The organism is Phenylobacterium sp. (assembly GCF_004299445.1).
GTDB lineage: Bacteria > Pseudomonadota > Alphaproteobacteria > Caulobacterales > Caulobacteraceae > Phenylobacterium.
This window is the reverse complement of record NZ_SCTC01000035.1, coordinates 113,062-160,882: the sequence shown is the minus strand read 5'-3', so window position 1 is coordinate 160,882 and position 47,821 is coordinate 113,062. Positions and strand designations below refer to the sequence as shown.

Annotated in this window: 45 protein-coding genes (1 of these 45 cut by a window edge); 19 read left to right on the top strand and 26 right to left on the bottom strand. The window is 69.1% G+C overall.

All coding sequences use genetic code 11. The annotated features are described in order from the left end of the window. Positions 1-424: amidohydrolase family protein (locus EPN98_RS08815; protein WP_293362311.1), on the top strand; the 424-nt coding region annotated here is incomplete at its 5' end. Here EPN98_RS08815 and EPN98_RS08810 read toward each other — a convergent pair. Together EPN98_RS08810 and EPN98_RS08805 are read right to left on the bottom strand one after the other, a co-directional pair. Then, positions 421-1,908 carry a sigma-54 dependent transcriptional regulator gene (locus tag EPN98_RS08810; RefSeq protein WP_293362310.1) on the bottom strand — a complete coding sequence of 496 codons (1,488 nt, stop codon included), beginning with the start codon at positions 1,906-1,908 and terminating at the stop codon, positions 421-423. The two genes, EPN98_RS08815 and EPN98_RS08810, sit on opposite strands and share 4 nt — an antisense overlap. 105 nt (positions 1,909-2,013) lie before the next feature. Beyond that, positions 2,014-2,622 (bottom strand): hypothetical protein, encoded by a 609-nt coding sequence (locus EPN98_RS08805; protein WP_293362309.1) that lies wholly within the window; start codon positions 2,620-2,622, stop codon positions 2,014-2,016. Positions 2,623-2,688: 66 nt separating this feature from the next. Between EPN98_RS08805 and EPN98_RS08800 the strand changes: the two genes are divergently transcribed. Next, positions 2,689-4,131: a PLP-dependent aminotransferase family protein gene (locus EPN98_RS08800; RefSeq protein ID WP_293362308.1), complete on the top strand. Its 1,443-nt coding sequence runs from the start codon at positions 2,689-2,691 to the stop codon at positions 4,129-4,131. Positions 4,132-4,246: 115 nt separating this feature from the next. Next, on the top strand, positions 4,247-6,355 hold the full coding sequence (locus EPN98_RS08795) for a PQQ-dependent dehydrogenase, methanol/ethanol family (RefSeq protein ID WP_293362307.1): 2,109 nt from the start codon (positions 4,247-4,249) through the stop codon (positions 6,353-6,355). Between the two features lie 141 nt (positions 6,356-6,496). On the opposite strand, the gene rocD is transcribed toward EPN98_RS08795, so the two are convergent. Beyond that, entirely contained in the window at positions 6,497-7,717 is a 1,221-nt protein-coding gene (gene rocD, locus EPN98_RS08790) for an ornithine--oxo-acid transaminase (protein WP_293362306.1), read from the bottom strand. Between the two features lie 11 nt (positions 7,718-7,728). Beyond that, entirely contained in the window at positions 7,729-8,598 is an 870-nt protein-coding gene (locus EPN98_RS08785; protein WP_293362305.1) for a dimethylarginine dimethylaminohydrolase family protein, read from the bottom strand. A gap of 114 nt (positions 8,599-8,712) precedes the next feature. Here EPN98_RS08785 and EPN98_RS08780 point away from each other — a divergent pair, with 114 nt between their 5' ends. From EPN98_RS08780 to EPN98_RS08770, 3 genes are read left to right on the top strand one after another with little or no spacing between them, the layout of a single operon-like run. Continuing rightward, positions 8,713-9,135, top strand: a complete 423-nt coding sequence (locus tag EPN98_RS08780; protein WP_293362304.1) for an Lrp/AsnC family transcriptional regulator — start codon at positions 8,713-8,715, stop codon at positions 9,133-9,135. A gap of 8 nt (positions 9,136-9,143) precedes the next feature. Then, entirely contained in the window at positions 9,144-9,812 is a 669-nt protein-coding gene (locus tag EPN98_RS08775; protein WP_293362303.1) for an isochorismatase family cysteine hydrolase, read from the top strand. 51 nt (positions 9,813-9,863) lie between these two features. Further along, positions 9,864-11,654, top strand: coding sequence for a M3 family oligoendopeptidase (locus EPN98_RS08770; protein ID WP_293362302.1), 1,791 nt, complete (start codon positions 9,864-9,866; stop codon positions 11,652-11,654). Between the two features lie 55 nt (positions 11,655-11,709). Here EPN98_RS08770 and EPN98_RS08765 read toward each other — a convergent pair whose 3' ends face one another. From EPN98_RS08765 to EPN98_RS08745, 5 genes are all read right to left on the bottom strand, one after another. Then, a complete protein-coding gene (locus EPN98_RS08765) occupies positions 11,710-13,365 on the bottom strand; it encodes an EAL domain-containing protein (protein WP_293362301.1) in 1,656 nt (551 codons plus the stop codon). A 124-nt stretch (positions 13,366-13,489) separates the two neighbouring features. Continuing rightward, positions 13,490-13,969 carry a GFA family protein gene (locus EPN98_RS08760; RefSeq protein ID WP_293362300.1) on the bottom strand — a complete coding sequence of 160 codons (480 nt, stop codon included), beginning with the start codon at positions 13,967-13,969 and terminating at the stop codon, positions 13,490-13,492. After that, positions 13,969-15,042 (bottom strand): hypothetical protein, encoded by a 1,074-nt coding sequence (locus EPN98_RS08755; protein ID WP_293362299.1) that lies wholly within the window; start codon positions 15,040-15,042, stop codon positions 13,969-13,971. The genes EPN98_RS08760 and EPN98_RS08755 overlap by 1 nt, the downstream gene beginning before the upstream one ends. 5 nt (positions 15,043-15,047) lie before the next feature. Then, a complete protein-coding gene (locus EPN98_RS08750; protein ID WP_293362298.1) occupies positions 15,048-15,482 on the bottom strand; it encodes a two pore domain potassium channel family protein in 435 nt (144 codons plus the stop codon). Between the two features lie 70 nt (positions 15,483-15,552). Beyond that, positions 15,553-16,254: a winged helix-turn-helix transcriptional regulator gene (locus tag EPN98_RS08745; RefSeq protein ID WP_293362297.1), complete on the bottom strand. Its 702-nt coding sequence runs from the start codon at positions 16,252-16,254 to the stop codon at positions 15,553-15,555. Positions 16,255-16,361: 107 nt separating this feature from the next. Between EPN98_RS08745 and EPN98_RS08740 the strand changes: the two genes are divergently transcribed. From EPN98_RS08740 to EPN98_RS08715, 6 genes are all read left to right on the top strand, one after another. After that, complete coding sequence (locus EPN98_RS08740; protein WP_293362296.1) at positions 16,362-17,489, top strand: acyl-CoA dehydrogenase family protein; 1,128 nt, start codon at positions 16,362-16,364, stop codon at positions 17,487-17,489. A gap of 180 nt (positions 17,490-17,669) precedes the next feature. After that, positions 17,670-18,704, top strand: coding sequence for an alpha/beta hydrolase (locus tag EPN98_RS08735; RefSeq protein WP_293362295.1), 1,035 nt, complete (start codon positions 17,670-17,672; stop codon positions 18,702-18,704). Positions 18,705-18,768: 64 nt separating this feature from the next. Next, positions 18,769-19,005, top strand: coding sequence for an aa3-type cytochrome c oxidase subunit IV (locus EPN98_RS08730; protein ID WP_293362294.1), 237 nt, complete (start codon positions 18,769-18,771; stop codon positions 19,003-19,005). 197 nt (positions 19,006-19,202) lie between these two features. Next, a complete protein-coding gene (locus EPN98_RS08725) occupies positions 19,203-20,336 on the top strand; it encodes a Re/Si-specific NAD(P)(+) transhydrogenase subunit alpha (protein ID WP_293362293.1) in 1,134 nt (377 codons plus the stop codon). A gap of 5 nt (positions 20,337-20,341) precedes the next feature. After that, on the top strand, positions 20,342-20,659 hold the full coding sequence (locus EPN98_RS08720; RefSeq protein WP_293362316.1) for a proton-translocating transhydrogenase family protein: 318 nt from the start codon (positions 20,342-20,344) through the stop codon (positions 20,657-20,659). Between the two features lie 25 nt (positions 20,660-20,684). After that, a complete protein-coding gene (locus EPN98_RS08715) occupies positions 20,685-22,094 on the top strand; it encodes an NAD(P)(+) transhydrogenase (Re/Si-specific) subunit beta (RefSeq protein ID WP_293362292.1) in 1,410 nt (469 codons plus the stop codon). Positions 22,095-22,125: 31 nt separating this feature from the next. Here the strand turns inward: EPN98_RS08715 and EPN98_RS08710 are convergent, their stop codons facing one another. Then, a complete protein-coding gene (locus EPN98_RS08710) occupies positions 22,126-23,418 on the bottom strand; it encodes a hypothetical protein (RefSeq protein ID WP_293362291.1) in 1,293 nt (430 codons plus the stop codon). A 35-nt stretch (positions 23,419-23,453) separates the two neighbouring features. Continuing rightward, positions 23,454-23,789 (bottom strand): helix-turn-helix transcriptional regulator, encoded by a 336-nt coding sequence (locus EPN98_RS08705; protein ID WP_293362290.1) that lies wholly within the window; start codon positions 23,787-23,789, stop codon positions 23,454-23,456. A 133-nt stretch (positions 23,790-23,922) separates the two neighbouring features. Here EPN98_RS08705 and EPN98_RS08700 point away from each other — a divergent pair, with 133 nt between their 5' ends. From EPN98_RS08700 to EPN98_RS08690, 3 genes are all read left to right on the top strand, one after another. Then, a complete protein-coding gene (locus EPN98_RS08700; protein WP_293362289.1) occupies positions 23,923-26,907 on the top strand; it encodes an autotransporter outer membrane beta-barrel domain-containing protein in 2,985 nt (994 codons plus the stop codon). 149 nt (positions 26,908-27,056) lie between these two features. Then, positions 27,057-27,947: a M23 family metallopeptidase gene (locus EPN98_RS08695; protein ID WP_293362288.1), complete on the top strand. Its 891-nt coding sequence runs from the start codon at positions 27,057-27,059 to the stop codon at positions 27,945-27,947. 1 nt (position 27,948) lies between these two features. Further along, positions 27,949-28,812 (top strand): alpha/beta hydrolase, encoded by an 864-nt coding sequence (locus EPN98_RS08690; RefSeq protein WP_293362287.1) that lies wholly within the window; start codon positions 27,949-27,951, stop codon positions 28,810-28,812. Here EPN98_RS08690 and tilS read toward each other — a convergent pair. The 10 genes from tilS to ruvA all read right to left on the bottom strand — a co-directional run bounded on the left by tilS (position 28,794) and on the right by ruvA (position 37,217). Next, the gene (tilS, locus tag EPN98_RS08685) at positions 28,794-30,002 is read right to left on the bottom strand and encodes a tRNA lysidine(34) synthetase TilS (RefSeq protein ID WP_293362286.1); all 1,209 of its coding nucleotides are present in this window, start codon (positions 30,000-30,002) and stop codon (positions 28,794-28,796) included. The genes EPN98_RS08690 and tilS overlap by 19 nt on opposite strands. Continuing rightward, positions 29,990-30,844 (bottom strand): tol-pal system protein YbgF, encoded by an 855-nt coding sequence (gene ybgF / locus EPN98_RS08680; protein WP_293362285.1) that lies wholly within the window; start codon positions 30,842-30,844, stop codon positions 29,990-29,992. Before ybgF ends, tilS begins: the two co-directional genes overlap by 13 nt. A 9-nt stretch (positions 30,845-30,853) precedes the next feature. After that, a complete protein-coding gene (gene pal / locus EPN98_RS08675) occupies positions 30,854-31,420 on the bottom strand; it encodes a peptidoglycan-associated lipoprotein Pal (protein WP_293362284.1) in 567 nt (188 codons plus the stop codon). 69 nt (positions 31,421-31,489) lie between these two features. After that, complete coding sequence (tolB, locus tag EPN98_RS08670; RefSeq protein ID WP_293362315.1) at positions 31,490-32,752, bottom strand: Tol-Pal system beta propeller repeat protein TolB; 1,263 nt, start codon at positions 32,750-32,752, stop codon at positions 31,490-31,492. A 56-nt stretch (positions 32,753-32,808) separates the two neighbouring features. After that, entirely contained in the window at positions 32,809-33,645 is an 837-nt protein-coding gene (locus tag EPN98_RS08665; RefSeq protein WP_293362283.1) for an energy transducer TonB, read from the bottom strand. After that, positions 33,642-34,145: an ExbD/TolR family protein gene (locus tag EPN98_RS08660; protein WP_293362282.1), complete on the bottom strand. Its 504-nt coding sequence runs from the start codon at positions 34,143-34,145 to the stop codon at positions 33,642-33,644. The genes EPN98_RS08665 and EPN98_RS08660 overlap by 4 nt, the downstream gene beginning before the upstream one ends. A gap of 3 nt (positions 34,146-34,148) precedes the next feature. Beyond that, on the bottom strand, positions 34,149-34,850 hold the full coding sequence (gene tolQ, locus EPN98_RS08655; protein WP_293362281.1) for a protein TolQ: 702 nt from the start codon (positions 34,848-34,850) through the stop codon (positions 34,149-34,151). Positions 34,851-34,904: 54 nt separating this feature from the next. Continuing rightward, positions 34,905-35,348, bottom strand: coding sequence for a YbgC/FadM family acyl-CoA thioesterase (locus EPN98_RS08650; protein ID WP_293362280.1), 444 nt, complete (start codon positions 35,346-35,348; stop codon positions 34,905-34,907). Further along, a complete protein-coding gene (gene ruvB / locus EPN98_RS08645; protein ID WP_293362279.1) occupies positions 35,345-36,376 on the bottom strand; it encodes a Holliday junction branch migration DNA helicase RuvB in 1,032 nt (343 codons plus the stop codon). The genes EPN98_RS08650 and ruvB overlap by 4 nt, the downstream gene beginning before the upstream one ends. Before the next feature lie 226 nt (positions 36,377-36,602). After that, positions 36,603-37,217: a Holliday junction branch migration protein RuvA gene (gene ruvA, locus EPN98_RS08640; protein WP_293362278.1), complete on the bottom strand. Its 615-nt coding sequence runs from the start codon at positions 37,215-37,217 to the stop codon at positions 36,603-36,605. Positions 37,218-37,316: 99 nt separating this feature from the next. On the opposite strand from ruvA, the gene EPN98_RS08635 reads away from it, so the two are divergent. Next, positions 37,317-38,252 (top strand): rhodanese-like domain-containing protein, encoded by a 936-nt coding sequence (locus EPN98_RS08635; protein WP_293362277.1) that lies wholly within the window; start codon positions 37,317-37,319, stop codon positions 38,250-38,252. Between the two features lie 389 nt (positions 38,253-38,641). Here the strand turns inward: EPN98_RS08635 and EPN98_RS08630 are convergent, their stop codons facing one another. Beyond that, positions 38,642-41,509, bottom strand: a complete 2,868-nt coding sequence (locus EPN98_RS08630) for a PAS domain S-box protein (protein ID WP_293362276.1) — start codon at positions 41,507-41,509, stop codon at positions 38,642-38,644. Between the two features lie 774 nt (positions 41,510-42,283). On the opposite strand from EPN98_RS08630, the gene EPN98_RS08625 reads away from it, so the two are divergent. Next, on the top strand, positions 42,284-43,030 hold the full coding sequence (locus EPN98_RS08625) for a hypothetical protein (RefSeq protein ID WP_293362275.1): 747 nt from the start codon (positions 42,284-42,286) through the stop codon (positions 43,028-43,030). 46 nt (positions 43,031-43,076) lie between these two features. Further along, positions 43,077-43,880: an exodeoxyribonuclease III gene (xth, locus tag EPN98_RS08620; protein WP_293362274.1), complete on the top strand. Its 804-nt coding sequence runs from the start codon at positions 43,077-43,079 to the stop codon at positions 43,878-43,880. A 1-nt stretch (position 43,881) separates the two neighbouring features. Here xth and EPN98_RS08615 read toward each other — a convergent pair whose 3' ends face one another. From EPN98_RS08615 to EPN98_RS08600, 4 genes are all read right to left on the bottom strand, one after another. Next, the gene (locus EPN98_RS08615) at positions 43,882-45,246 is read right to left on the bottom strand and encodes a M24 family metallopeptidase (RefSeq protein WP_293362273.1); all 1,365 of its coding nucleotides are present in this window, start codon (positions 45,244-45,246) and stop codon (positions 43,882-43,884) included. A gap of 54 nt (positions 45,247-45,300) precedes the next feature. Continuing rightward, positions 45,301-45,804: a crossover junction endodeoxyribonuclease RuvC gene (gene ruvC, locus EPN98_RS08610; RefSeq protein ID WP_293362272.1), complete on the bottom strand. Its 504-nt coding sequence runs from the start codon at positions 45,802-45,804 to the stop codon at positions 45,301-45,303. A 67-nt stretch (positions 45,805-45,871) separates the two neighbouring features. Then, positions 45,872-46,561: an SHOCT domain-containing protein gene (locus tag EPN98_RS08605; RefSeq protein WP_293362271.1), complete on the bottom strand. Its 690-nt coding sequence runs from the start codon at positions 46,559-46,561 to the stop codon at positions 45,872-45,874. 36 nt (positions 46,562-46,597) lie between these two features. Further along, positions 46,598-47,368, bottom strand: coding sequence for a site-2 protease family protein (locus EPN98_RS08600; RefSeq protein ID WP_293362270.1), 771 nt, complete (start codon positions 47,366-47,368; stop codon positions 46,598-46,600). 68 nt (positions 47,369-47,436) lie between these two features. Here EPN98_RS08600 and EPN98_RS08595 point away from each other — a divergent pair, with 68 nt between their 5' ends. Then, positions 47,437-47,821, top strand: the 5' portion of a protein-coding gene (locus EPN98_RS08595) for an adenylate/guanylate cyclase domain-containing protein (protein WP_293362269.1). Its footprint extends 239 nt past the window's final position; only the first 385 of its 624 coding nucleotides appear in the window; the start codon lies at positions 47,437-47,439; its stop codon lies beyond the right edge, outside the window.

The following is a 47,821-nucleotide window of genomic DNA, read 5'->3' as shown; positions in this document are numbered from 1 at the left end:
CTTCACCACCTACGCCTACTACAACACCGACAAGTTCGGTTTCTACGGGCGGGAGTTCATGGAGAACGCCATGGCCTTCCGGAGCTTCCTGGACGCCGGCGTGAACGTCGCGGCGGGGTCGGACTTCTATCCCGGACCGTTCGCCGCGCTGATGGGCATCCAGGGCATGGTCACGCGCACGGGGTGGAACGGCGAGACCTGGGGCGCGAACCAGCGGATCACGCCGGCCGAGGCCCTGCGCATCAACACCTTCAACGGCGCCTATGCCGCCCGCGAAGAGCGCATCAAGGGGTCGATCACCCCAGGCAAGCTGGCGGACTTCGTCGTGATGGCCGACGACCTGACGACCATCGCACCCGAGAAGATCAAGGACATCCAGATCGTCCGAACGGTGACCGGCGGGGAAGCGATGTATCAGGCCTAGGCGGCCGCGACGTCCGCGTCAGCCTCGGCTTCGCCGCCCTTGACCAGGCCTTCGAGGCCCTGCTCGCGGACCTTGCGATAGAGGGTCGAGCGGCCGATGCCGAGGCGGCGCGCCACCTCGCTCATGTGGCCGGCATAGATCTCGATCGCGAGCTGGATCAGGTCGCGCTCGATCTCCTCCAGCGTCCGCAGGTGTCCGCGGGAGTCGAGGATGCGGACCGGCGAGTCCACCGGCGGCGCGTCCGACCCTGCGTGCGCAATCGCGCTCGGCGCCGGGGCGGCCTGCGGCACGTATTCCGGCGGCGGGGCGGCCACGCCCGAGATGGCCGGGAAGTCGTGCGGCTGCAGGTAGGGCGCGTCGGCGAGCACGATGGCGCGGTAAACGGCGTTCTCCAGCTGGCGGACGTTGCCCGGCCAGTCGAAGGCCGTCAGGCAAGCCAGGGTCTCGGCGCTGGCGCCCACCACCGACTTGCCCTCTTCCACGTTGAAGCGGCGCACGAAGCAGTCGACGAGGGCAGGCACGTCCTCCTTGCGCTCACGCAGCGCCGGGGCTTCCACCGGGAAGACGTTCAGGCGGTAGAACAGGTCCTCGCGGAAGCGGCCTTCCTTCACGGCCTGCGACAGGTCGCGGTTGGTGGCCGAGACGATGCGGACGTCCACCTTGATCGAACGCTTGGCGCCGATCGGGTCGATTTCGCTCTCCTGCAGGGCGCGCAGCAGCTTGACCTGGATGTCCAGGGGCAGCTCGCCCACTTCGTCCAGGAACAGGGTGCCGCCGTTGGCCTCCTGGAACTTGCCCAGGTGCTTGTCGCTGGCGCCGGTGAAGCTGCCCTTCTCGTGGCCGAACAGAATCGACTCGACGAGGTTCTCGGGGATGGCGCCGCAGTTCACCGCGATGAACGGCTTGCCGGCGCGGTCGGACGAGCCGTGCACCGCGCGCGCGATCACTTCCTTGCCGACCCCGCTCTCACCGGTGATGAGGATGGGAATCGACGACTTGGCCGCCCGTTCTCCCAGCCGCTTGACCATCAGCATGGCGGGGGACGTCCCGATCAGGTCGTCGAAAGTCGTGCGCCCGGAGGCGTGCTTCTTGAGGCGGGCCACCTCGCTCTTGAGGGAGCCCATGGAAAGGGCGTTGCGGATGGATACCGTTATCCGCTCGGGGCTGGCCGGTTTCACGAAGAAGTCGCAGGCGCCTGCCTGCATGGCCGAGACGACGGTGTCGATCCCGCCCGTGGCGGTCAGCACGATCACCGGCTGATTGAAGCCGCGCGCCCGCATTTCCACCAGGGTGTCCTGGCCCGAGATGCCGGGCATGATCAGGTCCAGCAGGACCACGTCCACGCCGGCGCCGGAGTTCAGGTGCTGGATGGCCTCGTCGCCATTCTGCGCATGCGAAACGGCAAACCCGTCGCGTTCCAGGACGGCCTGGATCAGACGGCGCTGAGTTGGATCGTCGTCTACGACAAGGACCGTTTTGGCCATGCGAAAACACCCACCAGATCGACGCTCCTCCCTTCTGGAAGAGGTCTTGTTCTTGTCCCCTTCTGATACAGGCGAAGGGTAAAGGGGGCGTTTCGCAACCCTGAGTCAGGCGTTAACGGGCGCGCTTTTCTGCGGCGACCTGTCGCGCACGGTAAACAGCGGCAGGAAGGCCTGCACAATCGGGCCGATGGCGATGGCATAGAGGATCGTGCCGACGCCCACCGTGCCCCCTAGCAGCCAGCCCACGGCCAGGACCGTGAACTCGATGGCCGTGCGCACCACCCGGATCGACCACCCCGTCCGTTTGCAGAGCCCGGTCATCAGCCCGTCGCGGGGGCCGGGGCCCAGGCCCGCGCCGATGTACATGGCGCCAGCAACCCCGTTCAGGACGACGCCCGCGACCAGGGCCGTGGTGCGCAGCGGAAGACTCTCGATCTCAGGCAGGACCAGCAGGGCCAGGTCCACCGCCGTGCCGATCGTGAAGATGTTTGCGATCGTGCCGATACCCGGCTTCTGGCGCAGCGGAATCCACAGCAGCAGCACCACGGCGCCCACCACATTGACCAGCATGCCGAACGACAGGCCGACGTGGGTGGACAGGCCTTGGTGGAACACGTCCCAGGGATCGAGCCCCAGGACGGCGCGCAGCATCAGCGCCATGGACGCGCCATAGAGGGTCAGGCCGGCGAAGAGTTGGATCAGGCGACGTGGCATCATAGGCGGGCCAAGTGGCCTCAACTGGACCTTGAAAACAGGTCCAGTTCTGAGAGTGTGGCGTCCATGACCCATCGCCGCATTGGTCCGGCCTCGCTCGTGCGCCTGCTCGGCGCCTGGCGGGGCGAGAAGACGGGCCCCGCCTACCGCCAGCTGGCCGACGCGCTCCGGCTGCTTATCCTCGACGGCCGGCTGCCGCTGGACGTGGTGTTGCCGGGCGAGCGCGAGTTGGCCCAGGCGCTGGAGGTGTCGCGCACGACCGTAACCGCGGCGCTGGCGCGACTGCGCGACGACGGCTTCCTGGATCGCCGCCAGGGCGCGGGCGCCAAGACCCGGCTGCCGGCCGGGCCGGGCGACCGGGGTTCGACGCCGCTGATGCTTGGTCCGATGTCCGAGGGCATTCTCGACATGGCGGCGGCCGCGCCCCCGGCCTCGGATGTGGTGCACCAGGCCCTCGCGGCGGCCCTTTCGGCGTTGCCGGCGCACCTGCCCAATCACGGCTACCTGCCGGTGGGCCTTCCGGTGCTGCGCGAGGTGATCGCCGAGCGCTACACGCGGCGCGGCTTGCCGACGACGCCAGACCAGATCCTGGTCACCAACGGCGCCCAGCACGCGCTGGCGCTGATGCTGCGGTTGCTCTGCGGGCCGGGCGACCGGGTGGTGATCGACCATCCGACCTATCCGCACGCCATCGACGCGATCCAGCGCGCGTCGTGCCGGCCCGCGCCGGTCGGCCTGCCGGGCGAGGGCTGGGATGTCGAGGGCGTGGCCGCCGCGCTGCGCCAGAGCGGCCCTCGGCTGGCCTACTTCATCGCCGACTTCCACAATCCCACGGGCCGCTTCATGAGCCTGGAGGCGCGCGCGGCGATCGTCACGGCGGCCCAGGCGGCGCGCACCACCGTGATCTTTGACGAGACCATGATGGACCTGTCGCTGGACGGGCCCGTCACCCACTACGGCTTCGACGAGCCCGACGAGGGGCTCGTTCGGCTGGGGTCGGTGGGCAAGAGCTTCTGGGGCGGCCTGCGCCTGGGCTGGATCCGCGCCGACGCGGCCACCATCCAGGCGATCGCCGTGCGCCGCGTCTCGCTGGATCTGGGCACCCCGGTGCTGGAACAGCTGGCCTGCGCCCACCTGCTGACCGACGATGAGACGGCGCTGGCCGCCCGCCGCGTGCTGCTGCGCGAACGGCGCGACGTGCTCTACCGCCTCGTGCGCGAAAAGCTGCCGGACTGGAAGGTGAGCCTGCCGCCGGGCGGCCTGTCGCTCTGGGCCGAGCTGCCCTCGCCGGTGTCGAACACCCTGGCGGCGACGTCCGAGCGGTTCGGCGTGCGCCTGGCCGCCGGCCCCCGCTTCGGCGTGGACGGCGCGTTCGAACGCTTCATGCGCCTGCCGTTCACGATGGCGCCCGATGATCTGGCCGAGGTCGTGGATCGGCTGGCCATGGCCTACGCCCGGCTGAGACCGGGTGCGGTTCCCTCGCGGGGATCTCTGGGCGCGATGGTCTAGGGTTCGCATCGCCGGCCATTCCCCAGCGGCACGCTTGCCCGGCGCGCGGTCCGGGGCATAGTGCGCTCACTGAACGCCGATCACGCTGCAAAGAATCGGCTGCTGGGAGGGCGCTATGAAGATCATCCGTCTGGGCTTGGCCCTGGCATTCGCCGCCGCGCTCGTGGCCTGCCAGAAGTCGCCGGGCAACGTCGATCAGAAGCGCCTGGAGGCGGCCGCCACGAACGGCGAGTGGCTGTCGTACGGCAAGGACTACAACGAGCAGCGCTTCAGTCCGCTGGACAAGGTCAACACCGGCAACGTCGGCACGCTGGGCCTGGCCTGGTTCGCCGAGTTCGACACCGACCGTGGCCAGGAGGCGACGCCCCTGATGATCGACGGGGTGCTCTACACCTCGACCGCCTGGTCCAAGGTGTTCGCCTTCGACGCCAAGACCGGCAAGCAGCTTTGGAAGTACGATCCCAAGGTCGAAGGCGCGAAGGGCTTCGACGCCTGCTGCGACGTCGTGAACCGTGGTGTCGCCGTCTGGAAGGGCAAGGTTTTCGTCGGCACCATCGACGGCCGCCTGGTGGCGCTGGACGCCAAGACCGGCGCGGTGAAGTGGGAGGTCCAGACCACCGACAAGTCCAAGCCCTACACCATCACCGGCGCGCCGCGGGTGGTGAAGGACAAGGTGATGATCGGCAACGGCGGCGCCGAGTACGGCGTGCGCGGCTACATCACCGCCTATGACACCGAGACCGGCAAGCAGGTCTGGCGCTTCTACACGACGCCCAATCCCACCGGCGCGCCCGATAACGCGGCCTCCGACAAGGTGATGGCCGAGAAGGGCAACGCCACCTGGAGCGACGGCGAGTGGAAGCAGACGGGCGGCGGCGGCACGGTCTGGGACTCCATGGCCTACGACCCGCAGCTCGACATCATGTACTTCGGCATCGGCAACGGCACGCCGTGGAACCACCAGAAGCGTTCGGGCGGCAAGGGCGACAACCTCTTCCTGAGCTCGATCCTTGCGCTGAAGCCCGACACTGGCGAGTACGTCTGGCACTACCAGACCACGCCGGCCGAGAGCTGGGACTACACGGCCACCCAGCACATCATGCTGGCCGACCTGAACATCGGCGGGAAGCCCACCAAGGTGCTGATGCAGGCGCCGAAGAATGGCTTCTTCTACGTGATCGACCGGGCCACCGGTAAGCTGCTCTCGGCCAAGCCGTACACCAACATCACCTGGGCCTCGGGCGTCGACATGGCCACCGGCCGGCCGATCGAGACCGCCGGCTCGCGCTACCAGACCTCGATGGTCATGCAGGTGCCGGGCCCCCTGGGCGCGCACAACTGGCAGCCGATGGCGTTCAATCCCAAGCAGGGTCTGGTCTACATCCCGTTGAACGTCACGCCGTTCGCCTACGCAGACGACAAGGGCGGGTCGTACAAGGCCGGGGCCTGGAACGTGGGCGTCGACTTCGTGATCAATTCGCTGCCCACCGACGCGGCGCAGATGAAGGCGCTGACCTCGATGATCAAGGGCCAGCTGGTGGCCTGGGATCCCGTGCAGCAGAAGGCGGTCTGGACCGTCGACCATCCCTACTTCTGGAACGCTGGCGTGCTGTCGACGGCGGGCGGCCTGGTCTTCCAGGGCGCTGCGCACGGCCAGTTCTCGGCCTACGACGCCGCCAACGGCAAGAAGCTGTGGTCCACCGAAGTCGGCAATGGCGTGATCGCCGCGCCGATGAGCTACGAGCTGGACGGCGAGCAGTATGTGGCGGTGATGGTGGGCGTGGGCGGCGGCGGCCAGATCTCGGCGCCGGCGTCGATGCCCGTCCGGCCGCGGCTGCCCGGGCGGCTGATGGTCTACAAGCTGGGCGGCACGGCCAAGGCCCCGGCCTTCCCGCAACCCGCCGCGGCCAAGATCGACCTGACCAACGTCGCGTCGACAGGCAACGTCCAGCACGGCTTCGAGCTGTTCCACAAGAACTGCCAAGTCTGCCATGGACCCAACGCCTCGGGCGCCTGGCTGCCGGATCTGAAGGCCTCGCCCATGCTGACCACCGCCCAGAACTGGAAGGGCGTGGTCATCGACGGCGCTTCGGCCAGCCGCGGCATGGCCAGCTTCTCCCGCTTCCTCAGCCCGCAGGACGCCGAGGACATCCGCGCCTACGTCATCACCGAGGCTCGCAAACCGGTCGCCGCCGCGGCCCCGACGCCAGCGGGGATGAACTAGAGGCCAAGGGAGCCTGTCCCTCCCTTAATGGGGAGGGACAGGCCGCGAAGCGGCCAGGGTGGGGAAGTGTGGGCCGGAGTGCTGAGGTCGGGGAGGATCAAGACCTCCCCACCCGTCTCGCTTCGCTCGCCACCCTCCCCATCAGGGGAGGGAAGCCGCGAACTGGTCGACGATCCAGTCGGCCTGGGCGTCGGTGAGGATCAGCGGCGGGGCGATGCGGATGGTGTGGTCGTGGGTCTCCTTGGCGAGGAGGCCTCGGCCCTGCAGCGCCTCGCAGACCCGGCGCGCGCCGCCGGCGTCGGCGTGGAGCTCGACGGCGATCATCAGGCCGCGACCGCGGACCTCCTTCACGCGGGGCGTGGCGACCGCGGCGAGTCCGGCCTTGAGGCGCTCGCCCACCCGGGCGGCGTTCTCGATCATGCCCTCCTCGGTCAGCACCTTCAGCGCCGCGCGGGCGACCGCGCAGGCCAGCGGGTTGCCGCCGAAGGTCGAGCCGTGCTCGCCGGGATGCAGGACGCTCATGACCTCGGAATTCGAGAGCACCGCCGAGACCGGATAGAAGCCGCCCGAGAGCGCCTTGCCGATCAGGGTGAGGTCGGCCTCGACGCCCTCATGCTCCTCGGCCAGCAGCCTGCCGGTGCGGCCGAGGCCGGTCTGGATCTCGTCCAGGATAAGAATGACGTTGTGCTTCGTGCACAGCTCGCGGGCGCGCTTGAGGTAGCCGGCCGGCGGGATGATTACGCCCGCCTCGCCCTGGATCGGCTCGACCAGGAAGGCCACCGTGTTCGGCCCGATGGCGTCCTCCAGCGCGTCGGCGTCGCCGAACGGGACCATCTTGAAGCCCGGCGCGAAGGGGCCGAAGCCGCCGCGCGATTGCGGGTCGCTCGAGAAGCCCACGATGGCGACGGTGCGGCCGTGGAAGTTGTCCGAGGCCACGATGATCTCGGCCTGGCCTTCGGGCACGCCCTTGACCTCGTAGCCCCACTTGCGGGCCACCTTCAGCGCCGTCTCGACCGCCTCGGCGCCCGAGTTCATCGGCAGCACCTTGTGCGAGTTCGTCAGCGCGCAGAGCTCTTCGTAGAACGGCGCCAGCTGGTCGTTGCGGAACGCGCGCGATGTGAGCGTCAGCTTGCCGGCCTGCTCCATCATCGCGGCCAGGATCTTTGGGTGGCAGTGGCCCTGATTCACGGCCGAGTAGGCCGAGAGACAGTCCAGATAGCGGTTGCCGTCGACGTCCCAGACGTAGGTCCCCTCGCCACGGGTCAACACCACGTCGAGCGGCTTGTAGTTTTTCGCACCGTATTGGGCTTCGGTCTCGATGAAGCGGGCGGTCAGGCTGCGCTGGAGGGCGATATCGTTCATTGTTGCGCTCCCTATTCGGCGGCGTGCAGTTGGGCGGCGGGGACGGACGTGCGGTCGAGGCGGAGGGTCATGCAGTACGAGGCGCCGCCCGAGCGGATGAAGGGGCTCAGGTCCACCTCGGTCAGGCTGTAGCCCCGCGCGCGCAGCTTCGTACGCAGGCTTTCGGGAGCCTTGGCCATGACGATCCGGGCGTCGAGGTTTACCGCGTTCACGCAGAAGGCGGCGGCTTCCTCGTCGGTGGCCTCGATGCGCTGGCTATCGGGGATATGGGCTCGGAGGGTGGCCAGCGCGTCCGGCGTGAAGGCCGGCGGATAGTACAGCACCTTGCCGCCGGCCAGCGGACAGAAGCAGGTGTCGAGGTGGTAGAAACGCTCGGTGGCCAGCTCGAGGGCCACGGTCTCATGCCCGAACGTCTTGCGGATCACCGGGATCGCCGAGCGGCTCGAGCGCGGGCCAAAGCCGCACCAGAACAGCCTGCGATCGGCGTCCCAGATCGCGTCGCCGGCGCCCTCGTGGAAGACGCCTTCGGGGAAGTCGACGATGTCGCGGACCAGGCCGCGGCTCTTCAGTTTCTGGAAGACGGCGCGGAACACCGGCTCCTCGCCCTGGCGCTCGGGGTGGCGGAAACGGGCCATCAGCACCCGGCCGTCCAGCACGACGGCGGCGTTGGCCGGGAACACCAGGTCGGGCAGGCCTTTGACGGCGCCGATGATCTCGACGTTGGCGCCGGTCGCTTCGAGCGCGGCGCGCAGCGCCGCCGAGCCGTCGCGAGCGGCCGCGGCGTCGGCGGCGCTCCAGGCCTTTGGGTCCATCCACGGGTTGATCCGGTAGCTCACGTCGAAGCAAGCCGGGTCGGTCATCAGATAGGTGGGGCGGTCCATGCGGGCTCCTGGAGTGATCGCCTCCAGGGTGGCGCTGTCGCGCGTTAGCGAATAGCGAGCAACGTGCTACATATCGTCGATCAGTTTGACGTAATGTCACAAGTGAGTGGCGAAATGACCGATGACCTAGACCGCGAGCTGATCGGCCTGCTGCGCGCCGACTCGCGCAAGCCGGCCGCCACGCTAGCCAAGGCCTTGGGCGTCTCGCGGGGCACGGTACAGAACCGGATCGAGCGGCTGGTGCGCGACGGGACCATCCAGGGTTTCACGATCAAGACGCGGCCCGACGCCTCGAACCGGGTGCGCGCCGTGATGACCATCGCCATCGAGGGCGAGCGATCGGGCGCCGTGGTGCGCTCGCTGCGGGGCTTTCCCGAAGTCTCGGCCGTGCACACCACCAACGGTCGCTGGGATCTGGTGGCCGAGATCGATGTCGAGACGCTGAACGCCTTCAGCGCCGCCCTTGACCGCATCCGCCAGATCGAGGGCATCGCCTCGACCGAGACGTCGATCCTGCTGGCGACGCAGAAGTTGTGAGCAGGGGCATGGGCCACGCCTGGAGCATCGCCGAGCGCGAGTACATCCGTCACGAGACCCGGCGCGGTCGTCGCTTTGCGTTCGAAACGCTGCGGCCGGCCATGACGGCCCTGGTGGTCGTGGACATGGTCCCGTTCTTCGCGGAGCAGAATCCGTATTGCCGGGCCGTGATCGCGCCGATCAACGAACTGGCCACCGCGCTGCGGCTGGCCGGGGGCGTCGTGGCCTGGGTGCTCCCGGGCCCCGACCCGTTCGACGCCCTTTCGATCGCGCACAACGGGGTCGAAGGCGCGGCCGCCTATCGCGGCTCGGGCGGCGTTGGACCGTTGCCCGGTCGGCTGTGCCCCGAACTGCGTGCCGCGGCGGACGATCTGTTCGCGGAGAAGACGGCGGCCAGCGCCTTCTTCCCGGGACGCTGCGATCTGAACGAGCGGCTCGTCGCGCGCGGGGTCGACACCGTGCTGGTCGCGGGCACGGTTACCAACGTCTGCGTCGAGGCCACGGCGCGCGACGCACGGACGCTGGGCTACCGCACGATCCTGGTGGCCGACGCCTGCGCGGCGCGGACCGACGCCGAGCACAACGCCACCCTGCACACCTTCTATCGCTCGTTCGGCGACGTCCGGCCGACTGCCGACGTGCTGGGACTGATCGCGTCAGGGGCGGTCGCTCGGTAAGGGCGATCCGCCATTGGCCCGCGCGCGATGGCGGCGCTAAGGTCCTTCTCCATGAACGCGCCCTTCAAGACCGACGCGCTGCCCACCTGGCGGCTGGATGACCTCTACGCAGGCCGCGAGGACCCGCGTATCGAGGCCGATCTCAAGGAGGCCGAGCGCCTGAACGGTGAGCTGGCCAAGCTCGAAGGCCGGATGATCGCCACGCGGTCGCGGCCGGCCGAGCTGGGCGGGATCATCGACCGGGGCATCGAACTGTACGAGCAGGCCACCAACGCCATGTGGGGCGTGGGGGCGTTCGCCTCGCTGTCGGCGTCGACGGCCCGGGACGATCCGGCGTGGTCCAAGTTCGAGGCCGACCTGCGCCAGCGGTCGTCGCAGATCGCGGCCATGAGCCTGTTCTTCACGCTGGAGATCAACCAGCTGGAGGACGACGAGCTGGAACTCGCGCTGAAGGCCCACAAGCCGGCCCAGCGCTGGCGGCCCTGGCTGCGCCGGGTGCGGGCCGGCCGACCGCACGAGCTCTCGGCTGACCTTGAGCGCCTGCTGATCGACAAGGCGCCGGCGACGGCCAACTGGGGCCGCCTGTCGGACGAGACACTGGCCAAGCTGTCGGCCAGGGTTGGCGGTCAGGCGCTAACCCTCTCCGAGCTGCTCACCCTGTCGGCCGGGCCCGACGCCAAGAAGCGCAAGGCCGCCGCTCAGGCGCTGGCCAAGGCGCTGGGCGAACGCGCCGGCACGCTGGCGCTCAGCCTCAACACCCTGGCTTTCGAGAAGCAGGTCGAGGACCGGTGGCGCAAGTACCCCACGGCGGCGTCGGGCCGGCACCTCGCCAACGAGGTGGACGCCGAGGCGGTGGACGCCCTGGAGGCCGCGGTGGTCGACAGCTACGCCAGCGTCAGCCACCGCTACTATCGCCTGAAGGCCAAGGTGATGGGCCGCACGCACCTCGACCACTGGGATCGCAACTGCCCGCTGGACTCGGCGGCGCCGCGGACCTTTAGCTGGGACGAGGCCAAGTCGATCGTCCTGGAGAGCTACCGGGCGCTGTCTCCGGGCTTCGCCGACACCGCCCAGACCTTCTTCAGCCAGCCCTGGATCGACGCCAAGCCGCGCCCCGGCAAGCAGATGGGGGCCTACTCACACTCGGTCACGGCGACGCGTCACCCGTATGTGTTCATGAACTACATGGGCGAGCGGCGCGACGTGCTGACCCTGGCGCACGAACTGGGCCACGCTGTGCATCAGACCATGTGCAAGCCGCTGGGCACCCTGCTCGCCGACACGCCGCTCACCCTGGCCGAGACGGCCTCGATCTTCGGCGAGGGGCTGGTGTTCGAGAAGCTGCTGGCCGAGACGTCGAAGGCGGACCGCCGCGGGCTGCTGGCCGGCAAGATCGAGGACGGCATCAACACGGTGGTGCGCCAGATCGCCTTCCATCGCTTCGAGACCCGTTTCCACAATGCCCGCCTGGAGGGCGAGCTGTCGGCCGACCAGATCGCCTCGCTGTGGATGGAGATCATGGCCGAAAGCCTTGGGCCGGCCGTCCGGCTGGATAAGGGCTATCGGCACTACTGGGCCTACATCAGCCACTTCATCCACGCGCCGTTCTACGTCTACGCCTATGCGTTCGGCGACCTTCTGGTGCGGGCCCTGATGGAGAAGCGCCGCGAGGACCCGGCCAAGTTCACGCCGCTGTACGAGACGCTGCTGGCGGCTGGAGGCACCAAGACCTACGTCGAGGCGCTGGCGCCGTTCGGGCTGGATCCTCGGCAGAAGGCGTTCTGGGCCGCCGGCATGAAGCAGATGGAGCGGCTCGTCGACGAGTTCGAGGCGCTGGTCTGACGCCGACCCCGCGAACCCGGACCCCGTAGAAGGCCTCAACCGTCGGCGACGGAGATCAGCCCCAGGTCTCGACCTCGCCTCTTCGGCGGGCCGCGACGGGAGCGGGGGCGCGTTGCATGCCCTCGGGCTTGGCGACCGGCTTGCCGAAGAGCCATCCCTGGCCCATCCCCACGCCCAGCGACGCGAGGGTCTTGGCCGTCTCCTCGTTTTCGATCATCTCGGCGACGGTGGAGAGGCCCAATTCCGCACAGAGCTCGGCCAGCCGTCTCAGGATCAGGGTGTCGCGCGGCCGGCTCTTCAGGCCCTGGATGAAGCGGCCGTCGAACTTCACGACGTCGGCCTCGATCTGGCGCAGATAGTCCATCGAAGCGGCGCCGGCCCCGAAATCGTCCAGGCAGACCACATGGCCGGCGCGACGCAGCTGCTGGATCAGATCGTTCACGGCCGCGAGGTCCGTAATCTTGTGACTCTCGGTCAGTTCCAGCATCAGCCGAGGCCGGATCTTCTTGGTGATCGCGGTGACCTTCAGGATCTCATCGACGAAGCCCTCGGACTGGATCGAGAAGGCGCTGATGTTGGCGGCGATGGAGACGCCTTCGGGCGCCTCGCACAGGGCCTGGAACACCGTGCGCACGATGGAGAGGTCGAACTCGACGACCAGACCCAGCTCTTCGGCGAGCTTGATGGTCGCCGCGGGCTCATCGCCGCCCTCGAAGCGAGCCAGCGCCTCGTAATGGTGCAGCTTGCGGGTCTTCAGATCGACGACCGGCTGGTAGACCACCTCGAAGCGGCCTTCCTTCAGGAGTTCCTTGAACCGGGAGGACTCTGTGACTGTCTGTCGCAGCGCCGCCTCGAAGCTCTTGGCCGCCTGAGACGGCCCGTCCTCGATGCAGCGGTCGATGGCATAGCGGATGGCGCGCAGACTTTCGGTCGGCGACGTGCCGTCCAGCTCCAGCGCGCCGGTCCATAGCCGGATGCCGGGCCCGGCCAGGTCACGCACGGCCTCGCCGATCGCCTCAGCGGTGGGACGGCCCGAGCGCAGCAGGGCGAACCGGTCGGGACCGATCGACGCAGCGGGGAGGCCGCCGTAGGACGCCGCGCGCAGCATGGCGGCCAGCTTGCGCCGGACGTCCATGGCCTCGGCGCTGGTCATCTTCGCCAGCGCGCCGCTGAGGCCGGCGAATTCCAGCAGATCGACGTGCAGTGACGCGCCATCGGCCTCGGCCTGCTGTAGCAGGCTGGTTGCGGCGCTCTCGAACTCGTCGCGGCTGGTGAGGCCGGCCTCGTCGATCTTGACCGACTGCACGCCGGGCGTGCGCAGGCTCATCGCCATGGCGACGAAGGACTCACGCTGCGGCATCTGGAAGAAGGTCAGCGACACCGGCTGCGGGCCACGCGGGGTGGCCAGCTCGACGGAATAGGGTCCGCGGCGCTCGCCCGACCGAACGTCGCGCAGCGCGGCTTCCACCATTTCGGCGTCGTTGGGCTCGAACAGCTCGCGCCAGGGCCTGCCCAGCGTGGAGTCGGCGCTACGGCTCAGCAGCCGCATGGCCGCGCCGGTGGCGAAGGTCACAAAATGCTTGTCCTCGATCTCGAGGATCATGTCGGCGCTTGCGAAAACGAACCCCAGCAGCTGGCCCATGGTGGGCGCGCCCTGCGACCTTGCGGGCGCTGGCTGAGCCGCTGCGACTGCGGCGTTTGTGGACGCCATCTGTGGTTCGCTCCTCGCCGCGACCGCGGAGGCGGACGTGGCGTGAGCCTCTATTGCCACATGACTCCTTGATGTCTGGTTTATCCCCACGTTCGCCAGTCGCTTGGGGGGCCTCGCTGGCTTGTCAGAACATCGGCGCGGGCGGCTTCCTCTTCCGCCTGGGCTTCTCCCACATTACGCCCGGATAGCCCTTCAACGGCGCGAGCGGCTCGCCCTGGTAGGTCCAGTCGGCCTGTTGGGACAGGTGCATGTGATAGCGGGGTTCGCGGCCGGTGCGGGTGGTGAAGAGGGCGCGAGGCACGTTGACCATCTGGGGTGATCGGCGGCGCTCGTAGAACAGCGGCGTGCCGCAGCGGGTGCAGAAGCTTCGGACCGTGCCTTCGACCTCGTCCTCGTATCGGCTGATGTGCGCCTCACCCTCCACCACGCGGAAGCGGCTGCGCCAGCTGCCGACATAGGTGGCGTAGGCGCAACCCTGGGCCAGGCGGCTGGCCTGCGAGTGGTCGTGCCAGGCCCAGCGGGCGGGGACGCCGATCTCGACCTCGACCGCGCCACAGGCGCAACGGCCGCGCGCCACGCCGCGCGGGGACATGGCCGTCGCCATCAGGACGTCGCCTTCAGCCACTCGAGGATCGGGCCGTTCAGCTCGCGCGGGTAGGTGTGGCTGAGATCGTCCAGCTCGCGATAGGTGACCTCGGCGCCGGCGCGGGCCAGCGCATCGGCCGCCTCGCGGGCCATATCGACCGGGAACATCCAGTCGCGGACGCCGTGGGCGATGTGGATCGGCAGGCCGGTGATCCGCGCCTTGTCCGCGTAGGCGGCCATCATCGGATGGAAGGCCGCCGCCGCCGGCGCCAGGTGGGTGAACGGCGACCCGGGCTCGAGGCCCGAGACGTAAGCGAAGGTGCCGCCGTCGCTCATGCCCGAGAGCAGCAGCCGCCGCTCATCGACCTGCCACTGCTCGCGCACGGCGGCCAGCATGCGGGCGAGGTTCGGGCTGTCGGCGTCCTGACCCTGGATCGCCCAGGTTCGGCCTACCGCGGTGGGGGCGACCACAATGGCGCCGAAGGTGCGGGCCTCGCGCACCCAACTCCACAGGAACCCGCGACCGTTTCCCGAGCCACCGTGCAAGGCGAAAACCACGGGCAGGGGCTCGGCCGGGTCGTAGTACTCCGGCACATAGACCGAGAAGCCGCCACGCGAGCCGGGCTCGCCGAAATGCAGCACGCCTGTGTCGGCGAGGCCGGGCGCGTGGGCCAGACGCTGAACCAGCGCCTCGTCGCCACGATGGGCCGGGTCGAGGAAGAAGCGGCTGACAGGCGGGAGACCCTCGGCCAACGGGTAGATCGCCTCCAGCGCCCGGGGCAGTTCGCGCAGCGCCCGGAACGAGGCCATCAGTCCGTCCTCGGCCAGCGGAGCAACGCGCAGGGCGGCGAACGCCGATAGGGCCGCGTCACTGGCGGTGGCGAGCGCGGTCTGCACGTCGGCCAGCTCGGCCGGCCAACCCTCCAGGCGGTGACGTTCCGCCGCCAGCGCGGTCTCGGGTTCGCCCACCGCGTCCATGACGCGATCGAACTGTGCGGGGTCGAGGTATCGTGAGACGAAGCCCAGGCGGTCGAGCGCCTGCAGGAGAGGCGGCAGCACGGCCACCACGTCGTCCAGCGTCTTCTCGTCCATGGCGCTCAGGTCCCCCGCTGCCGCGACACCACACTGACGAAGAAGCCGGTCGTCCAGCCCAGGAGCAGGACACCGGTAATGCCCTCGACGGCGACCAGCAGCCGCCAAACCTCGGGGATTAAATCCTCATCGTAGCCGATGGTCGCGTAGACGAACCCAGACGCATAGACCGCGGTGCGAAGGTCAGGGATCGCGCCGATGGTCACATAGACCAGCGCCCAGCCCCAGATCTCCAAGCCGTGCAGCACGAAGAGGCCCAACACGATCGCGGTGAGGTCGAAGGCGGCGCGCGGCGAGTCCAGGCCGACATGTCGGCGAGACTCCTCGGCGCCCACAAGCCGCAGCGCTCGCGCCAGCCAGAACAGCCCCGCTCCATGGATCAGCACGCTGGCCACGACCATGACAACGGCGACGACGACTTCGGTGAGTTCTACGAGCATGCGGACGCCACGATAGCGTGGGTCGCAGGCTTGGCCAGCCGATCAGGCCATCCGCGATCCCGTATGACGTTCAGGCCGCAGGACGGAAGTAGAGTGTCTTGAGGGCCGCCTGGTCCGCGATGCGAAGGGCCCGCTTGAACTCGGCGATCCGCGCCTTGTCGCCCGACAGGGTGATGTCGCCTTTCGCCAGGGCGTCCTGCAGGCCGCGATGGCCCATCCAGACGCGCACGAAGGCTTCGAGGTCGGAGGCCAGGACCACGTCCACGTCCCGACCGGGGTCCTTCAGACACACTTCGACATCGTCCGACCGCAGGATCATCCACCAATAGCGCCGCGCGGCGTGGGCCTTGGGGACGCCGCGGAATTCGAAGCGCAGCACCACGTCGTGGTCAGGCAGCTCATTCAGATCGACCTGCCGCTTCATCCCCCACATCAGCAGCGTCGGGTCCAACTCCTCCTGGGCGATACGGCCCTGGCCGTGGCGCTGGCCCCAGTCCGACATCAGGCAGATCAGCTGGCTCATCTCCGCGCCGGCCGGGGTCAGGCTGTAGAGCTTGCCCTGCGACAGCGGCTGGGTCGCGATGACGCCCGCCTCCTCCAGCTCGGTGAGCCGCTGGACCAGGAGCGCCCGCGACATCAGCGGCACGCCCACGTGGATCTCGTTGAACCGCCTGGGCCCAAAGCAGAGCTCGCGGATGATCAGCGGCGTCCACCGCTGGGCGAAGATCTCGGCCGTCTTGGCGACCGGGCAGAACTGGCCATAACCCTTCATGGCCTGAGGGTCGTCCCGTGACCACCGTTCCACAAGTTCATTCTTCGAACTGGAGACCCCGGGTCATAGCGCGCAAGACCTCGCTTCAAGAGACCCTGAGGTGAGTTATGACGATCAATGTAAAGGCAGAGCCCATGGACTGGACCGCCAGGGCGCATGAGCTGGGACCGCAGATCGCGGCGCGGGCCGAGGCGGCGGATGCGAACGACGCCTTCGTCTCCGAAAACATGAAGCTGCTGAAGGACGCCGGCTTCCATGCCGCCGCCGTGCCGGCCGAACTGGGCGGTGGCGGCGCGACACCCGCCGAGCTGTCGGGGATGCTACGGACGCTGGCGGGCTATTGCGGCTCGACGGCCTTGGCGTTCGCCATGCACACCCACGCGGTGGCGCTTCCTGCATGGCGCTGGCATCGGACGCCGGAGCCGGTCGAGGGCCTGCTCAAACGGGTGGTGGCTGAGAACCTGACCCTCGTCTCGTCGGGGGGCTCGGACTGGCTGGACGGCTCGTGTGACGCCGTTCCGGTGGAAGGCGGATTCCGGGTCAGCGGACGCAAGATCTTCGCCAGCGGCAGCCCGCTGGGCGACCTCCTGGTCACCATGGCCGTGCAGCAGACGCCGGAGGGGCCGACCGTGCTCCATCTGGCGATTCCGCTGAAGGCGCAGGGTGTCACCATCCTCGACACCTGGCGGACCCTGGGCATGCGCGGCACGGGCTCGCACGACATCGAGCTGAAGGACGTGTTCGTGCCGGACGCCGCCGTCACCGTGCGCCGCCCGTCGGGCAAGTGGCACCCGCTGATGCACATGGTCACCATGATCGCCTTCCCGCTGATCTACAGCGTCTACGTCGGCCTGGCGGAGGCTGCGCGGGACAAGGCGGTGGCGATGGCCGCGCGCAAGACGTCGGACGACCTGACCCAGATCGTGGGGGAGATGGACACCGAGTTGGCGGCCGCCCGGATGGCGCTGTCCGACATGCTGGCGGTTATCGAGGCCGGAGAGCCGGGCGAAGCGGCCAGCAATCGCGTGATGATGGGCCGCACCCTGGTGGCGCGATCCGCGATCCGCACCGTCGAGAAGGCCATGGAAGCGGCCGGCGGTGGCGCGTTCTACCGCAAGGCGGGACTCGAACGGATCTGGCGCGACGTCCAGGCCGCCCGCTACCACCCGCTGCAGGAAAAAGCCCAGGCGCGCCTGGCCGGCCGTATGGCGCTGGGACTGCCGGTCGACGGCTGATCCCTACGCTCCATCCCCTTTCAGGACGTCATCCCTTGGGCAAGCCCGGGGATGACGTTCAGAAGTGGGGCAGGTTCCGGCGGACAATCCCGAAGGGGAGGTACGGCTTGCCATTTTTCAAACGGTCGTTAGACCGATGGCACGATGGCAGATGACGTAACGAAAGCGCCGGAACCGGCGGTGAACCCCCTACCTGGCAAGGGCGAGACCTACGACGACAGGCCGTTCCATTCGGACGATCTGCCGCCCGAGGTCCGGGCGCCGCTGGCGCCCTATAAGGGCGAGGAGCCGCCGGCCCCGGCATGGTTCAAGTGGGCGATCGCTCAGGAGGCCGAGCGGCAGTTCGTCGAGTCCATGGGGGCCAGGCTCGAGGCCCTCTCCTGGGGCGAGCGCGGCAAGCCTGGCCTGCTGCTGGTGCACGGCAACAGCGCGCATGCCGAGTGGTGGAGCCCCCTGGCGCCATATCTGGCCAAGGACTACCGGGTCACGTCGATGTCGCTCGCCGGAATGGGCAATTCCGACTGGCGAGAGAGCTACAAGTTCGGCGACTTCGCCGCCGACGCCGAGGCCGTTTCCCGGGCGACGGGCCTCTACGACGGCGGGCGCAAGCCGATCTACATCGGCCACTCGTTCGGCGGCGGCCAGGTGTTCTTCGCCGCAGCGCGCTATCCCGAGCACATGCATGCGGCCGTCCTGGTCGACACCGGCTTCGGCGGGCCGCCGCCCGAGGTGTTGGCCGAGCGGGCGAAGCGCGCCGAGGTGCTGGCCAACAACCCCAGCCCGGACCGGCCGACGCGGATCTATCCCTCGCTGGAAAAGGCGCTGGAACGGTTCCGGCTGATGCCGCCGCAGCCGGCCGAGAACTATTACGTCCTCGACTTCATCGCGCGGCGCTCGCTGAAGCAGACGCCGTTGCCCGACGGCTCGGGTCTGGGCTGGGCGTGGAAGTTCGATCCCAACATGTGGGAGAAGCTGGACCGAAGCGACGGGATCATGTCCGGAACGGGCGACTTCCCGGATCTGAAGGTGCCGGTGATCCACCTCTACGGCGACAAGAGCCGGATCATCGACCGCCGAAAGGCCGGTGAGCGCGGCTTCCTCGATGGCCACATCCCCGAGATCGAGATTCCCGATTCACATCACCACGTGATGATCGACCAGCCCCTGGCGTTGGTCGCGGTGCTTCGCACCCTTCTTGGCACTTGGCCGCATTGAACCGGGCCGGCGGTTCGTGTATCGCCACCACCAATTCCCACTCACCGAAGAGCGAAGACCCCCGATGGCCGGAGACTACCACCGCGGCGAAATGGACATCGCCGAACAGACCGCGACCTTCCACCTGGTGATGGGCCTGACGAAGTGGGGTTCGCTGGTGATCGCCGCCGGCATCCTGTTCTTCTCGCTCCTGTTCTGCACGCAAACCGGCTTCCTCGGCTCGGCCGCCTACACCCTGGTGCTGCTGGTGGTCGGCTTCCTGCTGCTGCGCGACAAGCCGGCGAGCGCCGACGCCCACTAGGGTTTTTCGAAGTTTGAGTCTGACGGGCCTCCGCCGCAAGCGGAGGCTTTGTCATGTCTGGGTGGCGCGGAGCGTCCCGCGCTCAGAAACCCTTCAAACGCATGTTTGAAAACTGAAGGGCGGCCGCTGGACAAGCTGTCACGACCCCCCCTATGGTCCGGCCGCTGGCGCGCGCTTTTTGGGGGATCCCGCGGACCATGGCTGTCATTGCCGTCACCAAAGAGCGCAAATCCGGTGAGACCCGGGTCGCCGCGACGCCCGAGACGGTGAAGAAGCTGGTCGCGGCCGGGTTCGAGCTCGTCGTCGAGACGGGCGCCGGCCTGGGCGCCTCGATCGCCGACGCCGACTACGAGGCCGCCGGGGCCAAGATCGCCAAGACCGCCAAGGACGCCATCGCCAAGGCCGACGTGCTGTTCAAGGTGCGCGCGCCCGAGGCCGATGAGGTGAAAGCGCTGAAGTCGGGCGCGTATGTCGTGGCCCTGCTGAACGCCTTCAACGAGAAGGCCACCGTTGAGGCCCTCGCCAAGCAGGGCGCAACGGCCTTCGCCATGGAGTTCGTGCCGCGGATCACCCGCGCCCAGGTGATGGACGCGCTGTCGTCCCAGGCCAATCTCGCCGGCTATCGCGCGGTGATCGAGGGCGCTGAGGCCTACGGCAAGGCGCTTCCGATGATGATGACGGCGGCGGGCACCGTGGCGCCGGCCAAGGTGTTCATCATGGGCGTGGGCGTCGCGGGGCTGCAGGCCATCGCCACTGCGCGCCGCCTGGGCGCGGTGGTCACCGCCACCGACGTGCGGCCGGCCACCAAGGAACAGGTCGAGAGCCTGGGGGCCAAGTTCATCGCCGTCGAGGACGAGGAGTTCGCCAACGCCCAGACCGAGGGCGGTTACGCGAAAGAGATGTCCGCGGCCTACCAGGCCAAGCAGGCCGAGCTGGTTTCGGGCCACATCGCCAAGCAGGACATCGTCATCACCACCGCCCTGATCCCGGGCCGTCCGGCGCCCAAGCTGGTCAGCGCCGCCCAGGTGGCCTCGATGAAGTCGGGCTCGGTGCTGGTCGACCTGGCCATCGAGCAGGGCGGCAACGTCGAGGGCGCCAAGCTGGGTGAGGTGGCGGTCACCAAGAACGGCGTGAAGATCCTGGGCGTACCCAATCTTCCCGCGCGCATCTCGGCGGACTCGTCGGCGCTCTACGCTCGCAACCTCCTGGCCTTCGCCGAGCTGTTCAAGAACAAGGAAGGCGCCTTCGCGCCCGACCTCGAGGACGAGATCCTGAAGGCCAGCCTCGTCACCCACGGCGGCGCCGTGGTCCATCCCTCGCTCAAAGCCTGAGAGACATCATGGACGTCGATCCGACCGTCTTCCGCCTGGCGATCTTCGTGCTGGCGATCTTCGTGGGCTACTACGTGGTCTGGAGCGTGACGCCGGCGCTGCACACGCCGCTGATGGCCGTCACCAACGCCATTTCCTCGGTGATCATCGTGGGCGCCCTGCTGGCTGCCGCGGCCAGCGGCTCGGACGGCCAGCTGACCGGCAACATCCTGATCTCGAAGGGCGCCGGCGCGGTCGCCGCAGCCCTGGCGGCGGTCAACATCTTCGGCGGCTTCCTCGTCACCCAGAGGATGCTGGCGATGTACAAGAAGAAGTCGAAGTAGGCCGGATCGGCGGGGGCATCTCACTATGAACGCCAATATCGCGGCCATCCTGTACCTCGTCTCCGGGGTGCTCTTCATCCTGGCGCTGCGGGGCCTGAGCTCGCCGACCACCAGCCAGGCGGGCAACCGCAACGGCATGATCGGCATGGCCATCGCCATCGGCACCACGCTGTGGCTGCTGGGGCCGAAGCTGGATGCGCTCACCATCGGCCTGATCCTGGGCGGCGTGGTGGTCGGCGGCGGCATCGGCGCGGTGATCGCCCGGCGCGTGGCCATGACCTCGATGCCGCAGCTGGTGGCGGCCTTCCACAGCCTGGTCGGCATGGCCGCCTGCCTCGTGGCCGTGGCCGCGATCTATACGCCCGACGCCTACGGGATCCTGGGCGACGACGGCCGCGTTCATCTGGTCTCGCTGATCGAGCTGTCGGTGGGCCTCGCCATCGGCGCGGTGACCTTCTCGGGCTCGGTGATCGCCTTCGCCAAGCTGAACGGCAACATGAGCGGCGCGCCGATTCTGCTGCCCGCCCGCCACATCCTGAACATCGCCATTGGCCTCGCCATCGTGGCCCTGGTGGCGATCCTGGTGATGAGCGGCGGCTCGGCCCTGTGGGCCTTCTGGGCGATCTTCGCCCTGGCGCTGCTGATCGGCGTCACCCTGATCATCCCGATCGGCGGGGCCGACATGCCCGTCGTGGTGTCGATGCTGAACAGCTACTCGGGCTGGGCGGCGGCGGCCCTGGGCTTCACGCTGGAGAACATCACCCTGGTGATAACGGGCGCCCTGGTGGGCAGCTCGGGCGCGATCCTCAGCTACATCATGTGCAAGGGCATGAACCGCAGCTTCGTCTCGGTGATCCTGGGCGGGTTCGGCGCTGACGACAGCGCGGCGGCCAGCGGCAAGGTCGAGACCCGGCCGGTGAAGCAGGGCTCGGCGGACGATGCAGCCTTCATCATGAAGAACGCCTCCAAGGTCATCATCGTGCCGGGCTACGGCATGGCGGTAGCCCAGGCCCAGCACGCGCTGCGCGAGATGGCCGACAAGCTGAAGGAGGAGGGCGTGGAGGTGAAGTACGCCATCCACCCCGTGGCCGGCCGGATGCCCGGGCACATGAACGTGCTGCTGGCTGAGGCCAACGTGCCCTACGATGAGGTGTTCGAGCTGGAGGATATCAACTCCGAGTTCGCCACGGCCGACGTGGCGTTCGTGATCGGGGCCAACGACGTCACCAACCCGGCCGCCAAGACCGATCCCACCAGCGCCATCTACGGCATGCCCATCCTGGACGTGGAGAAGGCGCGGACGGTGTTGTTCGTGAAGCGTGGGATGGCCGCGGGCTATGCCGGTGTCGAGAACGAGCTCTTTTTCCGCGACAACACGATGATGCTGTTCGCCGACGCCAAGAAGATGGTCGAAGGCATCGTGAAAGGCCTCTAGCCCGGCGCCGTCTCGGCGCGAAGCGCGCGAGCTAGCCGACCAGGTCGGTGGGGCCGAAGCTGGCGCCGACGGTGGTGACGATGGCGCGGACGCCGACCAGAATGTAGCCGTCGACCACCCCGTCGCCGTCCAGATCCACTTCCACCCGCGTGAGTGGCGGACGGCCGACCATTGTCGTGCTGAAGTCGCCGCCGCCTGTGGGCGGCGCCAGCGGGTCGGTCTCCGGGTGCGGCGGGACCAGGGTGGTCGTGAATCCGCCGTCGCCGTCGTCCGGCGGCCCCTTGTGGTCGGTGTCCGTCGATGGCGGCTGGCGGAAGCGCACCGCCTCGCCGGCGACGTTGAAGATCCGGTCGCCTTGGAGGGCGCTGAAGTCGAGGATGACGCCCAGCAGGCGTTCCGGCCCTGCCTGGACCGGCGTCGCCAGGACAAAGGTGTCGGCGCCTTCGCCGCCAACGGCGGTCACCTGGCCCGTGACTTCGATCACGTCGTCGCCGGCCCCGCCTTCCAGGAGGTCATTGCCGCCCCCGCCCCGCAGGGTGTCATTCCCGTCGCCGCCCACGATGTGTTCGTCGGCGCTCGTGCCGACCAGCAGGTCGTTACCGGCCGTGCCCTGGATGACGACACGAGCCTCCTCGGCCGGAGGTGCGGCAAGGGCGTCGGATTTCGCGGCAGGTGCGGGCGCCTGGGCTTCGATGGCAGGCGGCGGCGCCGGCGGTTCAGGCGCGGCGACAGGCGCCGCGGCCGGCGTCGGCGCCAGTTGAGGCGTCGAAGGCGTCGTAGCCGGCTGCAACGCCACGCCCTGCGTCGCTTCACGCTCCTGGGCGGGCGCGTCGGCGTCCGGCGGCGGGTCGTCGTTGGGCGGGGGCAGGGCCTGGATCTTCTCGCCGGCCTCGGCCGTGTCGCCGATCGCGGCGGTTTCGTAGAAGAAGGCGGCGGCCGCCAGCAGCGCCAGGAAGGTCTGACCCTGGCGGGCGGTCTGGCCGAACGGCAGGATGGTCGCCGATTGGGGCGCCATCGCCTCCTCGGTCGCTTCCAGCCGATCACGCAGTGCAGTGTGCAGGTCGGCGCTCTCGTTGACCGCGTCATCCACTGCCGAATGCACGACGAACTTGCCGTTGATGCGGGCCACGTGGATCAGCACGTCACCGTCCGCGTCGGTGACGACGCACCAGGGATCGCCCTCGTCGGTGGCGCCGAAGATCACTTCGACGCGCACGCCGCTGGCCGCCAGGCGCTCGGCCAGGGCTTCCAGGCGCGCGCGCTCGGCCGCGGACCAGTCGCCGCTGTCGCGGACGCGGGCGATGAAGGGAACGACCTGACCCATCGTCTCTAGGAAAGCATCTCCTGGGGCCCGCGGCGTCAGCCTGCGGCCCGATCCTGGCCCGAGGCCGCAGCCTCGGCGCCGAACAGCAGCCTATATAGTTCGGGTTCGTAATAGCGCAGCAGGGTCTTGGCGAAATCTCCGGGCTCGAGGCCCAGCGCCTGGGCCCAGGCGCCCTGCGTCTCGATCGGCAGGCGGCCCAACCCGCTCTCCACCTGCGAGACGAAGGTGTAGTAGCGCAGGCCCACCTTCTCGGCGAGTTCGGCCTGGGTCAGTCCCGCTTGCTCGCGCGCCGTCTTCAGCCAACGCCCGGCTTGTTGGCGCAGGACCTTGATGTGGGCGGCCTTGGCAGGATCGGTCGCAGGTCTCGGCATCAGGGGCTCCAGGCTGGCAGTCCGCCCTTGCAGGAGGACCACGCGCCGTTTAATACAGTTTTTACGCAACAAATAATTATACGACGTGTAGTCGCTCGTCTTGCGTACCACGTCGCCTCGTCACGGGAAAGCAATGAAGCGTCTCCTCGTCTCCGCCGCCGTCCTCCCGTTGCTCACTGCGGGGAATGCTCACGCCGAGACCAAGATATCCACCGCCACGACCTCGCCCTTGCGCACGTCGACGGTCGCGAACGGGCAGGCCGACCACATCACCATCGAAACGGCGGGCTCCATCGCGCCCACAGCCGCCGGCGCGGCCGTGACCGTCGACAGCTCGAACGCCGTCGTGAACAACGGCGCCGTCACCTTCACCGGGGTCAGCGGCGCCACAGGCATCCAGATCAGCCCCGGCGTTTTCATGGCCGTGACCAACAACGGCACGATCTCGCTGCAGGAGGACTACACCGCGACCGATGCGGACAGCGACGGCGACCTGGATGGTCCGTTCGCGCAAGGGTCCGCCCGGTTCGGCATCCGGGCCCTCGCCGGCGGACAGGTGAACGGGAACATCGGCAGCGCTGGCGCGATCACAATCGAGGGCAACGACTCGGGCGGCGTCTCGCTGGAAACCCGTCTGGCGGGCAACCTCTCGGTCTCGGGCGGGGTGTCGGTCACCGGCGATCGCAGTGTGGGCGTTCGCGCCGACTCCGTCTCGGGCGATGTGAAGATCCTGGGCTCCGTGGGCGTCGTGGGCGAAGGCAGCGTCGGCGTTCAGGTGGGCCAGGTGGATGGCGCGCTGGTCATTCAGAACGCGGTGACCGCCAGGGGCTATCGCTCGGCCGACCGGCTGTCCGACGCGGCGCGCGCCAAGCTTGACGCCGACGACCTGAAGCAGGGCGGTCCCGCAGTGCGGATCACCGGCGCCCTGGGCCGCGGCCTGCTGCTGGACCGTCCGCCGCTGGACACCAGCACCACCGACACCGACGAGGACAAGGACGGCATCACCGACAGCCTGGAGTCGACCGCGTCGGTGGCGGCGTTCGGGGCGGCCCCAGCCATCGACATCGGCGGCGCCTCGCCGATGACCCTGGGCGCGGTGGGGACCGGCGACTACGGCTTCGGCGTCGTCAACCGGGGCAGCATCACCGCCAGCGGCGTGAACGACGGGATCACCGCGACGGCGATCCGGATCGGCCCGGCCGTCACGGTGCAGGGCGGCGTCCACAACTGGGGCGGCAGCTCCATCGTGGCGCGCGCCTTCTCGGCCCAGTCGACCTCGGTGCTGCTGACCACAGGCGCGAACGTGCCCTACCTCCGCAACGGCGGGACGATCGGCGCCGAGCAGACAGGCGGCCTGCACGACGCCCGCGCCATCGTCGATCAGTCGGGCAAGCTGGCGCTGATCGAGAACTCCGGCGTCATCAAGTCGGTCATCACCACGCCCACGGGCGTGACCCAGACCGGCAAGGCCGTCGCGATCGACCTGTCAGCCAACACCACGGGTGCGACGGTGCGGCAGCGCAAGTTCGACACGGCCGACGCGCCGCAGATCGGCGGCGATGTGCTGTTCGGCAGCGGCAACGACCGCCTGGAGCTGACGGCCGGCACGCTGACCGGAACCATGAGCTTCGGCGCCGGCGCCGATGCGCTCGCGATCACCGGCGGCGCCACCGCCACGGGCCGTATCGTCGACACTGACGGCCGTCTCTCGATCGAGGTCGCGGATGGCCGGCTCGCGGTCAGCAACACCGAGGTCGTGAACCTCACCTCGCTCAGCCTGGGAGCCAAAGGCGTGCTGGCGGTCAGCATCGACCCGACCGTAACCTCGGCGCGGTTCAACGTGGCTGGGGCGGCGACGATCGCCAGCGGCGCCCAGATTGACCTGACCCTGACCGGGCTGTCGCGCGGGACCAGGTCGTATCAGATCATTCAGGCCCAGAGCCTCGCATCGGCTCAGGCTGGCGCGACGCTCGCCGGGGCGCCCTATCTCTACCAGGCCAGCCTGCGCACCGACGTGGCGGCAAAGGCCGTCTTCGTCGATGTGCGCCCCAAGACCGCCGCCGAACTCGGCCTCAATCGGTCGGGGGCCCAGGCCTTCGATGCGGTCTTCGCCTCACTGGATCGGGACGACGCCATCGAACAGGTTTTCCTGGCCCAGAAGACCAAGGCCGGCTTCGACGGGCTGTACGATCAGATGCTGCCCGACCATTCAGGCGGGGTGATGATGTCGGCCGCGGCGATATCGTCGGCCGTGTCGTCAGCCGTGGCTCAGCCGATGGGAATCGACGCCAGTTCCGCGAACGGCGCCTGGGCTCACGAGGTGGTGTTCAACATCCGCCAGGAGCGTACGAACGCCATGGGCTTCAAGAGCCAGGGCTTCGGCTTCGCCGCCGGCTACGACCTGCAGGGCGAGGCGAACGCGTTGGGCGCCAACGTCAGCTTCGTCACCACCGACGTGAAGGACCGCGGCGCCGCGGCGGGCGAAGAGATCTCGATGAACCTTCTCGGCGCGGGGCTCTACTGGCGCCTGGACGGCGGCCCGCTGCAGGCTGCCGTACGCGGCGGCGTGGGGTACGCCTTCTTCGACGGTGACCGGCGGCTGGTGTCCCAGAGCCTGAACCTGCGCGCCGATTCCAAGTGGAACGCCTGGATGGTCGACGCGTACGCGGGGGCCTCGTACGACATCTCCCTGGGCTCATTCTACCTCCGCCCGGAGGGGTCGCTCAGCTACCTGCGGCTGGCTGAGGACGGCTACAGGGAGAAGGGGGGCGGCTCGGGCTTCAACCTGATCGTCGACAAGCGGACCGGCGACCTGCTCACCGGCGAGGCGCTGCTGGCCGTGGGGTGGAAGTTCGGCGACGACGTCTTCATCGCCCCCGAGATCAAGGGCGGCTACCGCGCCAAGCTGGCTGGCGGCCCGGCCCGCACGACCGCGCACTTCGAGGGCGGCCAGGATTTCACGCTGGACCCGGAGACCGTGTTCAAGGGCGGCTATGTGGCGCGCGCGGGCTTGCGGGGCGGATCGGCCCGGGTGCTCTACACGGTGAACGGCGGCCTTACGAAAGACGCCGGCTACGAGGAGTATGACGTCCGCGCGACGGTGCGTTTCCAGTTCTAGAGGCGCGCCTCGATCCTGCTTCGCAGGTTGCTCGCTCGCCCGTCGGGTGCGCTGGTTTGCCCGCGGCCTGCTTTTTGCCTAGAACGCCGGGCATTCTGTCGCGGCTCCCGTCTGGGGACGGGTCGCGGCGTGGTGGAGTTCTCAGGACCTTGCAGGGACGGAAGCCGATCCTGTCGCGTCGTGCGCTGGCCGAGGCCGGCATCGTGACGGCGGCTGGCCTCAGCGCGGTGGCCGTGGCGCACGCGTCGCTGCTGAACCCTGTCCTGTCGCGAACGCCAACCGAAACCGCGCGCCTGACCAACGCCGTGCCCAAGCCGGTCGCCCAGCCGGCCGCCGAAGACGTGCTGATCGCCTTCGAGGAGCCGGTCCCGGGCCGCGCGATCGTCTCGCCCTTCGGCCTGCGGCAGCTGCCCTGGGAGGGCAATGGCCGCCTGCATGAGGGCGTCGACATCTCGGCCGATCTGGGCGTGCCCGTGATCGCGGTGGCGGACGGCGTGATCGTCGAGGCCGGGACCAAGGGCGGCTATGGCCGCTTCGTCGCCATTCGCCATGCCGAGCGGCTGACCACCTACTATGCCCACCTGGGCTCGATCGACGCCAACTTGAAGCCGGGCATGACGGTGAAGGGGGGCGACCCGATCGGCCGCATCGGCTCGACCGGTACGTCCACCGGCCCGCACCTGCACTTCGAGATCCGCGACGCCCAAAAGCGGCCGCTGGACCCGTCGATGTTCCTGGGCAAGGCCTTCGCCGAAGCCGGCGACCTGCCGCTGGACAAGGCCAAGCGCTACTCGGGCCGGGTGCGGATGGCCTATGTGTCGTTCATCCCCGAGAGCAAGCGGGCTCTGATGGACGCGAAGAACAATCCGTCGGTGGTCGTCATCAAGCGGACCACCACCGACGCCCAGGACCTGGCCGAGGCCGAGCGCAACCTGAAGGGCGCCCAGGCGCGCGCCGCGGCCCAGGCGCCGAAGGTCGATGGCCTTCGCGAGCTGTCCATCGGCCCCGACGGGCGTCCGCGCGCGCAGCTGGCGCTCTAGCTTGCCCAAACTCAACTACCGCGGCGAACAGGTGGACATCGGCGGCCGCAGCCTCCGCGTGGTCCGCGCCGGCCCGAAGGACAGCGTCCATCCGTTGGTCGTGTGCGAGCACGGCGCCTTCGGCTGCGCCTCGGACTGGGCGGTCGTCCAGGACAAGCTGTCGGCCAGGGGCCTGCGCAGCCTGGCTTACGACCGCGCCGGCCTGGGCCATTCCGACGCCGGCCCCGCGCCCCGCGACGGGCGGGCAATCAACGACGACCTCGAAGCGCTGCTGGGCAGTTTGGGCGAGACGGGGCCGATCCTCCTGGCCGGCCACTCGATGGGCGGGTTGATGGTGCGGCTGTATGCGCTGGAACGCGAATGGCCGATCGTGGGCCTGGTGCTGGTGGATGCGGTCACGCCCGACGTCTTCAGTCTCCCGGGCGGACCCGCCGCCATCAAGGGCTTCGGGCGGCTGCTGCAGCTGGCGAGCGCCGGTGCGAGGGTGGGAATGATGGTCCCGGTCTCGTTTATCAGCGGCAACCTGATCGGGCTGACCGGCGAGGCGGGGCGCGAGAAGCGGCGCATTCACGCTTCGGCCCCGCATGCCCACGGCGCGGCCGCGGAAGTGATGGCCTGGCCCGACACCTCGCGGATGGCGGGCGCGATCGAGCTGCCGGTGACGATGCCGGTGGCCGTGGTCACCGCCGGCCCGCATCAGGCGCGCGGCCCGATCAAGCAGATCCAGGAAACGCCGGCCAAGCTGTCGCAGTACGGCTACATTGAGCATGTGACCGCGGCCACGCACGCCAATCTTCTGGGCCCGCGCTATGCCGACGCCGTCGTGCGCGGCGTCGATCACGTGCTTCAGGCCGGCTCGCGCTGAAGCAGGCCCGCGGCGGCTTCGAAGCGGGCGCCCACCAGCGATCTCACCGCCACATCGGCATCTGACCCGTCGCACGTCGCCAGGCGCGCTTCGCCGTCGGGGTAGATGATGGCTGGCGAGCCGCCGCGCCGCCGGGGGCCGCCGACGTCCGCCGCGGGCTGAACCGATAGGCCGGCCGCGTGCGCGGTGATGGCATAGCGGCCGTCCCATACCACCTCCCGGCCAACGCGCAGAGGCAGCGCCGGCGAGCCGCGCCTTTGGAACTCGCCGGCCTCCCGGAAGATCTCGACGCGGTGCTCGCCAGCCTCGATGCGTGCGCCCGCCAGAGTGGCGACGAAGGCGCCGTCGCCGCTCCGCAAGGCGTCGGCCAACCGTTGGAGGCGGTCTGTCGCCGGCCGCCGCTCGCCGCCGCCCGCACAGACGCAGGCCAGGCTCACGAACTTCAGGACCTCGTCTGAGCCGGCAACCGAGAGGGTCTTGCGTGGAATCGTGATCGCGCCCGCGACATGCTCGGCGAGGCCGCAGAGCTCGGACGGTGGCGTATCCAGGACCGCGGCGACCATCGGCGCGGGACCGGCGGCGCGGGCGCGGCTGCGGGCGAACCGGGGATCCTCGTTGGCCGGATCGTCGATCCAGGTCTCCCCCTGTGCCTCCAGCCAGGCGCGGAGGTTGCCCCGTCGCTGGCTGAGCATGGGCCGCAGCACGAACGCGCCGCGTCCTTCCGGCCAGACAGGGGAGGGGGCCCATTCCCGCGGTTCGGGCGTGGTCGATCCTGCCTCTCGCATGACGCGGGTCTCGGCGATGTCGTCCGCGGTGTGGCCCATCAGGATCACCCGCGCCCCGGCCTCGCGGGCGGCGTCAGCCAGCAGGCGGTGGCGTGCGCCCCGGGCGGCGGCCGGCAGGCCGCTGACAGGCTTGTCGCCTTCCCAGGCGAGGGCCCGGAATGGGCGGCCGAGGCGCGCGGCGATCTCGCCGCAGCGGGCGGACCAGGCCGCGCTCTCGGCGCGCAGGCCATGGTCGACGGTGAGGATCACGAGGTCGCGGCGGTGGTCGCGAGCCCAGGCGTCGGCCAGCAGGGTGAGCACCAGCGAATCCCCGCCCCCGGACAGCGCGACGGCGACCGGATGCGGGCTAGCAGGTAGCAGGCGACGGTCGAGAACCTCGCGGACGGCGCCCTCTAGGCCGCGCACTTGGCCTGGGTGCGGGCGGCGGCGGCGCGGGCGGCGACGGTGGGGGCGGCCTTGGGATAGCGGCGCGCGAACTCGGCCAGGGTCTGACAGGCGTCGGAGGGCTTCTTCAGCGCGATCAGTGAGCGCGAGAGCTCTACGACCGCGTCGGGGGCCCATGATGTCTGCGGCCAGCCGCGAATGGCGCCGATATAGGCCTGAGCGGCGTCGGCGTGCGCCCCGCGGACGCTGAGCGTCTTGCCCAGCCAGTAGCTCGCCTCTGGGGTCCTGGCCGTGTCGGGATAGGCCTCGACGAAGTCGGCGAAGGCGTTCTCGGCGGCGTCGTAGTCGCCGGCTAGCATCAGTTTCCGGGCCTCGGCGAAAGCCTGGGCAGGATCGCCGGCGGGGGGCAGTGTCGGCGCCGTGGCCGGGGCGGCTTCAGCGGACGCGACGGTCGACGCGGTCAGCTTCTGCTCGACGGCGGCCAGGCGTTCGCTCAGGCCGTCCAGCTGGGACTTGAGCGCCGCGTTCTCACGCCGGGCGGCGTCCAGGTCACGGGTCGCGTTGTCGATCGTGCCGTTCAGCGAGCGGAGTGTCTGCTCCAGGTCGCCCAGCTTCTCGCTCATCTCGGCCATGCGCGCGTCGGTGTCGGCAGGCTGGACGACCACCGGCTTGTCCGACTTCTGCAGCTGGAAGACGATGGCCCGTAGCTCGCGGACCACCTTCTCCATCCGCTCCACCCGCTTGGCGTCACGCGAGTCCAGCGGATCGACCGCGGGCTCCGGCAAGGGGGTCTGCGACGCCGCAGGCGTCGCCGTCGCGAGGACGGCCAGCGCCAGAAGCGTCAGAGGAATACGCGCACGCACCAGGATGACCTAGCGGGCGCCCGAGACGATAGCGGTATGCCCGTTGCGGTTCTTCTGCCAGGCCTCTTCGCCGGTGCCGGCGTCCAGCGGCTGTTCCTTGCCAAACGAGATGGTCGAGATGCGATCCGAGGTGATCCCCTGGGCAACCAGGAAATCGCGCACCGCATTGGCGCGCCGCGCGCCGAGGGCCAGGTTGTACTCGCGCGTGCCGCGTTCGTCGGCGTTGCCCTCGATCCGCACGCGGACCGACGGATAGCGCCGCAGCCACCCCGCCTGGCCGCTGAGGATCGGCTCGGCGTCGGCGCGGACGTCGTGGCTGTCGGTGTCGAAGTACACACGGTCGCCGACGTTGACGATGAAGTCCTGGGCCGAGCCCGGGACCGGCGCCGTCGATTGCTGGCCGATGGGGCCGGTGTTCTGCGGCATCGGCGTCTGCGGCGTCTGCTGCGGGGCCTGGGTCTGCGGCGGCAGCTTGGTCGGGAGCGGTTCCTTCTTCGCGCACGCTGCCAGGGACACCGTGGCCACGCCCACCAGGGCGAGCCGGGCCAGCGAGCGGCTGCTCAGGCTAGGAAGCATTTGTGTCTCCTGTGGTCGAAGTGTTGCGAATCACTATCGGCATCTATCGGGCGGGATTGGGGCGCAAGACTAGTTAAGCAATGGCGACCAGGCAGGATCCGAACCTGCGCCCGGATAGGGCATCGGCTGAAGGATTCGCCCGGTCACGTCCACGCTCCATAACTTGGGCGCCCCGCCCGGGGTTTCACGCGAAAACATCAGAACCCGGCCATTGGGGGCCCAGGTCGGGCCTTCGTCCAGATAGCTGGAGGTCAAAAGGCGCTCGTCGGTGCCGTCTGGCTTCATGACGCCGATGTGGAACTGGCCGCCTTCCTGCTTGGTGAAGGCGATGTATTCGCCCGTCGGGCTCCAGACCGGCGTGGTGTAGCGGCCGCCCCCGTTGGAGATCCGCCGCGGGGCCGATCCGTCGGCGCCCATAACGTAGATGTGCGGGCTGCCCGAGCGGTCGGAGTTGAAGGCGATCTTTGTGCCGTCGGGCGAGAACGAGCCCGACGTATCGATCCCAGGGTCCGAGGTGAGCCGCGAGGACGAGCGGCTGGACAGGTTCATCACGAACAGGTCGCTGTTGCCGGCCCGCTCAACCGAGAAGATCACCCGCCCGCCGTCGGGCGAGAATCGCGGGGCGAAGGCCATGCCGGGGAACGTGCCCAGGCTCTCGCGCCGGCCGCTCTGCAGGTTGAACAGGTAGACGGTGGCGCTGTCGGGCTTCAGCGCCATGTAGGTGATCTCCTGGCTGGTGGGCGAGAAGCGGGGCGTCATCACGATCGAGTCGCCGCCCGTCAGGTAGCTGGGGTTGGCGCCGTCCTGGTCCATGATCGCCAGGCGCTTGGTGACCGCACCGCGCGCGCCGCTCTCGGCCACAAACACCACGCGGGTGTCGAAATAGCCCTTCTCGCCGGTCAGCCGCTCATAGACGGCGTCCGAGATCTTGTGCGCCACGCGGCGCCAGTTCTCGGGGCTGGACGTGAACTGCAGGCCCAGCAGCTGCTGTTCCTGGAAGACGTCCCAGAGGCGGAAATCGACCCGGATCCGGCCGCCTTCGATGGTCACCTGGCCGTTCACCAGCGCCTGGGCGTTGATGGTCTTCCAGTCGGCGAAGCGGGGCTGGACCGCGGCGTTCAGGTCCTTCTCGATGAAGCTGGCAGGGTCCAGCGGCAGGAACAGGCCCGAGCGCTGCAGGTTGGCCTGGACCACCTGGGCGATCTCGGCGCCCTGCTGCCCGCCGAAGGCCGGGATGGCGATCGGCAGCGGCTTCAGGTCGGCGCGATTGATGTTTACCTGGACTTCGGCGCGCGCAGGGTTCGCGACCACCATGGCGGTCGCAACGCACATGCAGGCTAGCAGGAGCGCGGCGAGGCGCGATCGGATGGCGATGGCGGTCTTGGTCATCAGGCGCAGGCCTCTCGGGCGTTGAAATTCACGACGATACGCTGGCCGTAGAGTTCACGGGGCAGCCCGCGGAACGGGGCGGCGGCATGCACGGCTGCGGCGGCGCGGTCGGCCGCCGACTGGACGATGCATTCGCGGGTGTTGCTGTTGGTGCATTCCATCTGACCGCGCCGGACGGTCTGGTCCTGAACCTGGGTCAGCACCTCGCCCATCACGTTGCCGCCGATGCCCAGCTGGAAGGTGGTCTTCACGACGACGTTGCGGGCGGAGAGGCTGCAGTTCGGGTTCCAGCGACGCTGCAGGTCTTCGGCCAGACCTTCCAGCGCGGCTCCGGTGGCGAGGCCCGTCCCTGCCGTCTGGCGTGCGACAGGCGCGGTCTCAGCGCGGGTCGGGCCTTTGGGGGCGGCCGAGGGGCGCTGCGGGGCGTTGCGGGCCGGGCGGGTGAGGCTGGCCGACAGCGCGTCGAGGTCGAAGCTCTTCTCGGCCGGCTTGGTCACTGTCTTGGCAGGCGGCGCGGCCTTCTCGATCGGCTTCGCGGCCTTGGGCGTCGGCGTGGGCGTCGGGGGCGCAGGCGCCGGCGGGGGCGGCGCAGGTTCGGGCGGGGCCTCGGGCGCAGGCTCCTCGGTCGCGGCCTCGACGGTCTCAAGGCCCTGGATGGCGGGACGCACGTCCGTGGACGGCGCGGTCGAGACGATAGTGACCGGCGTCACCGAGCCCACCTTCAGATCGTGGGCGCCCCAGCTGATCATGAAGGCGGCGGCCACGGCCACGTGCAGGCCGATCGAGCCCAGGGCCGCCGGCGAGACCTCGATGCGCCGGGGGGCGGCCCGACTCACGGCTGGGCCTCCTCCTGGATCGGAGCGGCGCCGTCGCCGCCCGACGAGGGGCCGCCTGTGTCGGTGATCAGGTTGATGGCGGTGAAGCCTGACGTGGACAGCGACGCCATCACGCGCGCCACCACCTCATAGCTGGCCTTGCCGTCGGCGCGGACATAGATCGGCCGCGTCGTGTCGGCGGCCATCGCCTTCAGGCGCGGCGACAGGTTGGAGAAGGGCGTGGCGGTCTCGCCGATGTAGATCGCGCCGTCCGAGCGGATCGAGATGGTGATCGGGTCGGGCACATCCTGCATGGCGCCGGCCTCGGTCTTGGGCAGCTCCACGGGCACGCCGGCGGTCAGCAGCGGCGCCGAGATCATGAAGATGATCAGCAGCACCAGCATCACGTCGACCAGCGGGGTGACGTTGATCTCGGAGAGCACGCCCCGGCGGCCGCGACCGTACCGCCGCCGCCGCTTGGCGCCACCGGTCGCGAAGGCGTCGTTGGCCGACAACGCCATGGCTCAGCCCCGCTCCGCCAGGCGGCGCTGGATCGCGGTCGACAGGTCGTCGGCGAAGCCCTCAAGGCGCGCGGAGTATTTGCCTGCAGAAGTAGAAAAAGCATTAAATGCAATATATGCGGGTATGGCCGCGACGAGGCCGATGGCGGTGGCGAAGAGGGCTTCGGCGATCGAGGGGGCGACGATGGCCAGGGAGGTGTTCTTCTGGATGGCGATGGCCTGGAAGGATCGCATGATCCCCCAGACCGTGCCGAACAGGCCCACGAACGGCGAGGCGGTGGCGACGATGGCCAGGATGCCCAGGCCGTTTTCCACGCGGGCGCTCTCGCGAGCGATGATGGTGTCCATCTGGCGGTCGATGCGCTGGATCAGGAAGGCGACCTGGCCCTCGCTGACGGCGCCCTTGGCGCGGGTCTCGCGCCACTCCTTCATGGCGCCCTGCAGCATCCGGGGCAGCGGATGGGTCGGACGCTCGCCGGCTTCGGCGGCGACGTCTTCCAGGCTGCGGCCCGACGAGACGGCGTCCTCGAACTTGTCGGCCTCGCGGTTCAGGCGGTGGAAGCGGAACAGCTTGTCCAGGATGATCGTCCACGACCACAGCGAGGACGCCGCCAGGCCGATCATCACCAGCTTCACGACCCAGTCGGAGTTCAGGAAGATCGAGAGAAGGTCGAAGCTCTGCGGCGTGATGGCGGCCGGGTCCATCTTGTCTCCTGAAGGCGCGTGTCGTGGCGGTGGTGCGGGGTCTCGGTGGCGATCTTATGGCGTCTCGAAGTAGGGCCGCAGAAGCTCGACCATTTCCCTGGGCGGTTTCTTGGCCCGGCCGCGCAGATCGATGCAGACGGCCTGAACGTGCGCCTCGGCGATCAGCTCCTCGCCGCGGGTGATGCGCTGGCTGACCATCAGCCGGGGCCCCTTGATCGTGTCGTAGGTGGTGTGGACCAGCAGCGCGTCGTCGACGCGGGCGGCCCGCCGATAGTCGATCTCGACGCGCACGAGGGTGAAGGCGGTGGGCTCGGCCAGCTTCAACAGCTCGGTGTGGCTGATGCCGGCGATGCGGAAGAAGTCGCTCCGCCCCCGCTCGAAATAGCGCAGGTAGTTGGCGTGGTAGACCATCCCGGTGAAGTCGGTGTCCTCGTAATAGATCCGGACCGGCAGCAGATGCTCGCGGCCCTCGATCCACCCGGCGGAAGGCTCGCTCATTCGAACAGGTCCCCGGTCGTAGGCGCCTGGCCGACGCCCTTCGGGGCCATCAGGCCCAGGTGGCTGTAGGCGCGGGCGGTGGCCATGCGGCCGCGGGGCGTGCGCTGGATGAAGCCCTGCTGCAGGAGGAACGGCTCGATCACGTCCTCGACCGCGTCGCGGGCCTCGGCGATCGCGTAGGCCAGGGTCTCCACGCCCGCGGGGCCGCCGGCGTAGTTCTCGATCAGGGCGCGCAGGTAGCGGCGGTCCAGCGAATCCAGGCCGTGCTCGTCGACGTCCAGGCGGGCCAGCGCGGAGGCGGCGGCCTTGCGGTCGATCACCGGGGCCCCGTCGGCGGCGGCGAAGTCGCGGACCCGGCGCAGCAGGCGGCCGGCCACGCGCGGCGTGCCGCGGGCGCGGGTGGCGATCTCCATGGCGCCGTCGGGCGAGAGCGCCGCGCCCATCTTCGCCGCGGCGCCCAGCAGCACCTTCTGCAGCTCCTCGTGGGTGTAGAATTCCAGCCGGATCGGGATGCCGAAGCGGTCGCGCAGCGGGGTGGCCAGCAGGCCCGCGCGCGTGGTCGCCGCGACCAGGGTGAAGGGCGCGAGATCGATGCGGATCGAGCGCGCCGACGGCCCCTCGCCGATCATCAGGTCCAGGACGTGGTCCTCCATCGCCGGATAGAGGATCTCCTCCACATTGGCCGGCAGGCGGTGGATTTCGTCGATGAACAGCACGTCGCGCGGCTCGAGGTTGGTGAGGATCGCCGCCAGGTCGCCGGCCTTGGCCAGCACGGGCCCGCTTGTGGCGCGGAAGTTCACGCCCAGCTCGCGGGCGACGATCTGGGCGAGCGTGGTCTTGCCCAGGCCCGGCGGGCCGAACAAGAGGACGTGGTCCAGGGCCTCCTCGCGGTTCTTCGCCGCCTCGATGAAGACGCTGAGGTTCCCCTTGGCCTGCTGCTGCCCCACGAACTCGGCCAGCGTCTGCGGCCGCAGCGCCTTGTCCGCCGTCTCGAACGGCTGAGCCTCGCCGGAGATCACGCGGGTCATGGGCGCGGCCCCGATAGGGGAACCACGGAAAACACAGAAGGCACGGAGGGCGGCGGAACGGTCTTGCCCGCGTGAGCGGGCGCCCTCGTGGTTCCAGGCCGCAGGAAGTTGTCCACGAACCACACGAACCACACGAACGATCGCGGCCTCTTCGTGTGGTTCGTGTGGTTCGTGGACATGCCTTTGGAGGGCGCCGCTTCGCGGCCTTGGTTTTCCAGGGTTCCCCTCAACGCCCCAGCTCCTGCAGGGCGGCCTTGATGAGGGCCGGGGGTTCGGCGTCTTCGCCCAGGCGGATGGCGGCGGATTCGACGACTCTGCGGGCCGCGGGTTCGGCGACGCCCAGGCCCATCAGGGCCGCGACCGCCTCGCCCGAGGCCGAGGGTTTCGCCGGCGCGGCGCTGGGGATGGAGCCGTGGAAGGCGGCGATCGGGCCGTCGTGGATCGGCTTGCCCTTGAGTTCGGTGACGATGCGCAGCGCCAGCTTGGGCCCGACGCCGTTGGCCCGCGCCACCGCGGCCTTGTCGTCGCGCGCCACCGCGCCGGCCAGTTCCGCGGGCGGCAGCACGTCCAGCACCGCCAGCGCCGCCTTGGGGCCGACGCCCTGGATCGTGCGCAGCAGCACGAAGGCCTGGCGGTCGTCGCGGCTCAGGAAGCCGTAGAGGGTGAGGCCCGTCTGCTCGCCCCAGTGGCTCTCGACATGCAGCAGCGCTTCGCCGCCCACCTCGGGCAGGCGCGACAGGGTGCGGCTGCCGCAGCGCACGACATAGCCCACGCCCATCACGTCGATCAGGGCGTCTTCCTCCCCGACCTCGGCGACGGCGCCCCTGAGACGTCCGATCATCTGCGAATCACGTTCGGCATGTGTTCTGGAGGAGTACCGCAGCGGGGACTCGCAGGGAACAATGCGGGCGTTATGCTGGCGCGAAACGAGGAGACGAAGATGCGAGCTGTCCTGGCGGCGGTCCTGTTCCTGGCGCTCGCGGCGCCGGCGCCCTCCTTAGCCGAGACATCCGGCTTCCCCGCGCCGAAGGCGGCCGCCGCGCGCGAGAAGCTGCTGGTGTCGACCGACTGGCTGGCCGGGCGGCTGAAGGATCCCGACCTGGTGGTCCTGCACGTGGGCGACAAGGCCGGCTATGACGCGGGCCATGTGCCGGGGGCGCGGCTGGTGACCCTGGGCGACATTTCCGCCCCGCCGGCCGCCAAGGACCCGCTGATCCTGGAGATGCCCGATCCCGAGGCCCTGCGCGCGAAGCTGCAGGCGCTGGGCGTGTCGGATCGCTCCCGGATCGTGGTCTACCCGACGCGCGACATCCAGTCGGCGACGCGGGTGGTGTTCGTGCTGGACGCCGCCGGCCTGGGCGCCCGCACGTCACTGCTGAATGGCGGGCTGGCGGCCTGGACGAAGGAAGGCCGCGCCCTGGAGACCGCCGCCGCCGCGCCCGCGCCGGGCCGGCTGCCGCCGCTGAAGATGCGCCCGATCGTCGTCGACGCCGACTTCGTGAAGACCCACGCCCGCGCCAAGGGCTATGTCCTGGTCGATGCGCGCACGCCGGAGTTCTACGCGGGCGAGCGCGCCGGCGGGCCGGCGGCCAAGCCCCACAAGACCGGCCACATCGCCGGCGCCAAAAGCGTGCCGCTCACCACGGTCACCACCCCGGACGCGCGCCTGGCGTCGCCTGAGGAGATCGCCGCCCGGTTCAAGGCCGCGGGGGTGAAGCCGGGCGACAAGGTGATCGCCTACTGCCACGTCGGCCAGCAGGCCACCGCGACGATCTTCGCGGCGCGGACCCTGGGGCTGGACGTGTTGCTGTACGACGGGTCGTTCGAGGACTGGTCGCGGCGGGATGGGGCGGTGGAGACTGGGCCGGGGGAGTGAGGGGGGCTGTGAGCCTACGGTCGAAGTCGGCGCGTGACTCTTTGCGGCGGTTGGGAAGGTCCGCTGGCCGGCGGCAAGCCTAGCGCCGGTGGCCTAGGCGAAGTCGTGACTTGCAGCGGACCTTCGGATCGTCCGTTCGGACGACGGGGGCGGCACGGACTCGCACCGCGGTGGGGAACCCCTAGCCCCACGCTTCTTCATCCCAAGTGTTCGCTTCGTAACCCTTGGAGGAATAGTGCCCATTGAATTGCTGGCCGGAGCGGTGCCCGGATAGCTACGCTGGTCCGACCAAGAATGAATTGATCGAATCCAGGGCTACAATGGCACTCGCTTCCGCGTAAAGCTGTCGGCGCGCGGGCCGGGGCGGCGGCGGCCGGCCTTCTCTCATCCTACGACAACGCGCCGGAGCCATCGAGGCACTGCCGCACCCGCCGGGCGAGTGCTTCGCGCGTGTAAGGCTTGCTCAAGAGTTCGACACCCTCATCAAGCCGGCCACCGTGGACGATGGCGTTTTCCGTGTAGCCGGAGGTGAACAGGACGGCGAGACCCGGCAGGCGCGCCTGCGCGCGTTGCGCTAACTCTCGGCTCTGCATCTGCCCGGGCATCACCACATCGGTGAACAGCAGGTCGATCGGCAGGCCGCTTTCGACGATGGCGAGGCCACTGGCGGCGTCTTTGGCCTGCACAACCTGGTAGCCGAGCTCGGTCAGCAGTTCGACGGCTGTTGCTCGGACGTCGTCGTCGTCCTCGACGACAAGCACGGTTTCCGCGCCGCCACGTACGGGTCCGAGATCTTCGAAGGCCTGAGGGGCTTCTTCCTGAAGGATACGAGGCAGGTAGATGCGGATTGTGGTTCCGTGGCCCACCTCGCTGTAGATGTTCATGTGTCCGCCAGACTGCTTGACCAGCCCATAAACAGAGCTCAGGCCCAGCCCTGTGCCCTTCCCAACCGGCTTGGTGGTGAAGAAGGGTTCGAGAACGCGATCCATCAGATCAGAGGGAATGCCGCAGCCGGTGTCGGTCACGGCCAGCATGACATATTGACCGGCCTTCACGTCGGGATGACGGCGTACATATCGGTCATCGAGCGCCGCGTTCCCCGCCTCGACGGTGAGCTTTCCGTAGCCGTCCATGGCGTCGCGGGCGTTGATCGCCAGGTTGAGGATCGCATTCTCGACCTGCGTCTCGTCGATGAAAGTGTTCCACAAGCCTCCGCTGATGACCGTCTCGACTTCGATGCCCTCGCCCAAAGTTCGGCGCAGCATCTCGTCGAGGCCGCGCACCAGCCGTCCGAGGTTGACGACCCGCGGGGCCAAGGCTTGCTTGCGACTGAAGGCCAGGAGCTGTGCGGCCAGTCGCGCGCCCTTCTCGACACCGATCATCGCGTTCTCAGCCCGTTTCTCAGCGCGGCGATTTCCGTCTATGTCGCGGCGGAGCAGCTGGAGATTGCCCCCGATCACCTGCAGAAGATTGTTGAAGTCGTGGGCGATACCTCCGGTCAGCTTGCCGATGGCGTCCATCTTCTGGGCGTGGCGAAGCTGCGCCTCGACAGCGTCACGCTCCGCCACTGCGGCGTCGACGCGCGACTGCAAGGCTGCGTTGAAGTTCTCCATCGCCTCGCGGGCCTCAATCTCGGCTTGGATGTTACGCGCCTCGACCACAGTCCCGACGGGCTTGCCATGTTCATTCCGGATCGGACTCGCTGTGTAGGCCACAGGGTAGAAGCTGCCGTCCTTACGGACGAACATCGCCTCGCCCTGTACCTGGTTGTCCTCAGGAAAAGCCCGATCGATGGGGCACTCGCTCAGCGGGAAGTGTCGTCCATCCGGATGGGTGTGGTGAACGACGTCGTGTAGCGGGCGTCCGGTGACCTCGGAGAACCGGTAGCCGGTGAGGCGCTCAGCAGCCTCGTTCATGTAGATGCATTCCTGGCGGTCATCCATGAGGAAGACGGCCATGGTCGTGTTGTCCAGGATCGTGTCGAGACGGCGAGAGACATCGCCCAGCGCGCGCGCGGCGGCCTCGCGCGCCGTGATATCTTCGATGGCCGCGTAGAAGACAGGGCGTTCGTCATCGCGGAGTAGCTGGAGCCTGACGTCCACGTCGTAGTCGGTGCCGTCCTTCCGACGATGGATCGTCTGGAAGTTGATCACCGCTTTCTCGCCCGTTCTCAGGGGCGCCACGAGCTGGGCGAAACTCTCGGGGGTCAGGGTGGGCTTGATGTCGACGGGCGTCAGTCGCTCAAGCTCGCCCATGGAATAGCCGAGGTTCTCCCGCGCCGCCCGATTGACCAGGACGAATCTCAACGTTTCCGCATCGAACACGAACGTTTCGCTGGCGGCGTCTTCGATGATCCGGCCGAGGCGCTCATTGATCGACGCCGTCGCCATCCGTTCGAGTTCGGCCGCCGCGCGCCCTACAAACAGCTCCAGGGTCTGGCGGGGCCGCAGGCGTTCGTCGAGTGGCTGGTCGTGCAGAACGGCAAGCAACCCCAGTGTGCGGCCATTGCTGGCGCGAAGCGGCACCCCCAGATAGCTCTCGGCGCCCATCTCCTTGAGCAGGGTGTCTTCAGGGAACAGCTCGGCGATGTTGGTCGGGTAGTAGCAGACCTCGTCCTTGAGAACGTTGGCGCAGGGCGTGCCCGCAAGTTCGTACTCGAAGTTGTCTTGCAGCGCGCCGTCGGTCCAGGCGGCGACCGTGCGGGCGCGCCTGAGATTTGCGGGATCCAAATCACAGAGCATCACCCACCGGACGCCAAGGAACTGGGCGAGGATACCCACCATGCCGTCGAAGAAGGCGCGCCCGACCAGTTGCGAGCACTCGACTAGTTTGCGTCCGGCCTCCTCGGTGCGTTTTCTCGCCGAGATGTCGCGCGCCACTTTCGACGCGGCTACGACTCGTCCCGCGTCGTCCTTCACGGGCGAGACCGTGAGCGATACGTCAAGGATATCGCCGCCCTTTCGGACACGCTGTGTCTCAAACGGCTTGACGGTCTCTCCCTCTCGTATGCTCGACAGGATGCGATCTTCCTCGGCGTAACGCTCCGGCGGAATGATCCGGGTGATCGGTTGGCCGACCATCTCGGAAGCGGTGTAACCGAAGAGCGCGACGGCGCCTTTGTTCCAACTCGCGACCCGGCCATCGAGGGACAGGCTTATGATCGCGTCTTCGCAGTACTCAACGATCGCCGCGAGACGTTGCTGCTCTAGACCGCCGGCCTCGTGCGTATCAGCCCCCGGCCCCGCTTGGCTGGTCATGTCGTATGCCCCCGATTCGACACGCGAAGCCTGTCACACCCAGGTCTTCCAACGCTCGTGGCCAAGCTCGGTTCCGGCTCGCCCTGGCGCGCGGCAGACGCCGGGCCGATGCGTAAGTTTGCGCCCAGCCCAGCTGTGCGCGCGCTGCCCTGCACGTCGGGCTGTGGGAGCGAGCCCCGTGGCTTGGATTCAATCGGGGACTGATTCGGTCGGGGACACGCGTGGTGGCTAGAATGTCGTCGTATGCCGGATGCGCGGACAGCGACCGTTGCATTGCTGCTCGAAGCTCGCTGATCTGAGTGTCCTACGCCGCCAGCACGCGCATTAGCGGCCGACCAAAGGTACGATTGTGCCAATAGCCTAGGCGTCGGCACTCCGGCGCCGAACGTCAGCCCCTCGACCGTGCGCAAATGTCTGTACTTGGCGCAAAGCAGACCCAAGACGGCCACCCACCAGCATGCCTGCCTCTTCCGCTTCCTCAAGGACGGCCCGGGCGGGCCGCCGCTGGCGCGGTCGGCGGGCGCCGATCCTTGACCAAGCTCCAGAGGCAGGCTCGGGCTGACCGTGGCCTTCAGGGGGAGGAGGCATCCTGAAGGATGCTGCCTCTTAGGGTGGGCGGGTGGCCGTTCGGCGGGGCGGTCCGTGGGAACGCTCTTCCGTTGTCGCGGAAGCCCCCTCCGTCTCGCCGCCCCCGGCGGCGAGCCACCTCCCCCTGTGGGGAGGAATTGGGCGCTTGCGTCCGGATTTGACGGGTGGGGTGGTTAGGGTCGTCCGATGACCCATTCCGACGCCTCGCGGCCGCAGGCCGTTCGTACGCTCGCCCGCCAGCCGCCGCCGCCGGGGATCTATGCGTCGAAGTACACGGCAGAGCTGGCCGCCTCGATCTGCCAGCGGGTCGCGGAGGGGGAGAGCCTGCGGTCGATCTGCCGGGCGGACCCGTCGATGCCGACCGAGAAGACCGTGTGGAACTGGGCGCGGTCGCATCCGGACTTTGCCGAGTGCTGGGCCGTCGCGCGGCATTTGGCGCGGCGGCGCGCGATGGCGGCGCACGCCGAGCAGGAGGCGGCGCGGCAGGCGAAGTGGGCGGCGGACGAGGCGGCGGTGAAGGCGGGGCCGGCGCAGGGGCGGGTGTTGTATGCCGGCGGGCCGGGGAGCTGGGGGCGGCCGGCCTGGAACCGGGGGCTGAGCGGCTATCGGCCGGACATCGCCGAGGCGATCTGCGACCGCCTGTGCCTGGGCGAGACGCTGCAGTCGGTGTGCCGCGATCCCGAGATGCCCTCGGTGGGGACGGTCTACAACTGGCTGCGCGCCCATCGCGAGTTTGTCGACCTGTACCGGCGGGCGAAGGAGATCGCGTTCGCGTACATCGTCGAGACCGCCGCCGAGCAGGCGCCGTGGCTGGAGACGGAGGCGCGGTCGATGCGCGAACTGCGGCGGATCGTGCGCGCGGCGCACCGGCGATGCGCCCAGATCGCGCCCAAGGCGTTCGCGGACGGCGTCTGTGGTCCGGAGGACCGCTGAGCCGGCGCGGCTTTCCCAAGCGGCGGCGGCGCCCCAGTGTCGCGGCATGCGGATCGCGACCTTCAATGTGAACGGCGTCACCTCGCGGCTGCCGAACCTGCTGGCCTGGCTGGAGGAGACCCGGCCCGACGTGGCCTGCCTGCAGGAGCTGAAGACCGAGAGCTTTCCGGCCCGCGAGATCGAGCGCGCCGGCTATGGCGCCGTCTGGCACGGTCAGAAGAGCTGGAACGGGGTGGCGATCCTGGCGCGGGGCGCCGAGCCGATCGAGACGATGCGCGGCCTGCCGGGCGATCCGGCCGACACCCAGAGCCGCTATATCGAGGCGGCGGTGAAGGGGGTGCTGGTTGGGTGCCTCTACGCGCCGAACGGCAACCCGGTGGGCGGGCCGAAGTATGCGTTCAAGCTGGCGTGGTACGCGCGGTTCGTGGAGCACGCGGCCTGGCTGCTGGCGACCGGGCAGCCGATCGTGTTGGCCGGCGACTACAACATCATCCCGACCGACGCCGACGTGTACGCGCCCGAGCGCTGGCGAGACGACGCGCTGTTCCAGCCCGAGCTGAAGGCGCTGTACGCGGGGCTGACCGAGGCGGGCTGGACCGACGCGCTGCGCAGCCTCTATCCCGACGCGCCGGTCTATACGTTCTGGAAGTACTGGCGGAACGCGTTCGAGCGCGACGCGGGCTTAAGGATCGACCACCTGCTGCTCAGCCCCGCCGCGGCGGAGCGGCTGACGGACGGCGGCGTCGATCGCGAGCACCGCGGGCGCGAGCATGCCAGCGACCACGGGCCGGTCTGGATCGAACTCGCCGACCGCAAGGTCAGGCGCCCAGCGCGTCGAGCCAGGTCCTGATCTACTTGCTGGGGATCAGGGTCAGCGAGGTCTGGCGGCCGTCTAGGTAGCGGACGGTCTTGCCGTCGTAGAAGGCGTCTTCCTCGGTGCGGAACTGGACCTCCTGGCCGCCCCACTCGGGCACGGGCGCGAAGGCCGACAGCTCGATGGACCAGACCGTGCCGGGGTTCACGCGGCCCTCGCCGCGCGGGTCGGGGTTCTGGTTGTCCCAGAAGCCGATGGCCGGGCCCGCGCCGTGGCCATGGTAGCCGAGGGGGTGGGAGTAGATCGACGGCTTGAGGCCCTGGTCCATGGCCGTCTTGCGGGCGGCGGCCAGGATGTCGTTGCCGCTGATCCCGACCTGGAACGCGCCCGTCACGGCGTCCTGTATGCGGTTGGCGGCCGCGAGGCCGGCCTTGAGGCCCGCGGGCGCGTCGGTCTCGCCGGGCTTGAGCACATAGGCCAGGTGCTGGGTGTCGGTGTTGAGGCGCAGGTAGGTGATGCCGAAGTCGGTCCAGATCAGGTCGCCGGGCTGGATCACGGTGTCGCCGCTCAGCAGGTCCTTCACGCCCTGGCGATGGACGCCGACCGACGGGTGGAACCAGGTGTCTACGCCCAGCTCGGACAGGCGCGCGCGGTAGAACCAGGCGACGTCGTCGGTGGTGGTGACGCCCGGCTTGACCACCTTGGCCGAGTGGCCCTCGCCCAGGACGGCGTGGGCCAGCCGCAGGATGCCGGGATAGAGCTGCATCTCCATCGGGGTGCGGGTCTCCAGCCAGCTGATCGATGGGCCCTCGCCCGAGACGATGCGCTCGCGGAGCTGCGGGGTCAGGGCGGCGACCAGCTCGTCGTGCTGGCTCTTGGTCAGGCCGTCGCCGAACGCCGACTTGGACGAGACGTTCAGGGCGATCTTCTGCGGGTTGCGCGCGGCGATCAGCTGGGCCAGCGCCTTCCACTGGTCGGGCTCGACGTCGGGGTTCCAGGCCGGCTGGAACAGGCCGCCCAGGCCGTAGCGGCTGACGGTCAGGCGCTCGACCGGCTTGCCGCCGCCGGGATTGTAGAACACCAGGATCGTGCGGCGCCGCGCCCGCAGGCTCTTCGCGTCGAGCATGGTGGCGACGACGGGGTCTTCCAGGTACTCGCGCGCCACCAGCACCCACATGTCGATCTGGTGGACCTGCATCACCTGCGGGATCACCCGGTCGAGCCGGTCGGCCAGGATGGCGTCGATCACAGTAGCCCGGTCGCGGGGCGACAGGATCGGCGGCAGCGCGGGGTGCGCGACCTCGGTCTCGGCCATCGGCAGCCTGGGCGGCTCGGCCGCCTGCGCCGCGCCCGCCAGCACCAGAGCCGCCAGCGCGACCAGACCCATTCTCGAATACGCCATCCCGCGCCCCACGACTCTAACCGGCGGCGACAGTCGCCGGGCCGGGGCCGGAATTCAAGCGACGCGCCTCGCGGTGCGGGCGTGGGCGTGGGCGATGGCGACGGCGAGGGCATCGGCGGAGTCGGAGGCGGTCTTGCCGGCGGTGGGCAGCAGGCGGGCGATCATCCAGCCTACCTGGGCCTTGTCGGCGCCGCCCGTGCCGACCACGGCCTTCTTCACGACGGTGGCGGCGTATTCGGCCACCGGCAGGCCGGCGCGGGCCGGGACCACCAGGGCCATGGCCCGGGCATGTCCGAGCTTCAGCGCCGACTGGGCGTTGGCGTTCATGAAGGTCTCTTCGACCGCGGCCTCGTCGGGGGCGTGGGCCTCGATCACCGCCTCGATCTCGGCGAACAGAATCCGCAGCCGTTCGGCGAAGGCCAGGGTGTCCCTGGGCGCGATGACGCCGTGCGCCACGTGGGTCAGCCGCGCGCCCTCGCACGAGATCACGCCCCAGCCGGTGCGGCGGAGCCCCGGGTCGAGGCCGAGGATGCGAATGGGGCGAATCGGCGAGTTCATCGTCTGTTCCGCTGAAGATGCCGGAACCACGGAGCGGTGGGAATGGTGAAGCGAGGGTTAACCGGCGTCAGACCCGGCCCAGGATCTTGGCCTTCATCTCCTGGAACTCGGTGTCGCTGATGGCGCCCGCGTCCAGCAGCTCCTTGGCCTTGCGGATTTCCTCGACCATGCGGTCGCCGCCCCCGCTGCCGGCCCCGTCGGCGGAGCCGATCATGACGCCGCCCGACGCGGCGCGCGTCTCCTCCAGCCCGCGGACCCGGCGCTTCTCCTCCCAGGCCTGCTCTTCGTACTGGGCCTTGGCGTACATGGCCGTGGCGGCTTCGCAGGGGACGCCGTCGATGATGAAGCCGGCATGGCCCGGCAGCAGGCTGTCGAAGGCCAGGTTCGAGCCGCAGAGGACCTCCAGGATGTTCTGCTCGAGGCGGACATCCTTCAGGTCCTTCCACTGCATGTCGGCCATCTTGAAGCCGCCCAGCAGGCCGCGCTGGACCGTCAGGATGCGGCTGGAGGTGATGGCGATGACGATGCGGCGGCGGAACAGCGCGAAGACGCGGTGCTGCACCGCCTCGGCCACGACCTGCTCGCCGGTCATGAGGGTGGACTTGAGCGTCGCCCGGGCCTTCTGCGCCCGTTCCTCGGCGCCCAGGAAGACCAGCGCGGCCCAGATCGCCAGGGGGATCAGCCCGACGCCCAGGCTCAGCACCGACACGAGCAGCCAGAGGCCGACAGCCTTCAGGAGTTCGACAACGCCCTTCATCGGCAGCTCCGTATCTTGATGGGTGACGCTATATGGTCACGTCCAGAATCGGAAGGCGTCCCATCCGCCCTGGGCCGCCTCGAGCGGTACGCCCGCCAGATGGGCGATGATCGCGCCGCCGCCGAACAGGAACCGGCTGAAGCCGGGGATGAACGAGAAGGCGATGAACACGCCCACGAAGACCAGACCCTCGATCTTGCGCAGACCGACCTCCCACGCCTCGGGAAGGTAGGGGCGCAGGGCGTTGAAGCCGTCCAGGCCCGGCAGCGGCAGGAGGTTGAGGAGCAGCGCCGTGGCCTGCAGGAAGGCCAGCATGGCGATGGCGTCGAACAGGCCGTTCGGCAGGCCCTCGCGCCCCAGGGTGATCAGCACGACCGCCAGCAGCAGCAGGACGCCGTAGGTGGCCGCGGGCCCCGCCAGCGAGGCGGCGGTGCGCCAGAGCTTGCTGCGCATCAGATCGTTGCGCAGGTAAACCGCGCCGCCCGGGAAGCCGATGCCGCCCAGGGCCAGGAAGACCAGGGGGATGACCAGGCTGACGCCGAGGTCGGCGTAGCGGCGCGGGTCGAACGCCAGATAGCCCTTGTCGCGAACGGTGTGGTCGCCCGCCAGGAAGGCCACCGCGGCATGGCTGAACTCGTGAGCCATCACCGCCAGCACCCAGCCGACCAGCACGAAGGCGAAGGTCAGCGGGGTCTTGCCCGGCGGCAGCGCCGCCAGCGCCCAGCCCAGCGCCAGGAAGGTGGCCAGCAGGCCCAGGCCGATCAGGTTGTTGGGCGGCGCCCGGGGCGTCGCCGACGTGGTGGTCATACGGCAGAGATAGATTGACTCGGCGGTTTTCGAAGGCTCGCATCGCGCGGCCAAATAGGGGGTGCAGGATGGCGGAGACGGGACAAGGCGACGACGGCCCGTTGAACACGCACGCGCGGCTGGACGCCCTGCTGTCGCGGATCATCCAGGAGCCCGAGAAGCGCCAGGCGATCTCGGAGGAGATCGAGCGCGACTTCACACGGCGCAGCGCCGTGATGGTGCTGGACATGAGCGGCTTCACGCGCACCACCCAGCGGCACGGGATCGTCGAGTTCCTGCTGATGGTCCACCAGATGCGGCTTCTGGCCGTGCCGACCATCCAGGGGCTGGGCGGCAAGCTGGTGAAGGCCGAGGCCGACAACCTCTACTGCCTGTTCGAGACGGTCGAGGCGCCGGTCCGCGCCGCGCGCGAGATCGTGAACCGGCTGAGCACCGTCAACGTCCTGCTGCCGG

What these genes read in the sequence shown, in the direction of transcription:
- EPN98_RS08810 (WP_293362310.1), bottom strand. Translation starts at nt 1,908, where the DNA reads ATGGCCAAAACGGTCCTTGTCGTAGACGACGATCCAACTCAGCGCCGT.
- EPN98_RS08805 (WP_293362309.1), bottom strand. Translation starts at nt 2,622, where the DNA reads ATGCCACGTCGCCTGATCCAACTCTTCGCCGGCCTGACCCTCTATGGC.
- EPN98_RS08800 (WP_293362308.1), top strand. Translation starts at nt 2,689, where the DNA reads ATGACCCATCGCCGCATTGGTCCGGCCTCGCTCGTGCGCCTGCTCGGC.
- EPN98_RS08795 (WP_293362307.1), top strand. Translation starts at nt 4,247, where the DNA reads ATGAAGATCATCCGTCTGGGCTTGGCCCTGGCATTCGCCGCCGCGCTC.
- rocD (WP_293362306.1), bottom strand. Translation starts at nt 7,717, where the DNA reads ATGAACGATATCGCCCTCCAGCGCAGCCTGACCGCCCGCTTCATCGAG.
- EPN98_RS08785 (WP_293362305.1), bottom strand. Translation starts at nt 8,598, where the DNA reads ATGGACCGCCCCACCTATCTGATGACCGACCCGGCTTGCTTCGACGTG.
- EPN98_RS08780 (WP_293362304.1), top strand. Translation starts at nt 8,713, where the DNA reads ATGACCGATGACCTAGACCGCGAGCTGATCGGCCTGCTGCGCGCCGAC.
- EPN98_RS08775 (WP_293362303.1), top strand. Translation starts at nt 9,144, where the DNA reads ATGGGCCACGCCTGGAGCATCGCCGAGCGCGAGTACATCCGTCACGAG.
- EPN98_RS08770 (WP_293362302.1), top strand. Translation starts at nt 9,864, where the DNA reads ATGAACGCGCCCTTCAAGACCGACGCGCTGCCCACCTGGCGGCTGGAT.
- EPN98_RS08765 (WP_293362301.1), bottom strand. Translation starts at nt 13,365, where the DNA reads ATGGCGTCCACAAACGCCGCAGTCGCAGCGGCTCAGCCAGCGCCCGCA.
- EPN98_RS08760 (WP_293362300.1), bottom strand. Translation starts at nt 13,969, where the DNA reads ATGGCGACGGCCATGTCCCCGCGCGGCGTGGCGCGCGGCCGTTGCGCC.
- EPN98_RS08755 (WP_293362299.1), bottom strand. Translation starts at nt 15,042, where the DNA reads ATGGACGAGAAGACGCTGGACGACGTGGTGGCCGTGCTGCCGCCTCTC.
- EPN98_RS08750 (WP_293362298.1), bottom strand. Translation starts at nt 15,482, where the DNA reads ATGCTCGTAGAACTCACCGAAGTCGTCGTCGCCGTTGTCATGGTCGTG.
- EPN98_RS08745 (WP_293362297.1), bottom strand. Translation starts at nt 16,254, where the DNA reads ATGAAGGGTTATGGCCAGTTCTGCCCGGTCGCCAAGACGGCCGAGATC.
- EPN98_RS08740 (WP_293362296.1), top strand. Translation starts at nt 16,362, where the DNA reads ATGACGATCAATGTAAAGGCAGAGCCCATGGACTGGACCGCCAGGGCG.
- EPN98_RS08730 (WP_293362294.1), top strand. Translation starts at nt 18,769, where the DNA reads ATGGCCGGAGACTACCACCGCGGCGAAATGGACATCGCCGAACAGACC.
- EPN98_RS08725 (WP_293362293.1), top strand. Translation starts at nt 19,203, where the DNA reads ATGGCTGTCATTGCCGTCACCAAAGAGCGCAAATCCGGTGAGACCCGG.
- EPN98_RS08715 (WP_293362292.1), top strand. Translation starts at nt 20,685, where the DNA reads ATGAACGCCAATATCGCGGCCATCCTGTACCTCGTCTCCGGGGTGCTC.
- EPN98_RS08710 (WP_293362291.1), bottom strand. Translation starts at nt 23,418, where the DNA reads ATGGGTCAGGTCGTTCCCTTCATCGCCCGCGTCCGCGACAGCGGCGAC.
- EPN98_RS08705 (WP_293362290.1), bottom strand. Translation starts at nt 23,789, where the DNA reads ATGCCGAGACCTGCGACCGATCCTGCCAAGGCCGCCCACATCAAGGTC.
- EPN98_RS08700 (WP_293362289.1), top strand. Translation starts at nt 23,923, where the DNA reads ATGAAGCGTCTCCTCGTCTCCGCCGCCGTCCTCCCGTTGCTCACTGCG.
- pal (WP_293362284.1), bottom strand. Translation starts at nt 31,420, where the DNA reads ATGCTTCCTAGCCTGAGCAGCCGCTCGCTGGCCCGGCTCGCCCTGGTG.
- tolB (WP_293362315.1), bottom strand. Translation starts at nt 32,752, where the DNA reads ATGTGCGTTGCGACCGCCATGGTGGTCGCGAACCCTGCGCGCGCCGAA.
- EPN98_RS08660 (WP_293362282.1), bottom strand. Translation starts at nt 34,145, where the DNA reads ATGGCGTTGTCGGCCAACGACGCCTTCGCGACCGGTGGCGCCAAGCGG.
- tolQ (WP_293362281.1), bottom strand. Translation starts at nt 34,850, where the DNA reads ATGGACCCGGCCGCCATCACGCCGCAGAGCTTCGACCTTCTCTCGATC.
- EPN98_RS08650 (WP_293362280.1), bottom strand. Translation starts at nt 35,348, where the DNA reads ATGAGCGAGCCTTCCGCCGGGTGGATCGAGGGCCGCGAGCATCTGCTG.
- ruvB (WP_293362279.1), bottom strand. Translation starts at nt 36,376, where the DNA reads ATGACCCGCGTGATCTCCGGCGAGGCTCAGCCGTTCGAGACGGCGGAC.
- ruvA (WP_293362278.1), bottom strand. Translation starts at nt 37,217, where the DNA reads ATGATCGGACGTCTCAGGGGCGCCGTCGCCGAGGTCGGGGAGGAAGAC.
- EPN98_RS08635 (WP_293362277.1), top strand. Translation starts at nt 37,317, where the DNA reads ATGCGAGCTGTCCTGGCGGCGGTCCTGTTCCTGGCGCTCGCGGCGCCG.
- EPN98_RS08630 (WP_293362276.1), bottom strand. Translation starts at nt 41,509, where the DNA reads ATGACCAGCCAAGCGGGGCCGGGGGCTGATACGCACGAGGCCGGCGGT.
- EPN98_RS08625 (WP_293362275.1), top strand. Translation starts at nt 42,284, where the DNA reads ATGACCCATTCCGACGCCTCGCGGCCGCAGGCCGTTCGTACGCTCGCC.
- xth (WP_293362274.1), top strand. Translation starts at nt 43,077, where the DNA reads ATGCGGATCGCGACCTTCAATGTGAACGGCGTCACCTCGCGGCTGCCG.
- EPN98_RS08615 (WP_293362273.1), bottom strand. Translation starts at nt 45,246, where the DNA reads ATGGCGTATTCGAGAATGGGTCTGGTCGCGCTGGCGGCTCTGGTGCTG.
- ruvC (WP_293362272.1), bottom strand. Translation starts at nt 45,804, where the DNA reads ATGAACTCGCCGATTCGCCCCATTCGCATCCTCGGCCTCGACCCGGGG.
- EPN98_RS08605 (WP_293362271.1), bottom strand. Translation starts at nt 46,561, where the DNA reads ATGAAGGGCGTTGTCGAACTCCTGAAGGCTGTCGGCCTCTGGCTGCTC.
- EPN98_RS08600 (WP_293362270.1), bottom strand. Translation starts at nt 47,368, where the DNA reads ATGACCACCACGTCGGCGACGCCCCGGGCGCCGCCCAACAACCTGATC.